Below are 57671 nucleotides of genomic sequence, written 5' to 3' on the forward strand. Positions count from 1 at the left end.
CACAGTTTACTTTACACCCTCTAATTAGAATATCATGTTACGTTTGAAAGCACAGCCTAATTCAATGATCGAATCCGTTTTTGCAATTCCCGGAATGCTATCGATTTTTTCATACAGCAATTGTCGCATATGTTCGTGGTTTTTAGCAATAATTTTCACATACAGCGTGTAGTTACCTGTGATATAATAGCATTCTGTAACTTCTGGTATTTTCTTAAGTTCTTCAATTATTCGGTTTGAGTCATGATCTTTTTCTAAACTTAGCCCAGTAAAAGCTCCCCAATCATAACCTAGCTTTTTTTCATTCAATAGCGGCTTTATTCCTGTCAATATTCCTTGCTCTGTCAAACGGATGATTCTTTGATGGATCATGGTATTGGAAACTCCCATAGCAGTTGCTATTGCAGAGTAGGCCATTCGTCCATCTTGTTCTAAATATTTCAAAATCTGCCGGTCGAATTCATCGATACTATTCATTTTTATATACGATTAAAAAGGTAATTTTAATATTATAGTGCTAATTTAGTGTAAAATTTATTTTTTTTAATAATAAATTAGTGAATTTGTATATTTGTTTTTATTTAAAAAGTCTGAATTATGAGTACAGTTGTTAAACACGGTAAGGGCGAGTTATTCATTGCCAAAGAAGAAAAATACGGAGCGCACAATTATCACCCTCTTCCAGTTGTATTGGAACGCGCTGAAGGCGTAATGGTATGGGATGTTGATGGAAAGGCCTATTTTGATTTCCTTTCCGCATATTCTGCAGTCAATCAGGGACACTGTCATCCAAGAATAATTCAAGCCTTAAAAGAGCAGGCTGAGAAATTGACACTTACTTCGAGAGCATTCTATAATAATAAATTGGGTGATTTTGAGGAAATGCTTTGTCTGCTATTTGGATTTGATAAGGCGCTAGTGATGAATTCGGGAGTAGAAGCGGTAGAAACAGCGATGAAGCTTTGTCGTAAATGGGCGTACCAAGTAAAGGGTGTAGTACCTAATCAAGCGAAAATTGTCTTTGCCAAAGACAATTTCCATGGTAGGACCATCTCTGTGATATCGGCTTCCGATGATCGTGCAGCAACCCATGAGTTTGGTCCCTTTTTAGACGGGATAGTGCTTGTTCCCTATAATGATGTTGATGCTTTGGAACAGCTATTCAAAACAGACAGCGATATTGCTGGTTTTATTGTTGAGCCTATTCAAGGGGAAGCTGGTATTGTTGTTCCTGACGAACAGTATTTGAAGCGTGTCAGACAATTATGTACGGCATATAATATTTTATTTATTGCAGACGAAATTCAGACGGGCATTGCTCGTACTGGAAGTATGTTGGCGTCCTATAACATTGAAGATGAGCATAGCGACAGTAAACCGGATGTTTTGATTTTAGGTAAAGCTTTATCGGGCGGGGTATTGCCTGTTTCGGCTGTATTGGCCGACGATTCAATTATGCTTTGCATTAAGCCAGGGGAGCATGGATCTACCTATGGGGGAAATCCCCTTGCCTGTGCAGTGGCGAAGGAAGCGCTACAAGTTGTATTGGATGAAAATTTAACCCAACGGGCGCTTCAAATGGGTAACTTATTTTTGGATGGGCTACGCAGAATTGCTGCGAATTGTGAGTTAATTAAAGAAGTGCGCGGAAAGGGACTTCTAACTGCTATTGTCATTGATGCGGATGAAACAAGTGATTTGGCTTGGAACATTTGTCTCAAATTTAAAGAAAATGGACTATTAGCGAAGCCGACACATGGGAACAAAATTAGGTTAGCTCCACCATTGGTGATTACAAAAGAACAGGTCGAAACTTGTTTAGAGATCATTGAGCGATCGTTGATTAATTTTAAATAGTGTATGGAGAGAATGATTGAATTGATCAAAAATAGGTCGGATATCGGAGCTGGAACTAGGGGCTCAGATTTGGGGATAGACGCAATTGAAATTGCGGCAATTAATAAGGGAAGTCAATATTTCATTAATTACCCGTTTGTTGATGTACCGACTCGAAATAGTTCTATTTACCAAAACGATCATCATCCTTTTGGTAAGCATATTCAGCAAATTTATGAGCAATGCAAGCAGGTAGCTTCTACCGTCGAGGATAGTCTTTCTTCGGGCAATTTTCCATTGGTTTTTTCTGGTGACCACTCCTCGGCAATGGGAACTGTCAGTGGTATAAAATCTGCTTATCCGGACAGGAAACTAGGAGTGATCTGGGTAGATGCGCATGCTGATATTCATTCTCCGTATACAACACCGTCTGGAAATATGCATGGAATGCCTCTAGCGGCTATGTTAGACGAGGATAATATGCAATGTAAGATCAATCAAATCGACCAATCGACAGAAGAATTCTGGAATAAACTAAAGCGAATAGCCGGTCCGTCAGGTAAAATAGCATCCAGTCATTTGATTTATTTTGGCGTAAGAGATACTGAAGAGCCAGAGGATATATTAATTGACCGTCTTGGGATTAAGAATTACCGTGTTGAAGATATCAGGCAAAGGGGCATAAAAGATTGTGTCGCGGAATCATTGACCTGCCTTGGAGACTGTGATATGATCTATGTTTCTTTTGATGTGGATAGTATGGATAGTGAACTGATATCGGACGGTACAGGAACACCGGTTCCGAAGGGTTTTTTGCCACAAGAAATTGTAATGATTTTAGAAGAAATTATTCGATCCGGTAAAGTGGTTTGTTTTGAAATTGTTGAAGTTAATCCGTTATTGGACAATAAAGGTAATAAAATGGCAGAGGTGGCATTTGATATATTAGAACGGATCACCCCGCTAATTGAATTGAAATCGGGTAATTAACTGGTTTTGGCATTGTCTATTTTCAAAGCCCTTTTATTGCTAATATAGAGCAATAAAAGGGCTTTTTTAATTGCTTATCATTTTGCTTGTTGGATAAAATAAGTCAGTCTTCCTTATGTTAAAACTCGTTTTGCTTGATGTGATTTAATATTGTGTTAACATGTTTCATGTACATTTGCAAATCGATTATTTACATTAAATATGAGGATTTCTGATAAAATTATTTTGTTTCTACTTTTTTTTATACAGCTTTTTTTGTGGCACCCAGGTACTGCTCAGGTTGAATCCTTTAACGATATTCGGGCTCTGAGTCAAAATCATCCTGATTCTGCGATTGCACTAGTGAAAAAACGTTATGCAAAAGCTGTGACCGATAAAGACCTATTATTACAAGCAAATTGTTTGCAGGCAATTGGGTGGTTATGCGTCAATCAAGGACATTATGGGCAAGCACAGGATTACTATTTTCAAGCGGATCAAATTTATAGGCAATTGGATTCAAAGCATCATCTTGCTTCAAATTGGAGTGATATTGGTGTGCTCAATATTTTCAACAAACAACATGCTGTAGCGAAACTTTATTTTAACAAGGCGCTAGATTCTTTCCGGGCAGAAGGGGATAAAATTGGAGAGGCGGGAACACTAGGAAATATCGGTCATTTATTTGAAAAAGAAGGGAATTACGACGCTGCTTTTATTTATCAAAAACGTGCGTTATCCATCTATAGTAGTGTGGGAAATAGAAATGGAGAAGCGAAGATTCATGAAAATTTAGGTAGTATTTATGAAGACCTTGCTAGGTATGATAGTGCTTTTTTTCATTTTGAAAAAGCAAGTAAGTTATACACCGAGACAAAAGACAATTATGGTAGAATTGTGGTCTTAAATAACATGGGTGACATTTTTAGAAAGACTAACAACTATCCGGAAAGTATCAAATTGACGCAAGTGGCTTATCAGATGGCGGCAAACTTGGGAGATGTATATCAGATGGCTGCCACGACAAAAGATTTGAGTAGAACCTACGCATTGCGTGGCCAAATGGATAGCGCATATTTTTATGCTGAAAAAAGCCGAAAGCTCGTTCTTGAACTGTATAGTGTAGATGGCGCTCGACATACTGCTTTTTTTCAGGCGCTATACGATATGAATCAAAAGGCTGAAGAGATCGAAAGACTGCAGGTGACAAAAAGAATTAATTTGATCATGCTGTGGGGAACGATCGTGGTTTTAATTTTGTTAATCGTATTGTCCTATGTCTTATATAGTCGTCAGAAAATTAAGATTAAAAATCAGATTGCCGAATCCCGAAAGCAGGAAGCCGAACGTGAGTTAACAGAAATAGCACTTAAAAATCAACTGCTTGAAGATAAGCAACTCAAACAAGAGCTATCACTAAAGCAAAAAGAATTGACATCCCATACGCTAAATCTGATTCGCAACAATCAATTCTTGGAAGAACTTCGGGATGAATTGAAAGAAATGGTGAAGGACGAACGCCGGGATCAAAAGAGACAGATGCAGAAGCTAGTCTTGCAAATCAACGAAAATATTACTCAGGGAATTCACTGGAAAGAATTTATGGGAACTTTCGAAAAGGTACATCATAGCTTTTTTGAAAAGCTTATTCGACAATGCCCAGATTTGACCGCCGCGGATATGCGGTTAGTAGCATTGCTTAAAATCAATTTGAATAATATCGATATCGCCGTTTTATTGGGCATATCGCAAGATAGCCTTCGTGTTGCTCGACACCGCTTAAGAAAGAAATTAAGGTTGGAACAAGGAGAGGACCTGGCGAGCTATCTCTTGAGTGTTTCATAATTTTTTAACACAAGGGTAATGGAAAGTTAATGGTGGTTTGTTCTTTGTTAAACTGTTGTTTATTAGAAGTTTAATTTCATTTGTTTCTTCCATGTATCGTGCTTTTTTACCTTGTTTCCCTGTCGTAACGCTCGGGATTTTGTGAGATCAAAATTGGCTGTCATCTTTGCGACAACAATCAAAGATTCATAATAATCTAAGCAAAATGAAAAACTTTTTAACAGTATTACTTGCCTCCACTATTTCGGTTAGCGCTGCCTATGCGACCAAAATCAAAGGTAAGGTATTGGATGGTCAGACCGGTGAAGCGATTGCTGGAGCTACAGTGTTCCTGGAACAGCGTGGGCTATCGACAAAAACACAATTGGATGGTTCATTTGAATTCAAGGGATTATCAGCAGGTGTGGATAGGGTTCATATCAAGCATATTGCCTATGCTGTATTAACTAAAGAAATCGAGATTCAAAAAGAAAATACGCCCCAGATTATTTTTCAGCTGACGTCTACAGAACAGACATTAATGGAAGTAACTATAAAGGGACGTCGGAATGGGGGAGATGATGATCCGAGCGCTAGGCGTTTAGAAAAGAATGCTTCACAAATTATGAATGTTGTTTCTGCACGTGCAATAGAAATCTCCCCGGATATTACCGTTGCAAATGTTGTACAGCGCGTTTCGGGTGTATCAATAGAAAGAAATTCGAATGGAGAGGGGCAATATGCTATCCTCAGGGGGATGGATAAACGGTACAACACCACTTTAGTGAATGGTGTAAAGGTTCCGAGTCCAGATAATAAATATCGTTATGTGCCCTTGGATTTATTTCCATCTGATATGCTGGAACGTTTAGAAGTATACAAATCGCTAACACCAAATATGGAAGCCGATGCAATAGGTGGGGTTGTCAATATGGTTATGAAATCGGCACCGACTAAATTATTCCTTCAAGCAAATTTGGCAACAGGCTACAGCCAGCGTTATTTTAATCGTGATTTTGGAAGTTTTTCGACAAATGGAACCTCGGCAAAATCTCCTTACGAACTGAATGGCAAGGGTTACAATGCAACTGCTGCTGACTTTAATAGGGGAGCGTTAGCGTATACCTATAGTAAGCCGCTACCAGATCTTGTCGGCAATCTGACAATAGGTAATCGGTATTTGGCGGATAAATTGGGCGTTATTTTAGGGGCAAGTTATCAAAACTTACATCGAGGTAGCCGTTCTATTTTCTATAAATCTTCTGTTGTTGGCGTAAATCCCAACGCGGTGATTACTGAGCAGAGTGATCGTCAATATGACGAACAGCAACAACGCTTAGGTTTGCATAATAAGATCGATTATCGATTTAATCCAAGTCATCGTATTAGCTTTTATCAAATGTATGTGAGTTTAAATAACTTACAATTGCGTGATGCGGTTAATACGATATACAATGGCCAGTACGATCCCAGTATTGGTAAAGCCGAGCTGACTTATGTGACGAGAAGCCGAAAAACACAGCAAGAGATCTACAGTGGTACCTTACAGGGGGATCATCGATTTTTAGATAATCTGCTAAATGTCCGGTGGTCAGGGGTTCTTTCTTCTGCCCGCAACCAATTGCCACAAAATACGATGATCAGTTTGGATGGAGTAGAAGAAAATTTTCAACGTAAACGTACTTCTCTTGTCAACAAGTCTCCTGTAACCTACCGTTGGGAACGGAATACGGATAATGATCGAGCAGGCTATTGGGATGTGGCCTATAAGGTCCCAATGGAAAATAGTAAGTTGGAATTGTCCACCGGTGGTTTGTATCGGGATAAACAGCGTAGTAGCTTCTACAACAACTACAACTTATCACCCGCTTCGGCGGAGGAAGCAAAGTATAGCTATGGCGTGGATTTTCAGCGGTATACTGAGCTCAATCTGACCGTTACCGATCCTACGGGAGCTGTCGCAAATCCGTTAACGTATGATGCTGGAGAGAAGACTACAGCAGCGTATGGTATGTTTAATTATGAGAATGACAAATGGCAAATGATCGGTGGAGTTAGACTCGAACATACCAATCAGCATTATAAATTATTGTTTCCGGCTGGAGAAAAAAGGCCTACGGGATCACAAATTTATACTGAATGGCTGCCAAGTTTGACCATGAAATATCATTTGAACGGAAAACAGCAGCTTCATGCCGCATATTACCGTGCGTTAAACCGTCCAGGATTTTACGAGATTGTTCCGTCAAGTGTGGTTAATGAAGAGTTTCTAGAAAAAGGAAATCCTGATTTAAAACATGCCTTGGCGGATAACTTTGATTTAAGGTATGAAGTATTTCCAGAAGCTTCTTCTCAGTTTCTTGTAGGTATGTTTTACAAGCAAATCAAAAACCCAATTGAATATACCTTTCAACCGGATGAGATTCGTAAGCAAGATGTATACTACACACCTGGAAATTTCGGTCAGGCCAACAACTATGGTATTGAGGTTGATTATATCAAGTATATAAAGAAATTTGGTGTCAAGGCCAATTACACCTATACACATTCACGTATAACGACGGCAAAGATGTCGCGTCGAATCAATGAGACAACACAAGACCCTGAAGCGATTATCGTGGATCAAACGAGACCGTTATATGGGCAAGCTGCACATGTGGCTAATCTATCGCTACTTTACAAAGATGCTAATAATGGCTGGGAAGGACAGTTAGCTGGATCTTATACGGGTTCACGCATCAATACAGTGTCGCAATTTTTGAACGATGATTTGTGGCAAAAAGGATTTGTTCAGGTAGATGCTTCTATTGAAAAGAAATTTAAAGCTGGTTGGGCTGTTTTCGCCAAAGCCAACAACATCTTGAATACACCGATGGAATTGTATGTGAAAGGAACAAATCCTGAAAATGAGAAGATCGCTGAAAAGCTTATTGAAGGCGGAAATACATTGATTAGAAAGGATTTGTATGGACAGAACTATATCCTTGGTTTACGGTATTCGTTTAATAAATAATAGACCCGCGTAAAACAGGGCATGTTTTAATCTGAACATGTGCGACGTGCAATAACAACAGTTTGTTTCGGTGAAGCTTTCACTTTTTTGGAAAGCCCAATGTTTTGGATAAGTGAAATCTGCTTCATCATTAAAAATTAAATATATACAGATGAAAAATAAATGTATTTTATCGTTTCTAGCGTTTTTTATCGTGGTGCTAAGTGCCTGTGAAAAAGCAAATATTGATGTGGATACTTCTGATGCTGATGGAAGTGCTATTGGTGAGGTCTCCGGTGTGTGGAGCAAAGGGAGTGTGCAGCATATCAAGGGAGACATTATTATTCCCGAAGGCAAGAGCCTGACGATTGAGGAAGGTGTAACCGTATTGATGGATTCCGTTAATAAGCCTGAAATTGTTGTTTTGGGTAATTTGTATGCACTAGGTACAGCTGAAAATCCTGTCAAGTTTACGGTTGAGGAAGGCTATAAGACGAAGACGAATGAGTTTGGAAAGTTATGGGGAGGAATTTTAGCCGCTCCAAGCTGCCAGGAACTTGTTTTGGACAATACCGTTGTTGAGTATGGTGGTGCAATTACATCGGATGCGTCGACTTCTGTAAAAATGGGTTTATATAAAAAGGTGTCTGGAGAAGCTTTGCCAGCTTTGTGGTTTTCAAATCCAGACGGAAAGCTAGTGGTACAAAATAGTACCATAAGTCATTTTCAGGAAGACTGTACGTATATTGAAGGCGGGAAAATTATTTTTGCAAATAATCGTTTCTTTTCTAATGGGGTGACAGGTGGAGAAGCGATGAACTTCAAATCGGGAAGTCTTGCAGACGTCGCCTATAATCTGGTGTACAGTGTAAATACAAATGCATTAAAATTATCCAACTCGGGAGACCGTACGCCTCAGGCTTATGTGATTGTTTATAACAATACCATGCTCAATACCGGATGGCGAAGACCTACAGCAAAAGGAGGTTCTATATGGTTAGAAGCCTCTGTAAGAGCCGAAATTTATAATAATCTCTTTGCCAATACGCGATTTGGCGTGAAACGTGACCCTAAAAAACCAGAAGATAACCGTTCGATTTCCAGCAATAATTGGTATTATGGTTATAGTCAATTGACTGTAGATCAATTTCAGGTTGGTAAAAATGATATTGTAGCTGGGAGTAATGATGTGAGAGCCAAATTAGCCGGGGAAAACAACCCTAAATTTAGCTTTTATCCTTTAGAAACAGCGGTGGACAATTACCTATTTGATTCAACCTGGGATTTTCATCTCCAAGGGAATTCACCGGCATTAAAGGCAGGTATTTTAACTTTCAAACCTCATTTTGCGACTGGCCTGGTGATGGCAAACGGCCTAACATATCATTCTCCCCAACCGGCAGCATATGTTGGAGCATTTGGATCCAAATTCTAATTTATTTCATATCATGACACATTCAAAAACAATATTAACGTTAACCTTAGCAGCGTCAAGCTTCCTTCAAACGGCATGCAAAAATGCGCAAACAAATACTGTAAACGCAGTTAAACCCGTTATTGTAACTGATGCAGTACGTTATGACTCGGATGATCCTGCAATTTGGATCAATAAGAGCGATCCGAGTAAGAGTCTGGTCATCGCAACGGACAAAGATGCCAACGGCGCATTATTTGTGTACGATTTACAGGGCAAAACGGTCGAAGAAAAAGTGGTTTCAAACTTGAAACGACCTAATAATGTTGATGTGGCGTACGGTTTGGTATTGGGTGGCAAACCTATTGATATCGCTGTTACAACAGAGCGTATGACCCATAAATTGCGTGTCTTTTCACTACCCGATATGAAACCTATTGACCAAGGGGGATTAGATATGTTTGTTGGTGAAACCGGGCCTGAATTTAGAGATCTTATGGGGATTGCTTTATATACTTCTCCAAAAGGAGAGATTTATGCGATCGTGGGGCGGAAAAATGGACCAAAGGATGGTTATCTAGGGCAATATTTATTGGAGGATAACGGTTCTGGTAAACTCAGGGCTACCTTGGTTCGCAAGTTTGGTTCATTTAGTGGAAAGAAAGAGATTGAGGCGATAGCAGTGGACAACGAACTTGGGTATATTTACTATTCCGATGAACAAGTTGGGGTAAAACAATATTATGCGGATCCAGCAAAGGGAAACCAACAATTGGCATTATTCGCTACAGGAGGTTTTAAAGAAGATCATGAGGGTATTTCGATTTACAAACTAACCGATAGTACCGGCTATATTTTGGTGTCTGACCAAGGCGCAAATCGTTTTCAGGTTTTTAGCCGGGAAGGAACCAAAAGCAACCCATTCGAACATAGCTATTTGAAAACTGTGCCGGTCATGGCGACACAAAGTGACGGTTCAGAAACAACCTCTTTTAGGTTAAACGAAACCTTTAAACATGGCCTGTTTGTCGCGATGAGTGACGATAAAACATTTCATTATTACCGATGGGAAGATATCGCCGGAGCGGATTTGAAAAAGAAATAGTTACGGAATAAGTGGGTTTGCAACAGTTGTGATTTGATTTGCAGCTGTTGCTCTTTTTTGTTCGAAACGATTAGTGAACAGAAATTTGTATCTTTATTCTGTTTATGTATTTTGTTTCTTGTTTCTTCCAAATCATGAAATATTGTAAACCGTCATTTTGATATAGGTTTGGAAGTGGGGAGAATCGAATTTTTATTTAAAAGCTTTAGAAAATGAATACGGTTAAAATACTATTGGTTGAAGATCATATGGTCGTACGTAATGGTATTAAACTACTTTTGGAATCTCAGGGAGAATTTAAAGTAATAGGAGAAGCATCCGATGGCACGGAAGCATTGTCTCAGTTGGCGGACGGAGTAGTGCCAGATATTGTTTTGACGGATGTAAGCATGGAATTAATGGATGGGATGGAGCTGTTAAAGAATATTAGGCAAAAATATCCGTTTGTCAAAGTTGTGATATTGTCTATGCTCAGTCAAATTCGTTATGTTGTTGAGGGCTTCAAAAATGGATTGTCAGGATACTTGCTAAAAAATATCGATTATAATGAATTACTTTTTGGATTAAAGCATGTCGCCGAAGGTGGTCGGTATATAAGTGAAGAAATTAGCTTAGCTCTGCTTGAGCAAGTGTCTTCGGATCGACTGTATAATGATGATGGTGCTAATATCATCCTGGAGCTGGATCTAAATGAGCGAGAGCTAGAAGTGCTCGAATTGATTGCGGATGGTTTTACAAATCTAGAAATTGCCGATAAAATCTTTTTGAGTAAGCGTACTGTAGAAGGGTATCGTCAGAACTTGCTCGATAAAACAAAAGTGAAAAATACAGCAGAACTGGTGAAATATGCTTTTCAGCATGGTTTATTAAAAAAATCATAAATCATATTTTTCAAATGTATTTCAAAAGGGAACGTATGGGATTGTATTAATTTACTTTTAATGATTTCTTAAAACGATTGTAAATAAATACACATAGTCCAATAACAATAAAGGGTAGGCTAAGTATTTGGCCCATATTGATGAATAAGGAGTCTTCAAAATGTTCTTGATTTACTTTCAAAAATTCATCCAAAAACCGGAATGAAAACAGCAATATCAACAATAGGGAGAAATAGTTTCCGTCGTTAATTCGAAACTGTTTTTCTTTCCACAATCGATATAACACTATAAATAGCAAGAAACAGAACAATGCTTCATAAAGCTGCGCTGGGTGTCTAGGTATGGCATCAATATGGGTAAACACAAAAGCCCAAGGTAAGTCAGTGGCTTTCCCGATCATTTCGGAGTTAAATAAGTTACCGAGACGGATACAGGCTCCTGCTAAAGGCACAAGCAAAGCAATACGGTCTGCAACATGAAGAAATGGTAGTTGCTGTTTTTTTGCGAATAAATAGATTGCAATAACGATGCCTATACCTCCACCATGACTTGCTAGACCACCTTCCCATATCGCAAATATTTTTAAGGGATTATTTAAGTAATAGCTCGGATCGTAAAAAATTACATGCCCCAGTCTAGCGCCAATAATGGTACCCAAGACAATGTACATGCTGAGCTGATCTAAAAATTCGATTGTACGGCCTTCATTTTTTAATATTGATCTTAATACCCTATAACATAAGATAATACCCAATAGCCAAAATATACCATACCAGCGAATTGGATGGTCAATAATTGGAATGACGAAGATCTCAGGATCTATCTTCCAAGTTATATCATTCAATGTGAGATTACTTACCATATGATGATTTATCGTGATGCTTTAGGGATAAGTGTGTGATAATGCTTTTTCGTTACACTTATCATAAAAAAAATAAATATAATTGTAAACAGATCGTTATATAAAGAATACTGATGACACAGAATTTGGAAAGATTTATTTTTTGTTTTCTATTGTTCCTATTGATGGTACAGTTGTTTTCCTGCCATCAAAATGGCTCCCAGACATCTAAAAATAATAAAGAACAGGAAGATAATTCACTTACTTTAACCTATCAGGATACGTTACTAAAATATCTCTCTTTACAGGATTTTAAGGATCAGACTATCATCACTAAGAAAGTAAATGAATTTGGGAAAGATCAGTATTTCAATAAATCTGGCTATAATTGGATTTTTTTTGCGTATAACTACCTTTTGCAAGACAAAATTGATTCTATTGAAATTGCATTGGATAACTTGGATGGGAAGGTGTCACCAGATTTGCGTGTTCTGAAAGATTATTTTAAAATTAGGGCTAATTTTAGTTTTAATGATGTGACCAATATTGGTACGATGGAAAAAATGATTGATGCTAAGGAATATGCATTAGAAAATAAAAGTAGGTTTAGCTTTCTTTTTTTCAATCTATTGGCCAACGCAAACTATCGTCGGGCAGATTATAGGCAAGCATTAAAAGATAATGAATCATGGTACTCTTATCACCCCAATAAATACGATCCACATGTTGCGCAAGCGTATCAGGAAATCAAATTTATGCAGTACATCGAATTACATGATGATAACAAATTAAAAGAAACATTGGATAGCTGTAAATATTACGCTAACAGGACGGCGGATTCAGCGATAATCATGCGTATGTATAATCTGCAGTCACAATATTTCTTTAGCATCGGTAATAATCGCAAAGCAGTTGAGGCATCCCAAAAGTATTTTAATTATTTATCTTTGAGCAAGATGCTCAATTCCTATGCTTATGCTAATTTGGCAAAAAATTTCTTAAATAATCGTCAAATTGATTCGGCCATATATTATTTTAATGCGGGATTACAGTTTATCCGAACGCATAAAAGCAAGCAAAATAAATTATTCTTTTATCAAAATTTGCAATTAGCCTATGCATTAAAAGGAGATTATGAGCGGGCTTATTTTACATTGGATTCTGCTTATCAAGATTACAAAAATAGTATAAAAAACATTGAAAATGATCGGATAAACGAGATTAATACGCGATATGAAACCGAGAAAAAAGACCAGGCTATAAAACTTCTGAAAACAACCAATGCATTTAACTATCAGATTATGGTTCAACAGCGGTGGATATTTGTCATTTTATTTGCTCTTATCTTTAGCCTTGCATTTTTCATCTATTATCGAAATAAGCAGAAATTATTGACAAATATAAATCAGCGTATAATTGCAGAAAATAGACAATTGATTTTAGAACAAAAGACACGGCAAAATCAGTTAAATCCACATTTTATTTATAATGCAATTGCTAATTTGCAAGGTTTGATTAGTAGCGAGCAAAAATCAAAAGCAAATCAATACCTCCTTCTCTTATCCCGTCAAATTCGAGATATACTCGAATTAAATAGAGAAGAGTATATTTCTTTGGACCAAGAAATTAAATCATTAAAGAATTATATACTTTTACAGCAGATGCGTTATCAAGATCTATTTGATTTTGAAATCGAGAGCGGTAATATTGATGTCGATGATGTCATGATTCCACCCATGTTAGTACAGCCGTTTGTTGAAAACGCTATTGAACATGCTTTTAAAAATTTAGATTATCGTGGTTACTTACAGATTCTTTTCAGTCAGACGTCAGATCAATTGCATATTGTTGTCAGTGATAACGGCAGGGGAGTGCAGTCTGATAAGATAAATACTGGGCATAAGACTTCTTTATCACAGATTATCACTAAAGAGCGTCTTGAGCTTATGTTTAATGATCCGATGCAAAAAGCAACGATTGAAATAAAACCCAATTATAGGGAAGATAATAGCGGATATTGTGTAGAAATCCATATCCCACTTGTTTTTACATTTTAATTAAATACGTGAAATGATGAAAGTTTATATTCTTGAAGATGAGCATAATATCTATTTGTATATTAAGTCTTTATTAGATGCGATACCCTATGTTCAAATAGTAGGGTATAGTCCATCCATTGCTCAGGCAGAGCGCGAATTGCCCATATCCAATCCGGATCTTATTTTAGCTGATATTCAATTAAAAGACGGATCAAGTCTATCCTTTCTTTCAGAGCTGAAATTGGACATTAATACCATTTTTATAACGGCTTTTAACCAGTATGCCATAGAAGCACTCAACATAGGTGCAATTGCGTATTTATTAAAGCCTCTTGTTCCGGATCAATTTATCGAAGCAATTGAAAAATGTTATAAGAAAAATACAGAATTTAGATTCAACAGTATGCAGTTAAGCATGGCTGAAAACTATCTAAAGTCTCCTAACAGACCTCGGAAAATAGCGTTGCGTACATTTGAATATACCCAGATCGTCAATATTGATGATATTCTATATTGCCATGGCGACAAAGGTTATACCACATTCTATATCAAAAACAACAAACCTATGATGGTTTCAAAAGTCCTCAAACATTTTGAAACCATGCTTCCAGAATCAGATTTTATCCGTTGTCATCAATCTTATTTAGTAAATGCAAACTATATAAAAAAGTATTATAAAGATGGGCAGATTGAAATGTCTGATGGTAAAATGATCCCCGTTGCGACAAGAAAAAAAGATGTTATCCAACAATTCCTGAATGAAATATAAGCCCTAAACCAGCACATACCTTTTACATCAGCTTTATTACTAAAAAATGTAGCAGTATTCTTTATTGCTAAAATATTTAGTATTATATTTGTTTGTTATTAAATAGGAGGGGCTATGATGTTAGAAGATAAACAGGCTTTGATCAGCAAGCTTAAAAGGGATCTGCTTGCCTGGCAGGGTGTACCTGAAAGGTCAAGTGATGAAATTGCTATGGATTTGGGACCTTTGGAAAAAGCTTTTCCAAATGGTACTTTTCCCAAAGGTGTAATACATGAATTTGTTAGTTTTAGCCGTATGGATAGTGCTGCATCCTGTGGATTTATCGTTGGTATCCTTGGAAAACTGATGCAAAATGCCGGGATTTGTATTTGGATAAGCTCGGTACAAACCGTATTTCCGTCTGCAATCAGCACATTTGGGGCCGACCCTGCATCGATTATTTTTGTTTCCATGAAGCAGCAAAAAGATGTTTTATGGGCGATGGAAGAAGCGTTGAAATGTTCTGGTATAACAGCAGTATTAGCCGAAATACACCAACTGGATTTTGTTCAGTCAAGGCGGCTTCAACTTGCTGTAGAAAAAAGTAAAGTTACGGGTTTTATCCTACAACATAATCCAAAGCTATTGCTGGCCACCACTTGTGCCGCACGTTGGAAAGTCACTTCTTTGCCTAGTCAATCGGATGAAGGGTTACCCGGTATTGGCAACCCCTGTTGGAATGTCGAGCTGCTTAAAGTAAGAAATGGTACAGCAGCCAAAGGAAAAATAGTTTGGACTCCGAAGGGCTTTAAAATATTCTCTAACAAGGATGCCGGGTCAAAAAATTGGAACTATAATTATCAAAATCTTGGTTAGTCATGAAAAAGAGATTTGCGTCATTATGGTTTCGTTACTTAAAAACAGATTGGTTTACTGTGTGTAAACCACATTTGCAGGATATTCCCTTTGTTTTGTCGATCGCAGTTCAAGGAAAACTGATCGTTAGTGCGCATAATTTACTAGCAGAGCAAGCGGGCGTATATTCAGGTATGGCCATTGCGGATGCGCGGGCATTTATTCCATCACTTAAAATTATCCATGAACAAGCAGGACTGTCTGATAAATTACTCCATTTTATAGCTGGTTGGTGCATAAGGTATACACCGCAGGTTTCAATAGATGAACCCGATGGGATTATGTTAGATATTAGTGGTTGTGCCCATCTTTGGGGCGGAGAATTTGCTTATTTAACACATATTGCCTCTACATTTAAATACCATGGTTATACTGTCCGCATAGGTATTGCTGATACGATTGGTGCCGCCTGGGCGATAGCGCATTTTGGATCTGATGATAGTATTGTAAAAGAACAGGGCCAATTGGAGGCTCTTCTGCCTTTACATCCATCAGCATTACGATTGGAAGATGTTCAATTGAAGAGGTTGCAAGCGCTTGGATTACAGTCTATAGGGAGTTTTGCTCACATGCCCCGGGCAGTTTTGCGCAGGAGATTTGGCGCTAGTTTGCTGCTTCGACTAGATCAGGCCATGGGATTAGAGGACGAATTTATTATTCCTATAAAGTCTATTTTACCATATGAAGAGCGTTTACCTTGTCTTGAACCAATATGTACACCAAATGGTATTGCATTGGCTTTAGAAGATTTAATAAATAAGTTGTGCAAACGATTGTCGGGTGAAGGTAAAGGATTACGGGCAGCCGAATTGGACTGTCATCGGGTAGATGGAAAAATAGAGACAATTACTATTGAAACAAGTCGTGCTACAGCTCAGGTAAAACATATTCTTCAGTTATTTGAAATAAAAATTCCACAAATTGAACCCGCATTGGGCATTGAATTATTTACGTTGGGTGCATCCAAAGTAGAGGCAGCAGATCCTGTTCAGGAAAATCTTTGGAACAATCGAATTGGACTCAAAAGTCCATTGGTTACCGAACTTTTAGATCGTTTAAAAAGCAGAGATTCCAGTTGTGAAATACTACGGTATGTTCCATCTGCACACTATTGGCCTGAACGATCCATGAAAATAGCTGCTTCTATGGATGAGGTCGTAACTGCTGAATGGCAAACCGAGCGTCCACGTCCGACACGACTATTAAAGGTTCCCGAGCGTATTATAGTCACAGCACCTATACCCGATTATCCTCCCTTACTGTTCCGCTATAAGGGAGATACCTATAATATCAGAAAAGCAGATGGTCCCGAACGTATTGAGCGTGAATGGTGGATTGATCCAGGTGAACATCGGGATTACTATGCCGTGGAAGATCTACAAGGCCGGCGGTTTTGGCTGTATCGATCTGGACATTACGGCGGACAGGCAGATGAATGGTTTTTACATGGCTTTTTTGCATAAAGATGAATTATTGTGAATTACAGATAACAAGTAATTTCAGTTTTCTCGAAGGTGCCTCACACCCCGAAGAATTGATTGAACAAGCGGCTCAATTGGGCTATCATGCTGTAGCAGTAACTGACCGTAATAGCCTTGCTGGTATTGTTCGTGCACATATAGCGGCCAAAAAAGCCGGTATACGACTTATTCCTGCCTGTCGCTTGGACTTACAAGATGGCCCTAGCTTACTGGCATACCCGACAGATAAAGAGGCTTATGGTCGACTTTCAACATTATTAACTGTTGGGAACTTAAGGACTGAAAAAGGCAGATGTGCGTTGTATAAAAAAGATGTGTTTCAATATGCTGAGGGAATTATGTTTATTATTTGTCCACCTGAAAAATTGGTGGCTGGTTTTGAGCTAGATCCTTTTTTTATTGAATTTGTACAGCAATGTCAACAGTTCCTCCAGGGCTTTCTTAGTCTAGGTATTAAAAAACTCTATCGTGGAGATGATTCAAAACTATTGTTTAGAATAAATCAACTGGGTAAACAATGCGATATTCCACTTGTTGTTGTCGGCGATGTATATTATCATATACCCGAAAGACGTGAATTGCAGGATATTTTAACATGTATCCGTCAAAAATGTACGATACAAACTGCTGGGTTTAATTTGCATCCCAATGCGGAGCGCTATCTAAAGTCAATCACTGAAGTTGAACGCTTGTTTAGGGGGTATCCAGAGGCTATCGAACAGAGTGTAAAAATTGCCAATGCTTGTCATTTTTCCTTAGATGATTTGAAATATGTATATCCAGATGAGTTATCTTCTAATGGGCGAACGACGCAGGAGGAATTAACCTATCTAACTTGGGAAGGAGCCAAGAAAAAATTTGACGGTGATATCCCCGATAGCATTCGGGAAACGATTCAAATGGAACTTGATTTTATCGAGCGTAAAAATTATGCTTCTTATTTTTTGACGGTATATGATTATGTTCGATTTGCCAAAGAAAAAGGAATTTTATGTCAGGGGCGAGGTTCAGCGGCAAATTCTACGGTTTGTTACTGTTTAGGAATTACCTCGGTAGATCCCTCTAAATATAGGCTTCTTTTTGCACGATTCATGTCCGATGCGCGCGATGAACCACCAGATATAGATGTCGACTTTGAGCATGAGCGTCGTGAGGAAGTAATCCAATATATTTATGAGAAATATGGACGCAATCGAGCTGCCATTGTGGCTACAGTCACACGAGTACGTTCAAAAGGAGCTATACGTGATGTTGGTAAGGCCATGGGACTATCTTTAGATGCTGTAGGGCGCTTAGCAGGCATAGTAAGTAGTCATTGGGATGATGTTATCAATTTGGAGCGTTTGGTTGAACAGGGCTTTAATCCCGATGACCAGCATCTGAGAAAAGTGCTGGAGTTGACGCATCAATATATTGGATTTCCGAGGCAATTGGGCCAGCATACTGGTGGGTTTGTAATTACACAAGGTAATTTACATGAACTCTGTCCTTTAATAAATGCTCGAATGGATAATCGAACCAATCTCGAATGGAATAAAGATGATCTGGAAGCTCTCGGTTTTCTGAAAGTAGATGTACTGGCTTTGGGAATGTTGACCTGTATCCGTAAGGCTTTTGAACTCGCAAAAAAACATTACGGAAAAGAGCTTACACTCGCCGATATTGGGGCAAATGACGATGAAGCAGTTTACGATATGATCTGCCATGCGGATACCTTAGGTGTATTTCAGATCGAAAGCCGAGCCCAGATGTCGATGTTACCACGATTAAAACCACGAAAATTTTATGATTTGGTCATTGAAGTGGCTATAGTACGCCCGGGACCTATACAAGGGGATATGGTGCATCCCTATTTACGTCGTCGAAATAAAGAAGAAAATGTTGATTATCCTAGTCAAGAGATCGAAGCTATTCTTAAAAAAACCTTAGGAGTTCCTCTTTTTCAGGAGCAGGCCATGGAAATTGCTATCGTTGCAGCGGGATTTACACCTGCAGAAGCCGACGAGTTGAGGCGTAGTATGGCAACATTCAAATCTAAAGGGCAGGTATCTTCTTTTCACAAAAAAATGGTCGATGGCATGGTCAAAAAAAACTATTCAGAAGAATTTGCCAATCGAGTCTTTAAGCAACTGGAAGGATTCGGTAGTTATGGTTTTCCAGAGAGCCATGCCGCATCTTTTGCATTACTGGTATATGTGTCCTCATGGCTTAAGTATTATTATCCCGATATTTTTGCTGCATCCTTATTGAATAGTCAGCCGATGGGCTTTTATCAGCCCGCTCAAATTGTTATTGATGCACAGAAACATGGTGTAATGGTACATCCTATTGATGTAAATTATTCAACCTGGGACAATACTTTAAAGGGTGAGATGGGTAAACCGCATGCCCTTCAATTGGGGTTACGCCAAATCAAAGGATTTTCCATGGAAGAGGCTGTTGTGCTAATTACTGGTCGGCACAACGGATTTTCATCCATTATAGGAATGATGGACGTCGGATTATCGCTTGCGACCTTAGAAAAGTTAGCGCATGCAGATGCGTTTAGGTCGCTGCATATGGACCGCCGGCAAGCACTTTGGGAGATTACAGCATTAGGTGATCGGCCAATTGAATTATTTAAAGGGCAAGCTTCTGAAAGTATAACCGAGGGACAGATCCAGTTACCATTGCTTACGGAAAGTCAGCATGTAGTTGCAGACTATGCAAAAACATCGCTATCCATTAAAGCACATCCGGTGAGCTTCTTGCGTGGAAAGCTAGATCTTCTCCATGTAGTGCCGACAGCAAAATTGGGAGGGATAAAAAATGATATGCCGATAAAGATATGTGGATTAATTACCGTTCGGCAACGCCCAGGAACCTCTAAAGGTGTTTTATTTATCACTATTGAAGATGATACAGGTTTTGCAAATATTGTGGTTTGGAGTACTGTGTTTGAAAAATATCGGAAAGAGATCCTTCGGGCAAAGCTCCTTATGATCGCTGGTAAAATTCAAGCTGAAGGAGAAGTTATTCATGTCATTGCTCAGCGCTGCTTTGATATGTCTGGATTGTTAAAGGATCTAACAGCAGAAAATGATAATGCTGCAGGCGTTTTTCATAAAGGAAGAAATTTTCATTGATCTCTCCCTTATTAATCTCATTTTTGAAGTAAATGCATTTACTCCGCGTAGGTAGCAAGCATTCTAATCTATAGGAAATTAAAAGATATGATCAAAAATATTCTCGTAAATACGATTGAAATTGATAAAGCCACTATTCGGGAATTCATTAAACAGGGCGATGTAAATAGTGCTATTGATCTGATTGCCATACAAGCGAATGTAACGTATAAAACTGCCCGTGATATTGTAGAGATGTTTAAAGAAGACCAGATTGATCTTTTTGATGGTAAAGACCTATTTCTGGTGGATTACGATCTAGTAGCTCATAGCAATGATATTAAAACTGCAAATCCCAAGGCATCTTCTTTTTTGGAAGTTGAAACAAATGAGAGTGGCCGAACCAGTATTTGGAAGTCATTTTTAATATTTTCTGTCCTTGCCCTATTGGCTTTTGTTATCTTAAATTACGTTGTGGGTTTTAACCAAATAGGGCACCATATTTCAGAATTTACGCAGTTATTTGATAAAAGTGCCGGCTCATCTGCCATTGATGCTGATACATCCAAACAAAAAGTTTTACGAGCGGGTGGTGTCACTCGGGTTGCAGATGTGGAAGACTTATATCCCGTCGATACCAACCTTCTGCCCTTTGACTTGAGGGCCGCAGAAATAGAGCGAATAAATCGTGCTCAGTTGGATCAATTGAGACCGGCGAAGCATTCACCAACGGATGAAAATGCGCAACGTGCTTTAATTCAACTTACAAATAGGCATTTGACAGACGTTATTGGTCAGCAAAAATTAACTGTAAAAATAGGAACGTGTTATGAAAATTCGACCAGGAAAGATAAGCAAGCTTGCGTGAGTTGTATGATATTACTTTATAATAGGGAAAAGAAAAACTGGCAAGAAGCTCCCAATGGTGAAAATTTTCTGCGTAATGCCTATGATTTTTATTTGCCCAGCGGTTCTGGTCAATGGGAAGCGAGCCCGCTGAGCATGTCCATTCCCTATGATTATGCTTTGGTAAACAAATATAAGGCAATGGAGTAACTACTTTAATTTTCTGCAAGATATGGTAAGTATAATGCTGAACTAAACTATGTTCTATTTTACTTTTTAGAAGGTAAACATGCTACTGCACACACGACACTCAACAGCAATATGACCGATATTGACATTGAGTAGCCATAGGATGAGGAGATATGCTGCCAACCAAAAAAATTGCTTTCTTTTTGATGGAGAAATACACCAACAATACAAGCAATGCCTAGGCAGATCGATAATTGTTGTATGGTAAGATAAACGGCAGTGGCGTCAGCAATTAATCTCTCATTGAGATCTTTTAAAGCAAGTGTCATTAATGCGGGCAATACACTGCCACAGCCAATACCATAAAAAAAGAAGAGTGCATGTAATTGATCATGATCTAAAAACTGTGTATTGAAAATAAAAAGATGAGACAACAAGCCCAAAATCATAATTCCTAATCCATTAAGTATAACTATTTTTCCATAACGCTGTATTAATCTACTTACAATAACGCTAGCGAGTACATAACCCATGCCTTGGTAAATAAAGGCAATTCCAGTCATTGTAGACGTATAATTTTTTTGATTTTGAAGGTAATTGGAATTAATGATAAAGTAGGCATCCTGAACCATATAATAAGCTAATGCAGCGAGAAGCCCTATGTTGAAAATCCGATTGTTGAATAGGAAGAAATTTAGTAGGGTAGGATAACCTTTTTGTTGTAGTTTTCGTTGCTTTTTTAGAAACAATAAAACGAAAAAAAGTGTTCCTCCCAACAGGAATTGTGACCACAACGGCCATTTCAACTCCGGACCCATGATTAATGGAAAAATTATCCCCATCAAAAGTGCAAACAATGTGAGCATTGGCATAAAAGAGATCGAAGACTTTACACTGGAATCATCTTTAGGCGTATACCGATATATAGCAAAGAAGGCAAGAAATCCAATAGGTACATTGATTAAAAAGATAAGGCGCCAGCTTTCGTTTATCCAGGTTTGATCCGGGAGTATTCCACCCAATAACTGACCTATCACCGAAGCAATACCTGCTATACTTCCATAGATGCCCAATGCCATGGATCTCTTTTCTGGATTTTCAAATAGTAAAGTGATCAGTGCAATACCCTGTGGAACCATCAATCCAGCACTAATTCCCTGGGCCAGCCTTCCGAGCAATAAGGCGTAGAGATTGCTTGAAACACCACATAAAAAAGAAGCGAGGGTAAAACCAGCCATTCCAACTAAATATAACTTTTTCTTTCCATAACGATTGCCGGCATTGCCGGCATAAATCAAAATACTTGCGTAACCAACAATATAAAGTACAATAATCCATTGCGTATCACTATTACTTAAGTGTAGCGCATGTTGAATGTTCGGAAGGGAAACATTCAAAATAAAAAGGTCGATGACGAAAAGAAATACAGCAGTTGAAAGAAACAAAATATGAAGTAGATCTTTAATTTGAAAGCTCATATAGAAAGTTTTTAATATTTTTACGGCTAAAAATAGTTTGGATATTTTTTTAAGTCAAGTAGTTACAAATTATGTACTTGGTATGTTTTTATGAACTAATGGTTAGTATCAGGTGATTATGAATGAAAAAAAAAGTGAAAATTTTGGCGCTTGTTGTGATGTCAATGGAATTTTTAAGATAATAGGTGGAAAATGGAAGGTATTGCTCATTAAAGCTATAGCGAAACAATGTCCCAAAAGATTTGGTGAGCTTAGGCGTGAAATGGAAGATTTGGCGCAAACGACATTGACTGTTCAGCTGCGCGAGCTCGAACGTGACGGAATTTTATGTAGACAGATTTATGCCGAATCTCCGCCACGGGTAGAATACAAACTCAGCGAGTTGGGAAAAACTTTATTGCCGGTCATCGAACGTCTTGATGAGTGGTGGGCAAGTTACCAGGGCGAAAGGGGATAGATGGAAAACGAATACAATAATCGAATTAATTCCAACTGCCTTTTTGAGCACGTATATACCGGAATGATTTGAAATGCTTACGACGTCTTGCTTATAGCAAGACGTCTTCATCAGTGGTTCCTTTAGATAATAAGTCGGAAATACTCCGCAGTGTTCTTTGAGAAATTTCTGTTAACGCTTCAGTGGTGAAGAAAGCCTGATGTGCGGTTACCAAAACATTAGGATAACTCATTAATAGTTGTATGGTCTCATCTTCAATAATTGTCGTTGATAAATCTTTAAAAAACAATTTTTCCTCCTGTTCATACACATCAATACCCAGTAGTCCAATCTTACGCTCTTTAAGCGCTTTGAGAACATCATTGGTATTAATTAAGTTACCTCTACTTGTATTAATAATTGTAACGCCATACTTCATCTTATCCAATGATTCCTTATTAATCAGATAGTGGTTGTCGGGAGTGAGCGGACAATGAAGAGAAATGATGTCTGATTCCTTAAAGACCTCATCCAACGATTTATAATCGACGCCTTTTGCTGCAAGCTCAGGATCTGGATATAAATCATAGGCAATTACATTCGCGCCAAACCCTAAGGCGATTTTGATAAAAGCCTTTCCAATTTTTCCAGTGCCAATTACCCCAATTTTTTTCTGATAAAGATTGAAGCCCAAAAGTCCATGCAATGCGAAATTTTGCTCCCTAACCCGATTATAAGCTTTATGCGTTTTACGATTTAATGTCAATAACATGGCCATTGTATGTTCAGCAACTGCTTCGGGAGAATAAGCAGGAACTCGACACACTTTTATTCCAAACTCCCGTGCCGCCTCTAAATCAACATTATTAAAGCCCGCACAGCGCAAGGCTATCAACTCAACGCTTTTTTCAGCAAGTACTTCGATAACTTGTCGGTTTAGTTTATCATTGACAAATGCACAGATTACCTTCTCGTCTTCAATAGCATTCACAATGTGTGGCCCTAGATGCGTTTCATAAAAATTAAATTGAAAGCCATAGGTACTGTTTTCCTTTTCAAAGAATAACTTGTCATATGGTTTTGTGGAAAAGAAGGCGATTTTCATAAATTGTTTGCTGCGTATTAGTATACTATAAATATACAGTATAAATTAGTTAATTGGGGGATATACCAGCGGTTTAATTTACTCCATTCACATTAAACTATTGCACTTAGCGTGTTAAGACTATTAAATAATAAGTTGAACAATATCTTGGTGAATACTTGAAATCAACATGCTAAAGCATGCTATGAATTGAAATCAATGCTAATTAATTTTTGCAGTCTTGTAGTTGTGCGTCTACAACGACTTCTGTTTTTTTTTCTAAACTTTGTCGTACTATGAAGTACTAAAATTAAAGCCCCTATGAAGAACGAAAAGAAGAGAATGACGATAATAGTATTTTAGAAGGATTTAAGGTAGGCACCAATGATTATATTAAAAAACCTATTTCTCCGTATGAGCTGATATCGCGTATACGGTTAAGGATAGGTCATGCTGAATCAACGGTTGTGAGCTATTTTGCTCGTATCTATCCGTAGGATAAATTTTTATATGATGTGGAAGTGTATGTTAGGTCTATTGTCATTGGTAACGATAGTGCAAGCACAAGAGCGAATTACATTAGTTGAGTATGGGAAAACAGATTATATCATTCAAGCGGATATAGACAATCCTGTTTCAATGCAAGCCGCTGGTGTTATCAAATCTTACACAAAAGAAAGTACGGGTGCAGACTATGCTATACAAGCTAAAGTTGATGTTTCGGATGCTATTATCCTAGAAAGCCTACCCATAACGGAATCCTTTCCTGAGGATAGTTATTCTATTGATGTTGTGGGAAAGACGATTTGGATTAAGGGGAGTGGCAAAGGAGTGCTATTTGCGGCATACCGTTATGTAAGGGATATCATTGGCGGAAGAAAATGGTATGCAGGTCATGAAAACACCTATATTCCTAAGTCTACTAGTTTATATGTAGCTGCAGATCTAAAAATTTTTTCAAAACCAAGTTTTCAGTATAGAGAGGTCTACTTCCCTGTAGAACTGGATCAGGAATACATGGATTGGTATGGGCTACATTATTTGGAAGACAAATGGGGGGATTGGGGACACACGGCCAGTAAAATATTGCCACCATCGATTTATTTTAAAAGTCATCCCGAGTATTATTCTCTATTTGATGGGAAGCGCCAGCCGGCTCAGCTTTGCCTCTCTAATGAAGATGTCTTTACACATACCGTTGTTTACTTTAAGCGCAGGATGGTTGAAAATCCGAAGGCTATTTATTGGTCTATTGCGGCTAATGATGATAGGGGAAGCTGTACGTGCGATCGTTGTCAGGCTATAGATAAGCGCGAAGGGGGACCGCAAGGCTCATTGATACACTTTGTAAACCGGGTAGCCGCAATTTTTCCAGATAAGAAATTCACGACATTGGCTTATCTTGAAACGGCCAATGCACCTGCACATTTATGTGTTGCAGATAATGTGTCAGTTATACTAAGTAATATTGATGCTTTCCGGAAAAATGATATCACTGTTGAATCCTCGGCTGCAACTTTCAGAAGGCAATTGAGCGCTTGGAAATCCAAAGCTAAACATGTCTTTGTATGGGATTATTTGACCCAGTTTACCAATTATCTTGCACCATTTCCAATTCAAGGAACGATGCAGAAAAGTCTACATTATTTGAAAACACAAGGGGTAGAAGGCATCTTTTTACAGGGCGGTGGAGGGACTTATAGTGATATGGCGGAGCTAAATGCCTATGTTTTGGCCAATCTTGCCTGGGATACGAACGTTCGCTCAGAAGATCAATTGATGAATGAATTTATCGAGGGCTATTACGGTAAGGCCGGGCCTTTTGTGAAAGCATACCTTAAACAGCGAAGAGGTCGTTTGCCTGGGCCGTCCTCTGCTCTGTCGATTTATGGAAATCCAATTGATAATAGAATTGATTTTTTAAGTCCAGAGGCCATGGATCAATATAGGATGTTATTAGAAAAGGCAGAAGCTACCAGTAAGGATAATCCCTTATTGGCATCACGCGTTAGACGTATCCAATTGGGGCTGGATTATACCTATTTGCAGCAAGCAAGATTTTACGGCTCCCATGATCGTGGTATATTTGTGCGGGATGGTAATCGATGGGTAGCGAAACCAAGTGTAGCGCGCAGGGTCGCTCAATTCGTTGAAGATGCCAAAAGGCTAGGGGTAATAGAACTCGCCGAAGCTGGAGCATCGCCTGATAGTTATTCAAAAGAATGGACTGACATCTTCAATACCGGAGTTAGAATAAATAAAGCTTCAGAAGCAAGTATTACATCGAAAAATCCATTTGAACCATCATCCCCAGCAAATGGGTTAAAGACATTAACGGATAGCGTTCCGGGCTATTTGGATTATAGTTACAATTGGCTATTGTGGAATGGTAAGCCAATGGATATTACTTTCCACTTTAAACAACCAACACAAATAGATACAATCGAACTCAATTTTCTGAAAGATGCCCGGCATTGGATATTTCCACCAAACGAATTACATATTTCTGTCGCTATAAATGGGAAAGATTTTCGAGAAGTATCCGTTCAGAAGCATGCATCCATGAAAGAAGATTATAAGGTGGATAAAGTCCGATATCAAACATCAATAAATAGCAAGGTTACTGCTATTCATATTTATGCTGTCCCATTTAGAAAATTACCGCTATGGCGTAATCATCCCACAAAGCATCCACTGATGGCGTGTGATGAAATTTGGTTATACTGATCGGTTGAAATACTTTATTTAATTTCCAATAGTTGTAGATATTGTTCTACAATAAATATTTTGCGACTTTAACTTTATATGGATAGTGGTTAAATTAGAGTTAACTAAGTTGTAAATAGAATGCTATGGAAATTAAAACATCTTCAAAATTTTTCGCTGAACTAATTGGGACATTTGGTTTAGTGCTTTTTGGTTGCGGTGCCGCAGCGATTGCAGGAGCCAATACCACGGGGGGGCTCTCTGGTCTTGGTCTGTTGGGCATCTCCGTGGCTTTCGGTCTTTCGGTAGTCGTTTTTGCTTATGCGATTGGAGGGCTATCGGGATGCCACATCAATCCAGCCGTGACTGTTGGTGTGTTATTGGCAGGACGTCTGTCTGCCAAACATGCGGTTGTGTATATTGTTGCTCAATTTAGTGGTGCGCTTTTGGCCGCTTTGGTTTTGCAACAGATTTTATTGGGGCAGTTGGCTGGATTTACAGCAGGTGAATGGGCCTTTGGCTCCAATGGCTGGGGGAAGGGGTATCAAAATGAATATGGTACACCTTCAGCCTTTCTAATTGAATCCGTGTTAACCTTTCTCTTTGTATTTGTTATATTGGTAACGACATCGAAATTTGGCAACAGCACCATGGCTGGACTTGCCATCGGTTTTACACTTTTATTAATTCACTTAGTTGCTATTCCAGTGACGGGAACATCCGTTAACCCAGCCCGTTCGTTTGGTCCAGCTGTTTTAGCTGGAGGGCAAGCATTGTCTCAACTATGGCTGTTTATTGTTGCACCACTCGTAGGGGCCATCGCTGCAGCTGCAGTATGGCGAGTTTTGGAGCCCAAAGATTAGTTTATTCCGCTTTCATTTAACGAGTTTTATAGGCAGGCATCTACGTATTAAACTCGTTAAATGAAAGTAGAACGTTGCTGCCAACAAACCTATCTGAAATTCGATAGGTCAGTAATAAAGTTCACCACCTTTTCCTCTTCGGTAGCCCAAGACGTAATTAGGCGAATAGCAGCATTATCATGATCTATTTCTTTCCAAATGTAAAACTGATATTTTTGACTCAATACCTGAATGAGAGACTTTGGTAAAATAGGGAATAGCTGGTTTGTAGTGGAATCAGTTAAAAACGAGTAGCCCTTTTCTTTAATTGCTTTGGTGATTTGCATCGCATATGAATTTGCTTTTTGCGCTAGTTGAAAATACAAATTATCTTTAAACAATTCGAGAAACTGAACGGATAACACACGACCTTTGGCTAGTAAAGCACCTTTTTGTTTGATCGCATAATCGAAATCCATCGCCAATTCGGACTTATTGAAAATGACAGCCTCTCCTAAAAGCGCACCGTTTTTTGTACCTCCAATATAGAATACATCACAATATTTTCCAAGATCTGATAGCGCTAAATCATTGTTTTCCGCTGTCAATGCATGTCCTAAACGGGCACCATCCAGATAGAGTAGCAAGTGATGTTGCTGACAACATCCGAATAACGCCTGTAGTTCTACCAAGGTATAAATTGTCCCAATTTCTGTAGAATTTGAAATATAAACTATTCGTGGTTTTACCACATGTGGCGCTAAAGCATGCTCTTTCAATGTTCTTATGATATCGTCAGGAGTTAATTTTCCATTTATAGTTTCTATGGCAATAACTTTATGCCCAGTTGCTTCAATAGCACCAGTTTCATTGGCAGATATATGTCCAGTCTTTGCACTAATGACGGCTTCATGAACGCGTAAGAGAAACGATAGTACCAATAGATTGGTCTGTGTCCCTCCAGATAAAAAATAAACGGAGGCTAGTTCATTAGCTATCTTTCTCTTTAAAATGGCTTTTGCTTCTTTAGCATATTCATCCTCTCCATACCCAGGTTGCTGTATGAGATTTGTTTCAATAAGTTTATCTAAGATGCGGGGATGCGCCCCTTCTGAATAATCGTTTTTAAAACTATACATAGATTTATTTTTTAGTTGACCTGCTCTTAACTATTTTGTTCTAACTGTTACTAGCATTAGCAATGAATTTTGACCGAATCAAATGTATAAATACATTACCGTTTTTTTATAATCTTAACCTTGAAAAAGATTTCTTTTTGAACCACTATAGCTGCATTTTTGAAAACGAATGACTAAATTGGCTAGCGATTGTAAATCACTTGTTTATCTATATTAAATTATGAAAAGAGTTGTATTTGTTGGAAGTATCTTGCTGGCATTTGGAATGGGCTATGCTTTCAATACCGTTAAGCATTTAAACCAGTCTGCCGAACTTAAAAGAGTAACTGGTATAGGTGGATTTTTCTTTAAGAGTAAAGATCCAAAAAAACTGAGAGCATGGTACGCGCAACATTTAGGTATCACTACCAATTCCTATGGCGGTGTATTTGAATGGTATCAAGGAGCAGATAGTACAAAAAAAGCATTTACTCAATGGAGTCCTTTTAAGGAAAGCACAGCCTATTTTGACCCTTCGGAAAAGGATTTTATGATTAATTACCGCGTGGAAGATATTGAACTTTTAGTCGAAGAATTGAAGAAGGAGGGGGTTACCGTTCTTGATAATATCGAAGCATTTGACTATGGCAAATTTGTTCATATCATGGACATTGAAGGAAACAAAATAGAGCTTTGGCAACCGAATGATATGGTTTACGAAAAGATGGGAATTGATATGGGAGTCACAACTATAAAATAAGCTATTTTAGTCACGTACAGTAAGAACCGATTTTAACATGAGATGCCTAACGCAATCGAGAGACGTAGCTGCGATAGTCCCCAAACAATAAGCGACTAGATCTGACCATACGAATCCCTGGCCAAATGCAAGACGTAACAGCACATTGGTTCTTATCCATAAAAAGAACGGAGATTGTATGAGTTGTAAAAATTCGATCGTAAAACAGAATAAGACAGTGATGATGCTGGAAAAGAGTATTGATTTTTTAATAAATATAAAGCGTGATAGCCAGTATACCATCACAGCATAGAGGACATCACCGCATATCGGTGGTATTACCACTATTTTTCGGGACAACAGACCGAGAATGATAGTTGCTATGGCTAGAACAAGGTACTGAATATTTGTAATTTTTTTCATCACGATAATAGGGGCCTAGTTTATTGCCTTAAATAGGAGACCGTTGGAACAGCATTCCCGAAAATCTTCTTGTTTCCTTTTGTCACTACAAATTCACCATGTAATGCTATCGTACTGGCAATTGAAAAAATCACATTGGTGTCGGTTTGAGGATGTATTGTAGCGAGTAGTTGTTTGTTTTGATCAAATATCTGAAGCTGGTTGACCAGCTTCTGGTTGATTTCCATGGAATGTATTGTCGCTAGTGGAATAGTTTTGGGAATTTTTTTCGAGCTCTGAATGGATAAATTCTTACTGTCGACCTGTATATCGATTTTAGGATTAATGAATTGCAGGAGGATAATAAGTGGTCCAATTACAACTACCGTGACCAATATGCCTAAACCTTTCGCGGAACCGAAATTATTTGCCGCATCGGCAAGCCCATTTATACCACCAAAAAAGACATAAAGGACCACAATTAATACTGCTAAATAACCTAATCCGAACATTAAGCCCTTTTTTACATGATGTGATTTAAATTGAAAAGTCTTCATAAAATGCGCCTTTAATTTTTCGATGTTTTTTATTAAAGATATTTATATTTATGTAATCAGACAGATTAGTTATACATATTTTTTAATTTTATTATAGGCAACATTGGAGAGTATCATTGAGATTAAGCGAACTAACTTGTTAAAGAAGTCGGATTATTTTCTATTATTGAATTATACAGTATGCTCAATCCTCGGGATTGTCAGTATATTTTGGGATTGGCAAGCGAGCATTGGTCCTTTGATAGGTACGATTTTGGTCGTTGTTTTAGCAATACTTTTTTCAGTAATTTTATTAAAAGTTACTAATCGGTCTTATCACCATACTAAGAATGACTAGAGTTGTTATTTAAGAAATTTGCGTACCATTGCCCAGAAGATTTTATAATACGCTGTTGATTTTTGAAATCAACATAAACAAGTCCAAATCTTGGACGATAGCCCTCTGCCCACTCAAAATTGTCAAGAAAAGTCCATACAAAATACCCTTTGATATTTACATTTTCCTGTTTTGCACGATAAATTTGTTGTAAAGCGTCCTGTAAATAGGTAACTCTTTTTGGATCATGAACGATACCATTTTCTACTTGGTCGGCAAACGCCGCTCCATTCTCCGTGACTATTAAAGGGGGCATATTAGGATATGTACTAAATTTTTTAAGCATATAGTAGATGGAAGCTGGGTAAACCTCCCAATTCATTTCGGTCATTTCAACTTTACGCTCTTTCGCAGATACTATTTTCGCTCGAAGATAAGGAACAAACATTGCGTATCGTATAACTTCCCGTGTATAATTTTGTACCCCTATGAAGTCCATGTTAAATTTCAAATCTTTTTCATCATTCACTTGAATGTACTTTTCGATTCTATTCAGGATTTTAATCTCTTCTGTCGGATAGCCCATACCTAAAAGCGGCTCTATAAAGAGACGATTCAGCAATACATCTGCTTTTTTTGCCGCTACGATATCCTTATCTCTTAAAGAAAAAGGTTCTACATGAGAACAGGAGAATGTGGTGCCAACATGAATATCAGCTTGTATTGATTTAATGATTCGCCCTCCCTGTGCCTGTGCTAAAGCAGCATGATGGACTGCAGCCAAAAAATTGCCCAAGCCTCTTCTTTCCGGCGCATGTACACCAAAGAAATAGCCCGCGGCAGTGAAGACAGTAGGCTCATTGAGCACCATCCAGTTCTTGACACGATCGCCATAGGTTTGCACACATTTGGAAACGAATTCTCCAAACCAATCTTTCACCTCACGGTTTACCCACCCACCTTTTTTCTCTAATGCATGCGGTAGATCCCAATGATACAATGTAATCCATGGAGTAATTCCAAGTTCAAGAGATAGATCAATTAGGCGGTCATAAAAATCCAGACCTCTTTGATTTACTTCGCCTATTCCGTTTGGAAATATACGGCTCCATGATAAAGAAAATCTGTAATTAGGAATATGCATTCCCTTCATCAGATATAAATCATGGACATACCGATTGTAAAAATCACAGGCTTCATTACCATGTTGATTTTGGAATACGCGATTCTTTTTTTGTACGAACACATCCCATATTGACGGCCCTTTCCCATGCAAGTCGTGAGCCCCTTCAATCTGGTAGGCAGCTGTGGAAACTCCCCATATAAAATCTTCGCCAAAGGCGTCTTTGGTTAAAAGCATGTATGATAATATAATTATTGGATCTTAATGTCAATTCTTTTAAACCATTAAGTTTTGTAAAATCTTAACGGTGAATAAAATGAACTGAATTGACCCAAAAAGATTCTAAATAAAATCCGCCCGACAAAATAGCTTATTGTTTTCATAATACATACGTTAATCTCTTTTAACTTCAGTAACTATCGTACTATAAAGTAACAAAACTTATATGAAGTCGATGTGAACGAAAGATTAAATATCACGACAATAAGTGATTCGATCAGCTGGCAGAAAAGAACTATTTGATTTCAAATTCCGTAAATATCGTTCTCTTGAATTCTAAAACTTCTGGTGTAATTTTGAAGCCATCACCACCATATCCCTTATTGAATGTCTCTAAAGCCATTCCTGTTCGATATTGGTTTGATTCGTTTGACGCGCTTCCATCATTGGACAAATACAACAGTTTCCCAATTTTAATATCAGCCCGAGAAGCAAGTTTTTTTGCAGATTTTAAAGCGTCATCATACGCAATGAGGTCGGCTTCTCTCAAAATACTGTCTGCTTTAGAGTGACCGAAAGAAATAGATCCAATTCCACTTATTTTAGTTTCTAACAGTTTTCCTGTCAATTCGGTGAATTTAGATAAATCATGTAAAACGAAATCGATTGTTTGCTGCGCCTGGTAACCTACAAATTTATTGGTATTAGCAACATATTGATAGTCTTTGTTGGCCGAAACACTACTTGTTTTAATATCTTCTTTCTCATTCTCGTATTTTTGCAGCAAAGCTATTACCGTGTCGACAGTGGCGTGCGTCTCTCGTACAGCATCTACCATCCTTGGTTTTGTAAAAGCCGTATTGATTGTTAAGGTTACTTGATCTGGCATGATTCTGATCTTTCCCTCACCACTGACACGAATTCTATTTTGATTGTCATTGGATATTTTACCGCAGGAAGATAAAAATATGGTTCCGCTTAAGCCGATTAGAAAGATATAAATGAATTGCTTTTTCATACATTATGATGTTCGATATGATATTGATAGTTAAGTAATCTCTTAAATATAATAAATATATAGGAGATACCTATTAGCAAACATCACTTGAAGGAATTGGTTGCAAGAATAAACTTAATAGGCTATTTGAATAGTTTGAATAAAAATGGCCAGAATTTCTTCTGGCCATGACTGCTTTGTAAACTGTCTTTTTTAGTGTATCGATTATACTAATCAACGCTCTTTGAATATATCTTAAGCTGCTTTTGCAATGACTTTCTAGCCATATGTATCCGTGTTTTGACGGTACCCTCAGGAATTTGCAGATGCTCAGCGATCTCATAATATTTAAATCCCTCTAAGAACATTACAAAAGCATTGTAATAGTCTTTTGAAAGACTATTTAATGCGTGTTGGATATCCGATGCCACAAAATTACTCTCTCCACGATTTGTTGTCATGTCGTTTCGATAGCCAGTGCTGATATATTCACTTCTATAGTTCTCCAGTCGTTTATTACGCGTATATTGATTGATATACGTATTTTTCATAATGATATAGAGCCATGACATCAACTTAGGATGTTTCACGAACTTTTCGATAGATGCTAGTGACCTAACCATGGTTTCCTGCACCAAGTCCTCCCGCTCATCCGGATCATTTGTAAATTGCGCTGCCAAATATTTTAATGTAGGTCTTTTTTCCTTAAACAGTTGATCGATTGTTGTATTTTCCATTTTATCAAATTTTAAGTGTCTATCTTGGTGCATTTACTGCAATTAGGATGCTAGAAAACAGGTATGAAAATAGTAGCTGTACTGATTTTTAAGTCATGGGTATGGTATGGTTTATTTTTAAATAGTTGTAAATCAGACTTTTAAATTGTTTTTTTGTAGTGCCAAAATTTTTTAGTTGCTCAATTTTGCTTAAACAATGAGTGTTTTCCTGTGTAATTTCCCCTTTTTATCTATCGCTTATACGTATTTATACGCAGTACATTAATTTGTACATTTTATTTACAGAAATAGATATTAATTTTTAAAACTGTTGCCCTATTTTAATGGTTATAAGTACAACATGACGTGGAAAGCAATATGGGGAACGACAATAAAAAAATATATTTTGACGTATCGGAAGGAGCGAAAGAACAGTGCGAAAGTTTGGAAGATCGTTCGGAATTGAAGCAGGCGTGGGATGGTAGTCAGGAGGACTTCTATAAATCGATTATCAAAAATCAACAGGATGATCTTGGAAAAATAGGACGATATTTCCGTGACGAATTGGCTCAGGAGCTTTATGGAATGCGTATATCACTTCAAAATTTTACGAATCGATATGGAGATTTTGAAGAATTACGTTGTTTACGTGATTCATTGGGGACTTTAGTTATAGAAATTCGCAATAAAGCAGTTTTACTTTACAATCCGATTTTAAATGACTTAGGAATTTTTCATGCGGTAGATGAATTGGTAGGGAGTTATAAAAATCAATCAGGTTTTACAATTGATACGTTACTTGATCCGCATTTGAGCGAGTTGCATCGGGAGACACAAGTCCATCTATTTAAATTCATAACGGCATTATTTCAATATTTAAATGACGAGGTATCTGCACATGCTATTGCGATTTCAGTACAGGTGATTGAATGCGAGATCTTAATTAAAATTTCTCCCTTTTTTAGACAGGGAGATGCACTCTCAAAAACACCGTCTGTAAATAATCCTATGCGCTTAACAAAGATTGCTGAACTATACAATGCACGCATTATGAATGATTCGCTGGCGACCGGTATTTTAATTAAATTGACTATTTAAACAGATAATAATGATAAAAATCCTATTGGTTGAAGACCACATGGTTGTTCGTAACGGAATAAAATTACTATTGGAATCGCAAGATGGATTTGAAGTTATAGGGGAGGCATCTAATGGAAAAGAGGCTCTTCATTTCTTAGCTTCGAATCCTCTCCCGGATATTGTATTGACCGATATCAGTATGGATGAAATGGATGGGATGGAACTACTGCAGGTGATAAAAAAGCAGTATGAAAAAGTTAAAGTGGTTATATTATCCATGCTGAACCAAATTAATTATGTTATTGAAGCTTTCGAATCTGGACTATCTGGCTATTTGGTTAAAAATGTGGGGTATAGCGAATTACTATTTGGATTAAATCATATTGCTGCTGGTGGTCGGTATCTGAGTGAGGAAATCGCCATGATACTATTGGATCAAGTCAGCTCCGGACAGAGCTATACACAGCTGCGAGGAGAAATGTATGACGATTTCGACATCTCGGATAGAGAGCTCGAAGTATTAAAACTCATAGCTGAGGGGTATACCAATGTGGAAATTGCAGATAAGATTTTTTTAAGCAAGCGTACAGTTGAAGGCCATAGGCAAAACCTAATTGATAAAGCAGGAGTGAAAAATACCGCACATTTGGTTAAATTTGCTTTCGAAAGAGGTATTTTAAATTAATAGGTTTATCAATTCAACCCTGTATTTGATGACTTGTCATATCCAATACAGATTGACGTAACGGTCAATCTGTATTTTTCAGAATAGTTGGATCTTCGATATATTTAACACAGTATGGATTTGTTTTAACCTCTTTTTTACTATCGTCTTCCACCGATAAATTCTGATGTTTATAATTGATGTTTTCCTCTTCTTCGGGATCGATTTCGTCTAAGTCTGGTTGGGGATGCTCGCTAGGATCAGTGTCATTTGGATCCGGTGCTGTATGTTTCCCAAGCAACCCTTTTCCGTACCATATGTTACTAAAATAGTAGGCAATAATAATACCTCGTTTTACTACTGCACTTTGTGATAATATTTCTTCCATTTCGATTTTCCTTATTTGATTACAACCCATTTTAAGGGATGCTATTCTTTTTATAAATAAACAATGTCTAGTGGAAAATAGTTTGACAGATTTAAGTATTCAAGATCAGGGATCAATCGACCAACATTTGTTCAGGGAACGGTTTAACAATAGGGAAATACAGGTGGACGGTAGTACCTTGGCCGACTTCAGATTCAATTTCTATTCTTCCGCTTAACCGTTCCATTATTCTTTTTACAAGTGAAAGACCAATGCCAGTACCAGGTATTGAACCTACATTATCGGCCCTGGTAAACATTTCATAAATATGTGGCAATTGCTCGCTCGGAATTCCAATACCGTTATCCTCAATTCGATAATGCGTATGGTCATTTTCATGGCAACTATCAATTGTTACTATTGGCGTATCTGATTGTGCTGAATATTTTATTGCATTAATAATTAAGTTTGAAAAAATTTGATATGCTGCACTTTTCTCGCCCCAAATAGGTAATAGCGTTCCAAAACGGGGCTCACAATTATTAACATTGTACAGCATGCTGTTTTCTTGAAAAATACGCTGTATCGTGTATGCCATCGGAATCGGTTCCTTGTCCAAAATGCTGGAGCGGTGCTGGCTTATTTGAACCATATTATTAATGATATCTTCTATGTTTGTAACACTTCGGTTGAAATTCTGATACCATCTGTTGATTTTTGTCAAGTCAATATTGTCCGGGTGCTGTTGTAGGAATTGTATTCCCATTTTTAAGATGGACAATGGATTCTTTAAATCGTGAGATAAGGTATGGGTAAACATTTCCAACTCATTATTTAAACTGAGAAGCTCCTCATTCAGTAATTGGCGTTCTTTTAATTTGGCAAAAATAGATTCTTTGATGATTTGGTTTAGGCGAAGAACGAAATTGATTTCAGCATCATTCCAGGGTTTGGCGACATCGTAACGTATGTCCTCCCAAATTTTGAGTCGTTTGTTTTCAGGTTTTGTATTTTTCAACATCATCTGCATCACCTGACTACGGTTTTCTATTCTAAACCAAACAATATAATAGTCATTTTCCAAACCGACTTTTAAATACATTAAACCTGCAAATTCAAGTTTATCGTTAAACTTATCCTGATGATTCAGACGAAAATTGTAATCTTTAAAGACTGGCTTATCGGTATAATTTTGGAGAAATTGGATGATTTCATAAAATTGTGATTTATGGGGGGCATGTCCATAGTTAAAAATATCACCATGATTAAATATAGCCAAACCATCTGCATGTACTAATTTGGTCAAGATATCCATATGCTGAATAAGAGCACAATTTACCATCTTATTTTCGGCTAGGCTTCTCTTCAGTTCTTCTTCAGCATTTTTAAGAAGTTCTGTTCTTTCCAAAAGATTCTGTTTAATATAGCTTTCATATTTGCTGGCTGCAGCCTGGATGGCGAATGTACATAGTTTTCGTTGTTGCAGATCAACTAAACATTTTTCTTTGTTTTGGGCAACTACAAGTCCCCAAAAGTCGTCATCGATACAAATGCGAAAAAACAAGGCGCTTTGCACATCTATTTTTTTTAGAAAGAGACGATGGAGTTCTGGTAATGGAGATAACAAACTCGAAAGAGAATCAACCCTATTGTCCGTATAATAAAATTCTTGCCCCTCGATTTCAATATGTGGGGCATATCGATATGAATAGCTTTTATAGTATTCCAAAGCTTCTTCGGGCATAAAATCTTTTGAGAATTCCTTTCCTTTGAAATGAGATTTCCCAGTGGTAGTATGCTCGGCAACCACTGTGCTATAGCCTGTTTCCTGGATGTGTAGAACAAAAACCCGATCATAATTTAGTAATTTGCTCACTGCAGCACAAACACGATCCCAATTATTGGGTTGAATACTATCAAGCAGGAAATTAAGTTCATTAATTTTTTTAGCAGCGATGTTTTTTTTGTGCTGTCTTTCCCATTCTAAATAAATGAATTGATCATGTTTTCGCAATTTTAAATAGATACGTTCTTTATTTACTTTAATGGTTAAAATATGGCTTGATTGTTGTCCATCAATAAAATCAGTCACTGCATTTTTGACCTTTACCCATGCTTCGCCAAATAGATTGCTTACACTATGAAAAAAATTTGTTCCTAATATATTTTCTTTTAAACAATCCACATGTAAAGCAGATTCTGATATTCCGACAACAATAAAATCCCGGTTTAGAACCACGAGACTTCCAAAAGATTGAAGCTTATTGAGTAATTGGCTGTTAGATTGATATGTATGATTCATGCTACCCCAAGATTCCTTATGATATAGCTAAATATACGGATAAATTACTGTAATACAGCTAAAAATTACGGGGGTAAGCTTATAAAAAGCAAGTTTTGGAGTCCTTTACAACACCAATAGGAAAGTACAGCAACTTCTGTTTGGAAAAATCAACTACATTCGCACATCAAATTTTTTTGCTATGACGTTAGCCATACCTTTGATCAGTGATTTCCACTGTGGATAGGAAGCCCCCAATTTGGCCGCTAAACCAACGAAATAATTTCGGATGTTGTCACTTACTTTCTCGTTGTCTACGTTAATGATTTCATTTCTCCCAGCATATTGGAACAGCAAGCTGTTTCTACGTTGTTCGATCAGAAAAGTCGATGAAGAAATTCCTTCAAAAAAGTGAGCTGTATTTTTATCTTCTGGATGACTTGGATCGGGGCAAGGCTTTAGTGTGATTGCGAATACCTTGTAATCCGAGGTTTTCTCGGACATCAGATTAACTACGTTTACCCAGTCGTAACCGTCACTAGCTGGAAGTCCGGGGCCAGGAATGTCTAGTCTGATGTAATCGTGCAATTCCAAGGAGCGTTCGATGGGCGTACCGTAACCGGAAGTGAGCTGAAATACTGCTGCCGGAAGCTCTGCTAATTCATACCAATGATTAACGTTTTTTAGATTATCTACCGCCAAATCAAAAGCCATACTGGCAATCGCCTCGCTTGGAAACTCCAGCGACTCAAAACAATCTAATCGTTTGCCATCTTTCTGTTCTGGAATAATATTTTTCATAGTTCCTCCTTTTCTTTGACTAATTAAACCCAACCGTTATTTTTAGCCTTTTCGCTATTATACTATCAATTGAACGTGTAATGCTATTTAATGCTCAATGGAGTTAATCGGAATTTATCCTATACTTGACCTTACTTTGACGATTACGGGTCTATGCTACATGCTTCGATTAACCTAAACTAGCTTTAAGTTTTGCAAGCAAATCATCCGCTTTTGTATGCTTTACTTTCATTTTTCGAATGGTTGGTCGCTTACCCTTATCTTTTTGTTTAATTATTTTTAAAAGGTCGTCCATATACTCATTTTTATAGCTACTGATATCAAAAGATTTGCTATGTTGCTCAATCAGCTGTGTTGCCATGTCCATCTCTGCTTTTTGAATTTTTATTTTGTTCGGTAGTTTTAGTTCATCAAGCGTTCTGATCTCTTGTTGATAACGAATTTTATTCAATACTAATGCATTTTCATAAGGCTTTATAATAGCTAGGTGTTCAACGTTCCGCATAACAAAAGATCCTAAACCAGCCATCTTTGTTTTTTCCAGCGCTTTGATCAAGAGTTGGTACGCTTTTTCACCACCTTTCTGCGGTTCTAAATAATAGGGTGTTTCAAAATATACACTATCAACATCTGCTACCTTTACAAACGCATGCAAATTGATCAATTTTGTTTTTTCCGGACTTGCATCTTCAAAATCTGCATCTTCCAAAACAACATAATGGTCTTTCATAAAATACCCTTTGACAATATTGTCCCATTTCACCTCTTTACCCGTGTTTTCATTTACACGCTTAAATTTGATATTGGCTAAATCTTTCCGATCGAGCATATCCAAATCTAAGGAAGCGCTTTCTGTTGCACTGTATAATTTAATTGGAATATTGACCAATCCAAAACCAATAGCTCCAGTCCAAATTGCACGCATAAATAATCTTTTTAGTGTTATTAGCAGAACCTTGATGCGCATGAAATGGTTTGAAATTTTTATGAAATAGCCTTCCTAAATCAACTGCTTAGAAAGGCGATCGCATATTAGTTCGCTGCTGCAACACCTACTTGACTATTCTTCCGCAGAAAACGGAATAATTTATCTTCCAGTTTAGCTAAAGGTAATTTATTTTTAATCGTTGGGAACTGTCCCTCCATAAACACGCGCTGTATTGCAGGATGGACATAATATTTTTGTGAAACGGTCTTAGTATTACCTAGTTGCTCAGCAACATTTTTAATGACATTATTGAGCTGTCTTTTGCGCGCATTGATAGCCCCCGCCGGTTTGATTTGCGCAAGCTGATAAAATGCTTCCCGGCTAGCTCCCCAAATACGAATACTTTTGCAGCTGATTTGGCCTTTCGAATTTTCCCGTAAATAGTGATTAAAAGCGGAACCACAGAAGCTGCTTTCGCAATCTGCGCTATCAATCTGAAATATCCTTTTCCCTTTCATTTTTAGCAGTTCCGTCAGTAGCTTTGCCTGTTGACTATTGGACCATGATTTTTGTTGAAAAACTCCCTTTTTTCCTTTGTATGCTAACGATATCGTATTATTCGCAATAGTAACGTGTCTTTTTTCCAACGTGCTCAGGCCGTAAGACTTATTGGTGAGGGTGTAGCGCTTATTGCCGATACGTATCAGTGTACTATCCATAATTTTAAAAGCAATCGCACACAACTTATTCATGTCCCACTGTTCGCGCTTAATATGTTTTGTGCTGATTTTTCTCAACTCCTGCAAGTATTTCCCAATAAAGAGGATGTTGCTAAATTTTGCTGCTTGCCTTTCGTCAACAAATTTCGAATGATAAATATATTGTTTACGCTCTTTCTGGTCGAACCCAAAAGCTTGTAAGTCGCTTTTGGCACTTTTGGCAATCCACACATCCTTCCAATTGGGTGGAATTACTAACTTCGTAATTCTATCTAAAATCTTTTGATCCGAAACTTCCGTTCCGGACATATCGAAATATTTAAAAGACTTGCCTATTTTCTTTCTGGTATATCCAGCCTTTATTTTCATATTACTCTTTAAAGTCGACGTGATCCAATGTTTAAGATAGCTTAGCCCTCTTTGCAAGCATCTTGATATACTCCTGCGTTGCTATGGTATGTTAAGAGGATAGATTCGCAATGCTATCCCTATTAACCCGTATATCATCGCCTGTTCGATTAATGTCCTTTATAGTGTTGAGTTCCATTTAATTTCTTGGTGAGTGAATAGTTATTTTTGCTTAGAAGAACGAAATAAACATTAGTTCCGTTTTAGAAAAGCAACAATATTATTCTAACAAGTTAGCGGTGTTGCAAAGGTCGGTATATCCCGTATGGTCAATCTTAGAAGAATTCCATTAAAAAGGCTGCTTTAAAGCAGCCTTTTTAATGGAATTCTTCTATCTATTTTCTCGATCAGCATAGGAGTTCTTTTTGCCTTTCTCATGATCCGTTTTGATCGGTTTGTTTCCTGATGCATTCAAAACTTCTCCCTGTTCGACTGTTTTAACAGTTCCTTTTCCAATAGGACCACCGCAAATAATGAGCATAATGACCATATCTTGCTGATTTGTAATTTTAACTCGTGATTTCATACCTTTTATTTCTATTAATTTGCGCATCATTATATCTCGTTAAGATCTTCGTAATAAGATAACCTTACAATATTTAACTTGTTTCAGTTTAATTTTGAGTCTTAAGCCGCTTTTTTATACACCTTGAGTTGCTTTTGCAGTTTCTTCCTCGTCATGTGTATTCTCGTTTTGATTGTACCTTCTGGAATGCCAAAATAGGACGCTATCTCATGATATTTATACCCTTCAAGGAACATCTGGAACACCTGGTAGTTCTCTTCTGATAAACTGCACATGGCTTTTTCAATGTCGTCCGCAATAAATTTATTCTCGCTTTTATTGGCTTCTACCGTATTGCTGCTCTCCAGGCCGATATACGTGTCGTGGATATCGGTAATTCGTTTAGCCTTGCGATATTGATTGATATATACATTTTTCATGATAACATATAGCCAAGACATTAATTTGGGATGGCGGATAAAATCATCAATCGATTTTAATGCACGAATAAGTGTTTCTTGAATTAAATCCTCTTTTTCATCTGGATCATTCGTAAATTTACCAGCAAAATGTTTCAAAAGGCTTCTCTTTTCTTCGACTAATAAATTTAAATTGTAATTGCTCATAGTACCGTTTGTTAAATTGATGGATGTTTTATTTGTGGAAGTAAGTACAATTAGAGTGCTAATTTTTCGATTTTAATTCTTCTAAAACTTTGTTCAAACAACTATATGTGAAAAATACGTATAACCAGAATAATTGCTTTTGTAGCAGAAAAACTACAATAAGGCAAACTGCACTCGATCTTAATCGTCAATCAGCATCAATTGATGTGATTTTGAAAGGGTATTTGTTCCCTAAAGAAATGTCTAAATTACGGGGTGCCACGTTTTTGTTTAAATGTAATGATCGTCTATTTTCTTCCACAGGTATCTAAAAGTCTTTTTGTCTTTTTGTTAAACTAATTAGTTTTGATTGTGGTTCTTAGATAAATATTTAATATAAAAACAATTAGACTATGAAGAAGACTAGAAAATTTGCATTAGTTGCATCGACATTAATGATGGGGGGCGTAATGTTATTCTCCTGTCAAAATTCCAAAAACAATACATCTGAGGGAGCGGGGCAATCGGACAACATTGCGCCGACTGACGCCGATGAGACACGGTATAATTTAAGCGAGCAGCAAAAGATGAGCATGCAGAAAGATACGAGTCTATCAGATACACTAAGAAAAGATAGTATTAGTGGTAAGTAGTATTGTTGATAACGGCGATTCGGCTTATAAAGGATAAGCCTTATAAATTTGTTAAAGCGTTTGTCTAAAAAAAACTCCCTCAATCGAGGAAGTTTTTTTGTTTTTAAATTGATTCCAAATCATCATCATCTTGTTCAGAACGATTTGGTTGTGCTCCGTCATGATCTTCTTCTGTTTGGATTTTTTCCTCATTGTTGCGATCACGTTGTTCTTCCTCACTTGGATCAGGCCCATCGGCATTTTCTGGATAGTACAGATCCGGAGTTACATCATCAAGATCGGGCACCTTGGGTGGGGTATATGTACGGCTACCATCATGTGTAGATGGATCGCTGTCTAAGGGATCTATTCCATTTAGGAATAGTGCATTGTTGTTGAGATACTGTGAATAGGTATCATTAAATCGAATCGTTGCATTCATAATTTTTTTTTAAAAGAGAACACTCTTCAACTCTTATTGGTTGATTCTTTTTTATAAATGTATCCAGTAAAGTTTAATAACAAATTCAAAACTTTTCATTTATCGATCTTGTTATTAGTTCAATTAAAGTTATTTATAAATTATAATAGAGATACGATGAGAAAATTTACACTTCTTTTATTAATAACAGCGGGTATTGGCTATCAAGCGCAAGCCCAGAAGATTGAGACAACTCCTCAGATGTCTTCAGAGGTCGGCATTGAACCGATACGTCAGGGCAACTGGATGGTTGGTGGATCGATCGGTAATTTGGGTTATAGTTTTGAAGGAAAATCATTTAATATAGCACTTCAACCTAGAGCTGGTTATTTTGTTTCGGATGGTTTAGCTATTGGTGCGCAGGCTAATCTTGGTTTAACTACTATCAAGGATGCCGATAACGATTGGACGTATGGGATAGCACCATTTGTGCGATATTATTTTCCAAATGCTGGTTCAACCACAGGAAGGTTTTTTGGGCAGGGTGATATCGGTATTTCGGGAAGCTCTAAGGGTAAAGATGTTGCTCTTGCGGTAGGGGCAAATGTTGGTTATGCTCATTTTATAACTCGAACAGTCGCATTGGAAACGACTTTCGGTTATAACTATAGTAAAGCCAATATAAATACCGGTAGCGGTGCAAGTGGATTAGGTTTTGGTGTGGGTTTTCAAATCTATTTACCTGGTAAGCGCTAAGTAGCGAAAATTAATTAAGACCTCAAAAAGCATGGCTCCAAAAGAATTCGGACCATGCTTTTTTTTCGAACGTATTACTACGTGCTCTTTGGTAAGAAAGACCCTTTCTTTTTTAAAAGCATTCAATTCAGAAAACAATTGAGGTGCAGTTGATGTTTCTTCAAAAACAAGTGAGACGATGACAGCAACAAAAAATATTGGATTGGTACTTAAAGATAGAATGGGTAAATGGTCTTCTTATAATATTCCATTACTCAACGAGTGCCATCTTAACAACAAGCTAGTGAAAAGCAATGAATTTGAGGGCATTTTTATTGTAGGAAGTTTGGCAACAGGACTTTATATTTTTTCATTGTACAAAAATCGGTTTATCGATTTGATGGGTAAGCGAATTGAGACGGAGGAGATTTGTGAACATTTTAATCAATATAAACAGGCATTCATTTAAGTAGCTACTTCATCGAAACAAGCACAATTCAAAAACGGTCATCTGTCCTAAATACGATAGATGTAAAAAATATAGGGTATGTAAAATGTGCGATCAACTTTTATTGATCGCACATTTTTGTATTAATGAAAAATTGGCTTATCTAGCTTTATTGCTAAACGATAAACAGCGTTCATCAATCCAACATGACTGTATGCTTGAGGAAAGTTACCCCACTGACTGCCATTTTCTTCGGTTACATCTTCACTGAATAAGCCGAGGTGATTACTATAGGTCAGTAAACGCTCTAAAATTTCTTTCGCCTCATCGACCCTTCCGACACAAGCCAGCGCTTCTACATACCAAAATGCACAGACCAAAAAAGTCGATTTGGGTCTTCCGAAATCATCTTGATGTTTATATCGATAGAAAAGGCCATTTTCTCCCTTTAATTCTTTCTCAAGCATTTCGAGATGATGTAGCGCCTTTTCCGATTTCGGATCTAAATAGTCCATTACGATCAGCTGCAAGGTGCTGGCATCCAAATTACTGCTATTTATTGCATTTTGATAGACCTTACGATCATCATCATAGCAAGCCTCAATATATGCTTCTGCCTTTTTTAGGAGGATATTTGCGCGATCCTCCATGTCTTGATAACCGTTTTGGCGCGCAATTAGTAGTGCCGCTTTACATCCGACCCATTGAAATAAGTTAGAATAGCAATGGTGGTTTGCAAAGTTTCTGAATTCCCAGATGCCCGCATCCTTTTCCTCGATCGTAGCCTCAATCTTTTCGAGGATGAAATTCACCCATCCCAAAACGTTTTTATTCTCATGAATTTTAAAGCGCTGATCAGTGAAGAGCGGTAGTAATGCAATCATCGCCTGACCATAAACATCATTTTGAATATGTTCGAAAGCTTGATTTCCAATTCGTACCGGACCACTTCCCTGATAGCCTTCTAAGTACGGTAAGATCTGTTCGGTAAGCTCTGTGGTACCAAGAATACCGTACAGCGGCTGAAGTCTTCCCGGATTACGATGAGTGATGCCAGCAATGTAATTTGCGAAGCTTTCCATTTCTTCAAATTGACCAATATGTGTTAGGGCGGTCAGTACATAATAACTGTCGCGTACCCAGCAATAGCGGTAGTCCCAGTTTCTTCCAGAGCCTGGATATTCAGGTAAACTAGTGGTTGAGGCGGCGATAATTGCTCCCGTGTCCTCATATTGGTGAAGCTTAAGCACTAACGCTGATCGGATAACCTCTTTTTGGTAAATGTTGGGAATACTGCATCGTTTAATCCAACGTTGCCAATAACTGATTGTCTTTTGAAGAAAATCTTCACAAGTACTCTCAATGGCCGATTCAAAGGCCGAATCATAGGTGAGTACAAGATATCTGTTCTCACTTATGATGGTCCAGCTCTCATCCTGAAAGAAGTGAGAAATGGGCAAGTCAGTAGTCAGCCGAATTCGTTCTCTGATCTGGTCACTCGTATAAAGAATATGATTGCTTCCGCGTGTCGGCTTTAGCGCCACACGGCCATAGTCGCCAGTTGGTTGACACTTGATGTTGACGCTTGGAGCTCCATAGAGCGGCTCAATTTTCCGTATCAACATTAGCGGCTTAAAGTACCGCCCAAATTGTTCGAACCGCGGTGCAAAATCTGTGATACGATAACCATAGGAGTCGGTATGTATTTCTGTGCAGAGTACATTTGAATTTTTGATGTAATACTGCTTCGTTTCAACAATAGGCTCTTCAGAACTAATCCTGAACGTTCCCCCTTGATTTTTGTCAATCAAGCTGCCGAATACAAAGCTGTCCTCAAACGAAGGCCAGCACAACCAGGATATGTTTGTGTCAATGCCGACGTGCGCGATATAGGAACAGTTACCAATGATTCCAGATTGATAGGTATGTTTTTTTTCAGTAGTGTTTTCGCTCATTATTTTATAATAAGTTGATTCAAAAATTGAAGAACATCTTCTTGTTCATCTAAATAATATTTTGCTGCAGATTTGTTACTGCCTACTTTGATACTTATGGTTGACTGAGGTAAGTACCGAAATAAATCCTCATCGGTAATATCGTCACCAATTGCCAACATAAAATCGGGCTTTATATGGCCAGCGATTTCCAATGCAGCCTTACCTTTATTAACTTCTGTATTTTTAACTTCAATGACAGCATTTCCATCCAATAACTGTAGTCCATATTCGTTCAACATTGGATTTAATACCTCTTTAAGTTCTGTTGCCTTTAGTTCGCCCAATCCGAGTTCGACTTTGCGATAATGCCACGCTAAAGAATATGGCTTAACTTCCATGAAGGCACCAGGGGTTTGATCGGCTAATTTTTCCATCAGCTTTTTTACTTCGGGCATCCAATGTAGCGCTAATCCTTTTTTATATGACCAGCTGAAATTGGGGAAATTAGACCATATGCCATGTTCTGCAACAAGATAGTAGGACCGGCCATCAAACCAGGATGATAAACTTTCCTGTGAACGGCCGCTTATGATAACTAACGTGTTCAGTGGATCTGAAATAATGTTGTCCAAAAGATTATAGAGTAGCGTTGTTGGCGTTGCCTTTTGCGCATGGTTCTGAAATTTGACCAGCGTACCGTCATAATCCAGAAAGAAAAGTCTATTGCTACTTTTGCTATAGCGTTCAGAAATACTGTTAAATACTTTGTCCGAAATTCGTCTCGCCCATTCGTCACGCTGTATAGCCTTAGTTTCAGCTAAGCGATTGGTAAAGAGCTGGACCCAATGCTGTACATTAAATTTCTGTATAATTTGCATATTGGCATCGGCCCTTTCTTGAATCTCTTCAGGAGCCATTTTTAGCGCCTGATAAATACTATCGGCAGTTTCCATACGATTAAATGGATTGATAATCAAGGCATCAACGAGTTCTTTGGAAGCGCCTGCAAATTCGCTTAATATCAATACACCTTTCGATAACGTCTTACTGGCGATGTATTCTTTACTCACCAAATTCATTCCATCGCGAGTGGAAGTAATCATACAGATATCCGATGCAACATATAATGCTACCAACTCTTCGAATGGAAGCGATTTGTAGAAATACAATACCGGTGTCCAGCTGAGGTTTCCATAAATAGAATTGATTTCACTTACTGTTCGATTAATCTCATCTTTCAATTTTTTGTATTGCGATACCTTATCTCTAGATGGCACGATTAGCATATATAAAACAACCTTTGTGTGCCATTCAGGATATTTTTGGAGGAAGGTCAGGTAAGCGCGCAGTCTTTCTAAAATTCCTTTACTATAATCGAGCCGGTCGACTGAGATAATAATTTTTTGATCAGGAAAGTGACTTCTAAATTGGGTAGCTACAGCCTGAATTTTTGGTTGGGTACTGACTTCAACAAATTTGTGAAAGTCAATGCCCATGGGAAAAGATTCGATAAATATATGTCGGTCTTTATATTTTAACTGATTATAGCCCGACGAAACGTGCAGAATTTTTTTGCAGGCATTTAGAAAGTTTTGACTGTCAGCAAAGGTATGAAATCCGATAAGATCTGCTCCAAGCAATCCTTCAACTAACTCTTTACGTTGTGGGATGTTCATAAACAGTTCCTCTGAAGGGAAGGGAATATGATGAAAATAACCAACGTTGAGTTCTTGATTTTCTGAGCGTAACAACTGGGGGAGTAGCATAAGCTGATAGTCCTGAACCCAGATGAAATCAGAAAGCTCATCGATAGAAAGAGCCGCTTCACAAAACTTTTTATTCACGGCTACATAGGTAGACCAATATTCGGGATCAAAATGGATGTAGCTCGGTTGATAGTGACAGATAGGCCAAAGCACCTCATTCGAATAACCTTCATAGAAATTGCGAATTTCGTCTTTTGATAAGAAGACAGGAAGTAAGTTCATCGGCTTTAGGAGCTCAACAATTTTCTCCTTTTCCTCATCATCTTTAGGCACTATTCCAGGCCATCCAACCCATAAGATCGCATCTGTATCAAAGGCTGAATTTAAACCAGTTGCCAGTCCTCCTGCACTGGGTTTAATGATTAATTTTTCTTTTTTTCGTTCTATTTGTATCGGCAGTCTATTTGAAATTATTATTTTCTTCTTTTTTTTCATAAGAATATTAGATCGATTTATTTGTCGTGTAGAAGAGTTATATCGAATATAACGGTGGGTATTTAATCCAATATTTTAACAACCTTGGGGGAAAATAGTTTGGATAAATTCAAATTACAAGGACCAATCGGAACGAAGGCGAAGAATATTTCTGCTTATTTTAAAATCTAACGGACAACCTTTGGGGCAGTGGTATTCAGAATAGCAAAGAAATAGCAACAAAAAGGCCTGTATTTTTTACAGGCCCTAATATGGTATATTCAGTTGGATTACGATAGGTTGACTGGAGCTCTTTCTGCATCCAGCTTTTTCATGAATTGATCGAGTATGTTACCTAGTCTACCTGAAATTTCTCCTAGAATACTTTCCCAATCTTTCACTGTACCATCGCAGTTGTCAGAAACGATTTTAATACTATGAAAGGCAAGATTCTTTTGGAAACAGAAATTCGCTAGCGCATAAGATTCCATGTCAAAAGCCATAGGGTTTAAATGTTTAATATCCTGATAGAAAGATGAATTTACATGGATAAAACGATCCGATGTCAAAAGTGCATCTTCGTAACGAAACTCTTCAGCCGATATCGATTCCAATACTCCCTGCCCCTTAAAAAATAACGTGTTCTCTAGAAAAAATCCATCTGTATAAGCGTCTCCTTGTGCGTAATAGGACGGATAAAGAACATGTCCTATCGGATGCCGTGTACAGCCCACTGTGCCAACATTGAGAACAATTGGATTAATTCCCAGTGTTTTAATGTCCTCGTAAAGTCTGGCGACAGACAAGAGCGCATTCACTTTGCCAACACCAATTTCATAGATGTAAGTGGATTTGCTTGGTGAATGAAAAGATAGTTCGTTCTTATTTGCTACCAAGATTATCGTTTCAATATCTTTATTCAGGATCATTTAATTTTCTTCAATATATGGGTATTCGAATTCCAATCCTCCAGCAGTGATTAAATTTAAGAAGTTAACACAAGCTTGTTTTGACGAATCAAAATCCATGAATGTGTAATTTCCACAGCTAATCGGATTTTGGAAAGGAACTTCATATCCTGCTGTAAGAATTATTTCGAGCACCTCCTTCATCAACTCCGCTACGTTTTGAGGAGTTCTCGCTGTTCCGGCCAATACAACATAAAATCCTGTACAGCATCCCATCGGGCCCACATAAATGACTTCATCACCTAAAATCGTTCTAATTTCCGTTGCAAAGCAGTGCTCCAGTGTATGCATTACTTCAGGAGACAACATACGCTCAGGAGAATTTGGCCTAATCATGCGAATGTCGTAAGTTGTATAATTTTCGACATTGCTGTTATTGATCGTAGAAGCCTTTGCGTAGATCCCTTGTTTCAATTTGGTATGATCTACCGTAAAACTATTTACTTTTGCTTTTTCTTTTGTGTACATCTTAATCTGTTCAGTGCTACAAAGCTTGTGGCCTCATAGGGGTTAAAAGTTGAATATTAAAAATTTCTACAAAGATACTAGATTATTATAGAAAAGGGCTAAAAAACGACTATTTTAACACTTCGTAATGTTCGACTGTTGGGAATGGATCGTAGTAATGATGTAAAAGTTTCTCCCATTCCTTAAATAATGCAGACTCCTTGAAACCGATGGTATGGTCCTCTAACGTTTCCCATTCCACCAACAGGATGTACTGGTTATCCTTTTCGATGCATTTACGGAGAGAATGCGTGATATAACCTTTACTTGCACTGATATACTGGCAAGCTGTTTTATAATCTCTCTCAAAATTGGATTGTTGCCCTTCAATAATTTGTAATACGGCTACTTCTAAAATCATAATTTCGTTTTTTATTTAAATTTAGTAATATATCAAACTTAGAGAATTTGTTTTTTATATGCAATACAGTGACAATCTTATCCAGGTAATTTATTCTATATGCAGTTTAAGAAGGATTTAGGTCTTATCACTGTATCAAATGTAGCTTTGCATTGTTATTTTGTAAATTCATAAGCTGCACGACTAAAGGAATTCCAGGATTACGATTTTGGTCGTTCCAAACTAATGAAAGAGTTGTTCGCTGTGGTAAAGCATCCAATTCGAAAAACGAGACATCAACATGATATCCATTTTTTAACGAAGATGGAACAATAGCAACACCGAGCCCCTGGGCCACCATATTAAATATGGTCAATGCATTGACTGTACGAAGCGTTACTTTGGGAATAAACTTATGATCACTGAAAATACTCATGACCAGATCGTAATAGGAGTGACTATAGTTTTTGGAAAATAAGATAAATGATTCGTCTTTTAAGGCATCCAGACTTGGATACTGAGACATTAAAAACGGATGATTATTGGGTAATACAAGACTGAAATGCTCCGTATATATCGGTTGGCTGCTCAGCCCAAGCGGGGTTTCGGAAAGACGGACGAATCCCAAGTCTAATTCTTTTTTTTCCAGCAGATCCAGCTGCGTTTCATTCGCCAATTCATGAAGAGATAACTCAATGTCGGGCTGCTGCTTTTTTAGATTAATAAGTAATTCCGGAAGAATAGTCTGAACAGCCGATCCGATAAAACCGAGCTTTAAGGTGCTTATTTTACCATTGGCATAACTCTGAAGTTGAGTTTCAATTTGTGCTAAATGTCTAAATAACTCCTGCACCTCTTTAAATAGATACATTCCGGCCTCGGTTAACATGACATTCCGCTTAGTACGTTCAAAAAGTAATACCCCATAATATTCCTCCAACTGCTTAATTTGCCTGCTCAAGCCCGGTTGTGCAATAAACAATCTTTCCGCCGCCCTTCGGAAATGCAATTCTTCGGCCAATACTTTGAAGTACAATAAGTGTCTAAACTCTATTTGATAATTCATGGTTATCAATTGATGATCAAAATGGTATTTCTGCTTATCAAATATAGCAAGTACTTTTGAGTAAAGCAGATCGTAAGATGGATATATTTTTATACGGCAGTGGGCATTTGACTTGTTCCACAGCCTTAGCAATAGCGAAAGGATTGGTTCGGGGAGCGATATCATCCGATGTCAGGAACAAGATCGATCAAAGCGCTAGTTACGTCAGCAAAATAGTTGGACGCGGCGAGGTCGTCTATGGGATCAACACGGGTTTCGGTCCGCTGTGTACCACTCGCATTGATGCTGGTCAAACGCAATTATTACAGGAAAATATCCTTAAAAGCCATGCTGTCGGTGTGGGTGAACCTATAAGCGATGATTTAGCTAAGTTGATGCTTATCCTTAAAGTTCACGCGCTTTCTAAAGGATTCTCGGGTGTTCAATACAGTACAATTGAGCGGATGATTTGGCATATTGAGAACGATATCATTCCTGTTGTGCCAAAACAAGGATCAGTGGGAGCATCGGGTGATTTAGCGCCTTTGTCTCATTTATTTTTGCCATTAATTGGTTTAGGAAAAGTAAAGTTAGAAGGGAATGTTGTGCATACAGCCGCCATTTTGGAAAAATACGGTATGGCACCGATTCACTTAGGCGCAAAAGAAGGGTTGGCGCTGATCAATGGGACTCAATTTATGGCGGCACATGGCGTTATGGGCGTTATTGAACTGAATCGTATGCTTCAAAATGCCGATATTATTGCCTCTTTAATGATTGAAGGCTTAAATGGTTCGATAAAACCCTTCTTTTCGGAGCTACATGAATTACGACCACATAAGGGAAATCGTTATGTCGCTGCAAGCATCTTTCATATGCTTCATGGATCGGCTATTTTAGAAAGTCACAAACACTGTTCCCGTGTGCAAGATCCTTATTCTTTGCGTTGTATTCCTCAAGTTCATGGCGCATCACGCAACGCTTGGTTTCATTTAAAGGATACCATCGAAATTGAAATAAATGCGGTGACTGATAACCCTGTGATCATTAACGACGAACTAACCATTAGCGGTGGTAGCTTTCATGGGCAATCCATTGCATTACCTTTGGACTATGCCACGCTGGCGGCGTCTGAAATTGGGAATATTTCTGATCGAAGGGTCTATCTGTCTTTAGAAGGCCAAACCAACGGTGTACCCAAATTGTTGATGAAATCGACTGGACTCAATTCAGGATTTATGATCTTACAATATAGCACGGCGGCTCTAGCAAGTGAGAATAAAGGACTTTGTTTTCCGGCGAGTGCCGATAGTATTCCAACCTCTTTAGGCCAAGAAGACCATGTGAGTATGGGATCTATTGCTGGACGAAAACTGTTGCAGGTGATTGATAATGTCGACAAAATATTGAGCATTGAACTGTTGTGCGCAGCCCAAGCCAAAGATTATCATCAACCGTTAACATCAACTGCTTCACTGGAAGCTATCCACGGGAGAATCCGTCAGTCCATTCCACATATTGAATCGGACCAGCCGATGGAAGAGCTGCTGACTGAAGCATTAAAAATGGTGAAATCAGGCGAGCTTATTGCATTGCATGGTCAATATGCTGCTGGAGAGATTGCTGAAGAGCTAAAACAGCAGTTTGAGGTATTTTAAACAAGGAATGATGAAAAAGGAGTTAAAATTAGTTGGGCCTTTTAGGCAAATATTAACGATGTCAAATATGCCTATAAAAGGTCCAATCGACGATAGCCAATTGTCTATTATTAAAGAGGGTGGGATTTTAATCGCAGGAAACACGATAATGGATGTGGCCGCTTTTGCTCAATTACAACAGCAATGGGGGGAGCAGGCGGTTCTGATACATGTTGAGGGAGATCAGGTCGTTTTGCCAGGATTTATTGACTGCCATACACATATTGCTTTCGCAGGCAGTCGTGCAAATGATTTTGCCCTTCGAAATGCCGGTTCAAGCTACTTGGAGATCGCGGCGGCAGGTGGGGGGATCTGGAGTACCGTATCCCATACAAGGGATTGTGATGCCCGAGAATTGGTAGAGCTCACCATAAGGAGAGCACATTTACTATTGAAACAGGGAATTACAACGATCGAAGTTAAAAGCGGTTATGGGCTTAACGTTGAACAAGAACTTAAATTATTGCGTGTCATCCGCGAATCAGATCGACAAATACAACCAGACCTTATCCCAACTTGTTTGGCAGCACATATGCTTCCGCGGGACTTCAATGGGTCGGCAAAAGATTATCTTCATATGATGGCTGAAGTTCTTTTTCCAGCATTAAAATCAGAAAGGCTATCAAATCGGATAGATGCATTTATCGAAAAGACAGCTTTTCAGGGGCAGGACATTGTAGCTTATTTACAAAAAGCAAAAAATATGGGTTTCGATCTGACAATTCATGCCGATCAGTTTACGACTTCTGGAAGCCAGATTGCGGTAGAACTCGGTGCTATATCTGCGGATCATCTTGAAGCATCAACAGCTTTTGAAATTGAACTTATCGCACAGTCGGACACTGTCGCGGTGGCTTTACCTGCCGCTTCTATCGGATTGGGTTGCGGTTTTACACCCGCTAGAAAACTGTTAGATGCAGGTGCATGCCTAGCCATAGGTAGTGATTGGAATCCGGGATCTGCTCCAATGGGACAGTTATTGACAAGTGCGACGATTTTGGCAGCGGCAGAAAAGTTGACCAATGCTGAACTACTTGCGGCATTAACCTACCGTGGGGCAAAGGCATTGAACTTGTCTGACCGGGGGATTTTGGCGAAGGGAATGCGTGCAGATTTTAGTTTATTTAAAACTGACAATTATCAGAATATTACTTACTTCCAAGGAAGTTTGCAGCCTACAGCGGTATGGAAAAATGGTACGGAAGTATTATCAATATAACACCATGAAAGATACATTTAAGCGAGAGGTTGCAGAAGGTATTCCTACCACATTACCTCCAACAGTAGAGCGCGATCATACCATCAGCCACGCTCCCCGACGAAAGAATATTCTTACGAAGTCAGAAGAGAGGCTAGCTATACGGAATGCATTACGCTATTTTCCTAATCCCTGGCATGGCATTTTAGCGCCTGAATTTTTACAGGAGCTTCGCGACTATGGGCGAATTTATATGTACCGTTTTAGACCACAATACACAATGCATGCTCGACCAATAGCTGATTATCCGGCGTTAAGTAAGCAGGCGGCGGCAATTATGTTGATGATTCAGAACAACCTCGATCCTGCTGTCGCACAGCATCCGCACGAATTGATTACTTATGGTGGGAATGGAGCCGTATTTCAAAATTGGGCTCAATATCGGCTTACTATGCAATATCTATCGCAAATGACCGATGAACAAACATTACATCTTTACAGTGGTCATCCGATGGGACTTTTTCCATCTTCAAAAGATGCTCCTCGTGTTGTGGTGACAAATGGCATGATGATTCCAAATTATTCGAAACCGGACGACTGGGAGCGTTTCAACGCATTGGGCGTTACGCAATATGGACAGATGACAGCCGGCTCATACATGTATATCGGTCCGCAGGGTATTGTGCATGGAACGACTATTACGGTTATGAATGCATTCCGGAAACATTTGGCGGTAGATGATACAATACAAGGCAAGGTGTTTTTGACTTCCGGCCTGGGGGGAATGAGTGGAGCACAGCCTAAAGCGGGTAATATTGCGGGATGCATAACGGTATGCGCGGAAATAAACCCCGACGCAGCAAGAAAACGACATGAGCAGGGATGGGTTGACCGATTGATAGTGAGCATACAGGAGCTTGTTAGACAGGTAAAGCGGGCAGTGAAACAAAAGGAAATAGTATCCTTTGCTTATATCGGTAACATAGTCGAAGTATGGGAGGCTTTCGATCGTGAAAATATCCACATTACGGTAGGGTCTGATCAGACATCATTGCATAATCCGTGGTCCGGAGGATATTATCCCATGGGATTATCCTTTGATGAAGCAAATGTTTTATTGGCGAGTGACCCGGACAAATTTAAGCAATGTGTGCGAGAAAGCTTGGTACGACATGTTGATGCGATCAATAAGCATGTGTCCAAGGGAACGTATTTCTTCGACTACGGAAATGCATTTCTTTTGGAAAGTAGCCGTGCCGGCGCAGCAGTCTGGAATGATAAAAAGGACCAATTCCGCTATCCGTCGTATGTACAGGATATTCTTGGTCCCATGTGCTTTGATTATGGTTTTGGACCATTCCGTTGGGTTTGCACCTCTGGAAGGGCTTCGGACCTGAAAAAATCTGACGAAATAGCCATGACCGTTTTAGAGGATCTTCGATCAGAAGCCCCCTTAGAAATTCAGCAGCAGCTGCAAGATAATATACAATGGATTAAAGAAGCTGAGAAAAATAGACTCGTCGTAGGTTCTCAGGCGCGCATCTTATATGCCGATTCCATTGGACGTATTTCAATTGCAAAGGCCTTTAACGAAGCAGTAAAAACTGGTTTATTTGAAGGGCCGATTGTTTTGGGTAGAGACCACCACGACGTTAGCGGAACAGACTCACCTTATCGGGAAACTAGCAATATTTATGATGGAAGTCAATACACGGCGGATATGGCTATTCATAACGTCATTGGAGATAGCTTTCGCGGGGCGACTTGGGTTTCTATCCACAATGGCGGTGGCGTCGGGTGGGGAGAAGTAATCAACGGCGGCTTTGGCCTACTCTTAGATGGTTCAGACGAAGCAGTTGTTAAATTGGAAAAAATGTTATTTTTTGACGTGAATAATGGAATTGCTAGACGTGCCTGGGCTAGAAATAAGGAGGCAAACCAGGCGCTAGGCCGTGCGATGGAAGAAAATCCTAAATTACTAGTCACCCGTGCGCATCTTGTTGATGACCAAATTATTGAACAATTATTTGATGTGAACGAATGAAGCGCTTGTTGAATGATCCCGAAATATATAGCAAAGGCGACCAAGCTGTTTGGAAAGGACGTGTGGATGGTCAGAGTCGCGAATGGATGCGCTGGCATCAATTAATGAATTGTGTTGACCTTCGTGAACCGTCCGATTTGCGGCAAGCCATCGCTTTTCTTGGATGCTGTAGTGATGAAGGCGTTGCCCGAAATCAGGGACGACTAGGAGCCAAAGAAGGGCCTGCCGCACTCCGGAATGTATTGGCCAACCTTCCTGTTCATTTTCCAGATAAACTTAAACTTAAAGATTGCGGCGACATCCTATTAAAAGACAATGATTTAGAATTATGTCAAGCATACTTGGGAACAGCTTTGAAAATTATTCTGGAACAAGAAGGGTTCCCCGTCATATTAGGGGGAGGCCATGAAATTACCTACGGCCATTATCTAGGGGTTAGTCAATATCTAAAAAACGATAATAAACGTTTAGGTATCATTAATTTGGATGCGCATTTAGATATTCGTGCCTTGCAGGATGGCCAAGGGAATTCTGGAACGGGATTCTATCAAATTGAACAGGATCAATCGGCAGCTGGCTTGCCCTTTCATTACTTAGCAATCGGAATTCAGGAAATAAGCAATACCAAGGGATTACTTAACTATGCTCGCGAGAAGAATGTAAAGATTATAGAACGTGATAGTTTGATCAATGAACAGCTTGATCAGATTCGGGAAAAAATAATTGGTTTTTCTAAATTGGTGGATTATGTGTATTTAACCATAGATCTTGATGCCTTTGCTTCGGCCTATGCCCCGGGAGTCAGTGCGTTGGCATTTAACGGTATAGTCCCAGATCAGCAGTTTTTTATGATTTACGATTTTCTTTTGGATCTACCTAATCTGAGATCTGTCGATTTGGCTGAATTAAATCCGTATTTTGATATCGATTCGAGGACAGCCAAATTAGCGGCTGATCTACTATTTAGGCTGGTCAATAAATTAGCAGCAAAAATTCAATAACCGTCGTAAAGTAAGTTACACGCTGAGCCTCACTTTAGTCTATTGAATGAGAGGGTCATAAGGATATATCCGGTTTCATCCTGTTTTGCAAAAGTTTAAAGATATTGCTTTTATTAACTAATATTTTTAGTATATTTGCTGTGTGTTATGGATTTAAATCAAAGCAAAAAACAAGAGTATGCCATCGTGGATATAGAGACTACAGGTGGCCACGCAAAATCGAGTCGGATCACGGAGGTTGCT

51 protein-coding genes (1 of these 51 running past the window's edge) are annotated in these 57671 nt (G+C 38.3%); 27 read left to right on the top strand and 24 right to left on the bottom strand.

Annotated elements, in window-relative coordinates; genetic code table 11:
- Nucleotides 1–24: 24 nt before the first annotated feature.
- Nucleotides 25–477, bottom strand: coding sequence for an Lrp/AsnC family transcriptional regulator (locus B3E00_RS06355; RefSeq protein WP_209579248.1), 453 nt, complete (start codon nt 475–477; stop codon nt 25–27).
- Nucleotides 478–597: 120 nt separating this feature from the next.
- On the opposite strand from B3E00_RS06355, the gene rocD reads away from it, so the two are divergent.
- The 7 genes from rocD (at nt 598) to B3E00_RS06390 (ending at nt 11021) form a co-directional block, all read left to right on the top strand.
- Nucleotides 598–1857 (top strand): ornithine--oxo-acid transaminase, encoded by a 1260-nt coding sequence (rocD, locus tag B3E00_RS06360; protein WP_293883015.1) that lies wholly within the window; start codon nt 598–600, stop codon nt 1855–1857.
- 3 nt (nt 1858–1860) lie between these two features.
- Nucleotides 1861–2826, top strand: coding sequence for an arginase (locus tag B3E00_RS06365; RefSeq protein ID WP_293883017.1), 966 nt, complete (start codon nt 1861–1863; stop codon nt 2824–2826).
- A gap of 201 nt (nt 2827–3027) precedes the next feature.
- Entirely contained in the window at nt 3028–4650 is a 1623-nt protein-coding gene (locus B3E00_RS06370; RefSeq protein WP_293883019.1) for a tetratricopeptide repeat protein, read from the top strand.
- Nucleotides 4651–4855: 205 nt separating this feature from the next.
- On the top strand, nt 4856–7642 hold the full coding sequence (locus B3E00_RS06375; protein WP_293937706.1) for a TonB-dependent receptor: 2787 nt from the start codon (nt 4856–4858) through the stop codon (nt 7640–7642).
- Between the two features lie 151 nt (nt 7643–7793).
- Nucleotides 7794–9056: a right-handed parallel beta-helix repeat-containing protein gene (locus B3E00_RS06380; RefSeq protein ID WP_293883028.1), complete on the top strand. Its 1263-nt coding sequence runs from the start codon at nt 7794–7796 to the stop codon at nt 9054–9056.
- Between the two features lie 13 nt (nt 9057–9069).
- Nucleotides 9070–10140 carry a phytase gene (locus B3E00_RS06385; protein ID WP_293883031.1) on the top strand — a complete coding sequence of 357 codons (1071 nt, stop codon included), beginning with the start codon at nt 9070–9072 and terminating at the stop codon, nt 10138–10140.
- 212 nt (nt 10141–10352) lie between these two features.
- A complete protein-coding gene (locus B3E00_RS06390) occupies nt 10353–11021 on the top strand; it encodes a response regulator (protein ID WP_293883034.1) in 669 nt (222 codons plus the stop codon).
- 46 nt (nt 11022–11067) lie between these two features.
- Here B3E00_RS06390 and lgt read toward each other — a convergent pair whose 3' ends face one another.
- Nucleotides 11068–11883, bottom strand: coding sequence for a prolipoprotein diacylglyceryl transferase (lgt, locus tag B3E00_RS06395; RefSeq protein WP_293883037.1), 816 nt, complete (start codon nt 11881–11883; stop codon nt 11068–11070).
- Nucleotides 11884–11996: 113 nt separating this feature from the next.
- On the opposite strand from lgt, the gene B3E00_RS06400 reads away from it, so the two are divergent.
- The 6 genes from B3E00_RS06400 (at nt 11997) to B3E00_RS06425 (ending at nt 21205) form a co-directional block, all read left to right on the top strand.
- Nucleotides 11997–13919, top strand: coding sequence for a sensor histidine kinase (locus B3E00_RS06400; RefSeq protein WP_293883040.1), 1923 nt, complete (start codon nt 11997–11999; stop codon nt 13917–13919).
- A 13-nt stretch (nt 13920–13932) separates the two neighbouring features.
- Nucleotides 13933–14670 carry a LytR/AlgR family response regulator transcription factor gene (locus tag B3E00_RS06405; protein ID WP_293937708.1) on the top strand — a complete coding sequence of 246 codons (738 nt, stop codon included), beginning with the start codon at nt 13933–13935 and terminating at the stop codon, nt 14668–14670.
- Between the two features lie 114 nt (nt 14671–14784).
- Nucleotides 14785–15525 carry an ImuA family protein gene (locus tag B3E00_RS06410; protein ID WP_293937709.1) on the top strand — a complete coding sequence of 247 codons (741 nt, stop codon included), beginning with the start codon at nt 14785–14787 and terminating at the stop codon, nt 15523–15525.
- Nucleotides 15526–15527: 2 nt separating this feature from the next.
- Complete coding sequence (locus tag B3E00_RS06415) at nt 15528–17027, top strand: Y-family DNA polymerase (protein ID WP_293937711.1); 1500 nt, start codon at nt 15528–15530, stop codon at nt 17025–17027.
- 2 nt (nt 17028–17029) lie between these two features.
- The gene (locus B3E00_RS06420; RefSeq protein ID WP_293937713.1) at nt 17030–20170 is read left to right on the top strand and encodes an error-prone DNA polymerase; all 3141 of its coding nucleotides are present in this window, start codon (nt 17030–17032) and stop codon (nt 20168–20170) included.
- Nucleotides 20171–20257: 87 nt separating this feature from the next.
- A complete protein-coding gene (locus tag B3E00_RS06425; protein WP_293937715.1) occupies nt 20258–21205 on the top strand; it encodes a hypothetical protein in 948 nt (315 codons plus the stop codon).
- 59 nt (nt 21206–21264) lie between these two features.
- On the opposite strand, the gene B3E00_RS06430 is transcribed toward B3E00_RS06425, so the two are convergent.
- The gene (locus tag B3E00_RS06430; RefSeq protein ID WP_293883056.1) at nt 21265–22662 is read right to left on the bottom strand and encodes an MFS transporter; all 1398 of its coding nucleotides are present in this window, start codon (nt 22660–22662) and stop codon (nt 21265–21267) included.
- A gap of 118 nt (nt 22663–22780) precedes the next feature.
- On the opposite strand from B3E00_RS06430, the gene B3E00_RS06435 reads away from it, so the two are divergent.
- Nucleotides 22781–23119 carry a winged helix-turn-helix transcriptional regulator gene (locus tag B3E00_RS06435; RefSeq protein WP_209579264.1) on the top strand — a complete coding sequence of 113 codons (339 nt, stop codon included), beginning with the start codon at nt 22781–22783 and terminating at the stop codon, nt 23117–23119.
- 91 nt (nt 23120–23210) lie between these two features.
- Here the strand turns inward: B3E00_RS06435 and B3E00_RS06440 are convergent, their stop codons facing one another.
- Nucleotides 23211–24203, bottom strand: coding sequence for a 2-hydroxyacid dehydrogenase (locus B3E00_RS06440; RefSeq protein ID WP_293883062.1), 993 nt, complete (start codon nt 24201–24203; stop codon nt 23211–23213).
- 489 nt (nt 24204–24692) lie between these two features.
- On the opposite strand from B3E00_RS06440, the gene B3E00_RS06445 reads away from it, so the two are divergent.
- Both B3E00_RS06445 and B3E00_RS06450 read left to right on the top strand, forming a co-directional pair.
- Entirely contained in the window at nt 24693–26909 is a 2217-nt protein-coding gene (locus B3E00_RS06445; RefSeq protein ID WP_293883064.1) for a DUF4838 domain-containing protein, read from the top strand.
- 125 nt (nt 26910–27034) lie between these two features.
- On the top strand, nt 27035–27751 hold the full coding sequence (locus B3E00_RS06450) for an MIP family channel protein (protein WP_293883066.1): 717 nt from the start codon (nt 27035–27037) through the stop codon (nt 27749–27751).
- A gap of 89 nt (nt 27752–27840) precedes the next feature.
- Here the strand turns inward: B3E00_RS06450 and B3E00_RS06455 are convergent, their stop codons facing one another.
- The gene (locus B3E00_RS06455) at nt 27841–28869 is read right to left on the bottom strand and encodes a threonine aldolase family protein (RefSeq protein WP_293937717.1); all 1029 of its coding nucleotides are present in this window, start codon (nt 28867–28869) and stop codon (nt 27841–27843) included.
- A gap of 220 nt (nt 28870–29089) precedes the next feature.
- Here B3E00_RS06455 and B3E00_RS06460 point away from each other — a divergent pair, with 220 nt between their 5' ends.
- Nucleotides 29090–29608, top strand: a complete 519-nt coding sequence (locus tag B3E00_RS06460; protein ID WP_293883069.1) for a VOC family protein — start codon at nt 29090–29092, stop codon at nt 29606–29608.
- A gap of 6 nt (nt 29609–29614) precedes the next feature.
- Here B3E00_RS06460 and B3E00_RS22220 read toward each other — a convergent pair whose 3' ends face one another.
- The 5 genes from B3E00_RS22220 to B3E00_RS06480 form a co-directional block, all read right to left on the bottom strand.
- Nucleotides 29615–30010: a DUF2809 domain-containing protein gene (locus B3E00_RS22220; protein ID WP_409530110.1), complete on the bottom strand. Its 396-nt coding sequence runs from the start codon at nt 30008–30010 to the stop codon at nt 29615–29617.
- A 20-nt stretch (nt 30011–30030) separates the two neighbouring features.
- Nucleotides 30031–30546 carry a hypothetical protein gene (locus B3E00_RS06465; RefSeq protein ID WP_293883071.1) on the bottom strand — a complete coding sequence of 172 codons (516 nt, stop codon included), beginning with the start codon at nt 30544–30546 and terminating at the stop codon, nt 30031–30033.
- A 323-nt stretch (nt 30547–30869) separates the two neighbouring features.
- Complete coding sequence (locus tag B3E00_RS06470; RefSeq protein WP_293937719.1) at nt 30870–32222, bottom strand: GH1 family beta-glucosidase; 1353 nt, start codon at nt 32220–32222, stop codon at nt 30870–30872.
- A 277-nt stretch (nt 32223–32499) separates the two neighbouring features.
- Complete coding sequence (locus B3E00_RS06475) at nt 32500–33222, bottom strand: SIMPL domain-containing protein (protein ID WP_293937721.1); 723 nt, start codon at nt 33220–33222, stop codon at nt 32500–32502.
- Nucleotides 33223–33431: 209 nt separating this feature from the next.
- Nucleotides 33432–33938, bottom strand: a complete 507-nt coding sequence (locus tag B3E00_RS06480) for an RNA polymerase sigma factor (protein WP_209579273.1) — start codon at nt 33936–33938, stop codon at nt 33432–33434.
- A 345-nt stretch (nt 33939–34283) separates the two neighbouring features.
- Between B3E00_RS06480 and B3E00_RS06485 the strand changes: the two genes are divergently transcribed.
- The gene (locus B3E00_RS06485) at nt 34284–35015 is read left to right on the top strand and encodes a hypothetical protein (protein ID WP_293937723.1); all 732 of its coding nucleotides are present in this window, start codon (nt 34284–34286) and stop codon (nt 35013–35015) included.
- Nucleotides 35016–35025: 10 nt separating this feature from the next.
- Nucleotides 35026–35682, top strand: coding sequence for a response regulator transcription factor (locus B3E00_RS06490; RefSeq protein ID WP_293883084.1), 657 nt, complete (start codon nt 35026–35028; stop codon nt 35680–35682).
- Nucleotides 35683–35746: 64 nt separating this feature from the next.
- On the opposite strand, the gene B3E00_RS06495 is transcribed toward B3E00_RS06490, so the two are convergent.
- From B3E00_RS06495 to B3E00_RS06525, 7 genes are all read right to left on the bottom strand, one after another.
- The gene (locus B3E00_RS06495) at nt 35747–36049 is read right to left on the bottom strand and encodes a hypothetical protein (RefSeq protein WP_293937724.1); all 303 of its coding nucleotides are present in this window, start codon (nt 36047–36049) and stop codon (nt 35747–35749) included.
- A gap of 112 nt (nt 36050–36161) precedes the next feature.
- Nucleotides 36162–38330, bottom strand: a complete 2169-nt coding sequence (locus B3E00_RS06500) for a GAF domain-containing sensor histidine kinase (protein ID WP_293883090.1) — start codon at nt 38328–38330, stop codon at nt 36162–36164.
- A gap of 153 nt (nt 38331–38483) precedes the next feature.
- Nucleotides 38484–39110, bottom strand: coding sequence for a hypothetical protein (locus B3E00_RS06505; protein ID WP_293883093.1), 627 nt, complete (start codon nt 39108–39110; stop codon nt 38484–38486).
- 169 nt (nt 39111–39279) lie between these two features.
- The gene (locus B3E00_RS06510) at nt 39280–40035 is read right to left on the bottom strand and encodes a Ku protein (RefSeq protein ID WP_293883096.1); all 756 of its coding nucleotides are present in this window, start codon (nt 40033–40035) and stop codon (nt 39280–39282) included.
- A gap of 107 nt (nt 40036–40142) precedes the next feature.
- Complete coding sequence (locus B3E00_RS06515) at nt 40143–41126, bottom strand: DNA topoisomerase IB (protein ID WP_293937726.1); 984 nt, start codon at nt 41124–41126, stop codon at nt 40143–40145.
- A gap of 370 nt (nt 41127–41496) precedes the next feature.
- Nucleotides 41497–41691, bottom strand: coding sequence for a hypothetical protein (locus B3E00_RS06520; RefSeq protein ID WP_293883102.1), 195 nt, complete (start codon nt 41689–41691; stop codon nt 41497–41499).
- A gap of 101 nt (nt 41692–41792) precedes the next feature.
- Nucleotides 41793–42296, bottom strand: a complete 504-nt coding sequence (locus tag B3E00_RS06525) for an RNA polymerase sigma factor (protein WP_209579282.1) — start codon at nt 42294–42296, stop codon at nt 41793–41795.
- 392 nt (nt 42297–42688) lie between these two features.
- On the opposite strand from B3E00_RS06525, the gene B3E00_RS06530 reads away from it, so the two are divergent.
- The gene (locus B3E00_RS06530) at nt 42689–42928 is read left to right on the top strand and encodes a hypothetical protein (protein ID WP_293937728.1); all 240 of its coding nucleotides are present in this window, start codon (nt 42689–42691) and stop codon (nt 42926–42928) included.
- A gap of 103 nt (nt 42929–43031) precedes the next feature.
- Here the strand turns inward: B3E00_RS06530 and B3E00_RS06535 are convergent, their stop codons facing one another.
- On the bottom strand, nt 43032–43349 hold the full coding sequence (locus B3E00_RS06535) for a hypothetical protein (RefSeq protein WP_293883108.1): 318 nt from the start codon (nt 43347–43349) through the stop codon (nt 43032–43034).
- Between the two features lie 156 nt (nt 43350–43505).
- Here B3E00_RS06535 and B3E00_RS06540 point away from each other — a divergent pair, with 156 nt between their 5' ends.
- Nucleotides 43506–44084 (top strand): hypothetical protein, encoded by a 579-nt coding sequence (locus tag B3E00_RS06540; RefSeq protein WP_209579285.1) that lies wholly within the window; start codon nt 43506–43508, stop codon nt 44082–44084.
- Between the two features lie 178 nt (nt 44085–44262).
- Nucleotides 44263–44532: a hypothetical protein gene (locus B3E00_RS06545; RefSeq protein ID WP_293883112.1), complete on the top strand. Its 270-nt coding sequence runs from the start codon at nt 44263–44265 to the stop codon at nt 44530–44532.
- A gap of 122 nt (nt 44533–44654) precedes the next feature.
- Here B3E00_RS06545 and B3E00_RS06550 read toward each other — a convergent pair whose 3' ends face one another.
- The 6 genes from B3E00_RS06550 to B3E00_RS06575 all read right to left on the bottom strand — a co-directional run bounded on the left by B3E00_RS06550 (nt 44655) and on the right by B3E00_RS06575 (nt 51509).
- Nucleotides 44655–46466 (bottom strand): glycoside hydrolase family 15 protein, encoded by a 1812-nt coding sequence (locus B3E00_RS06550; protein ID WP_293937730.1) that lies wholly within the window; start codon nt 46464–46466, stop codon nt 44655–44657.
- Nucleotides 46466–48649, bottom strand: coding sequence for a bifunctional alpha,alpha-trehalose-phosphate synthase (UDP-forming)/trehalose-phosphatase (locus B3E00_RS06555; RefSeq protein WP_293937732.1), 2184 nt, complete (start codon nt 48647–48649; stop codon nt 46466–46468). The genes B3E00_RS06550 and B3E00_RS06555 overlap by 1 nt, the downstream gene beginning before the upstream one ends.
- A 269-nt stretch (nt 48650–48918) precedes the next feature.
- Nucleotides 48919–49557 carry a hypothetical protein gene (locus B3E00_RS06560; protein WP_293883117.1) on the bottom strand — a complete coding sequence of 213 codons (639 nt, stop codon included), beginning with the start codon at nt 49555–49557 and terminating at the stop codon, nt 48919–48921.
- Nucleotides 49558–50064 carry an S-ribosylhomocysteine lyase gene (locus B3E00_RS06565; RefSeq protein WP_293937734.1) on the bottom strand — a complete coding sequence of 169 codons (507 nt, stop codon included), beginning with the start codon at nt 50062–50064 and terminating at the stop codon, nt 49558–49560.
- 109 nt (nt 50065–50173) lie between these two features.
- Nucleotides 50174–50464 (bottom strand): antibiotic biosynthesis monooxygenase family protein, encoded by a 291-nt coding sequence (locus B3E00_RS06570; protein ID WP_293937736.1) that lies wholly within the window; start codon nt 50462–50464, stop codon nt 50174–50176.
- A 127-nt stretch (nt 50465–50591) separates the two neighbouring features.
- Nucleotides 50592–51509 (bottom strand): LysR family transcriptional regulator, encoded by a 918-nt coding sequence (locus tag B3E00_RS06575; protein ID WP_293937738.1) that lies wholly within the window; start codon nt 51507–51509, stop codon nt 50592–50594.
- 77 nt (nt 51510–51586) lie between these two features.
- Here B3E00_RS06575 and hutH point away from each other — a divergent pair, with 77 nt between their 5' ends.
- From hutH to B3E00_RS06600, 5 genes are all read left to right on the top strand, one after another.
- Nucleotides 51587–53146, top strand: a complete 1560-nt coding sequence (gene hutH / locus B3E00_RS06580) for a histidine ammonia-lyase (protein WP_293937740.1) — start codon at nt 51587–51589, stop codon at nt 53144–53146.
- Nucleotides 53147–53153: 7 nt separating this feature from the next.
- The gene (hutI, locus tag B3E00_RS06585; RefSeq protein ID WP_293937742.1) at nt 53154–54404 is read left to right on the top strand and encodes an imidazolonepropionase; all 1251 of its coding nucleotides are present in this window, start codon (nt 53154–53156) and stop codon (nt 54402–54404) included.
- Between the two features lie 4 nt (nt 54405–54408).
- Nucleotides 54409–56427, top strand: a complete 2019-nt coding sequence (locus B3E00_RS06590; RefSeq protein WP_293937744.1) for a urocanate hydratase — start codon at nt 54409–54411, stop codon at nt 56425–56427.
- Complete coding sequence (gene hutG, locus B3E00_RS06595; RefSeq protein ID WP_293937746.1) at nt 56424–57428, top strand: formimidoylglutamase; 1005 nt, start codon at nt 56424–56426, stop codon at nt 57426–57428. Before B3E00_RS06590 ends, hutG begins: the two co-directional genes overlap by 4 nt.
- Nucleotides 57429–57575: 147 nt before the next feature.
- On the top strand, nt 57576–57671 hold the start of the coding sequence (locus B3E00_RS06600) for an exonuclease domain-containing protein (RefSeq protein ID WP_293937748.1). 1365 nt of this gene lie beyond the right edge of the window; 96 of the gene's 1461 nt are visible here — the first part of the coding sequence; it begins with the start codon at nt 57576–57578; its stop codon lies beyond the right edge, outside the window.

The sequence above is a fragment of the Sphingobacterium sp. UBA5996 genome (assembly GCF_002429765.1).
Lineage (GTDB): Bacteria > Bacteroidota > Bacteroidia > Sphingobacteriales > Sphingobacteriaceae > Sphingobacterium.

Bases quoted from the DNA above. Each gene is read 5' to 3' on its own strand.
- B3E00_RS06355 (WP_209579248.1), bottom strand. From the start codon at position 477: ATGAATAGTATCGATGAATTCGACCGGCAGATTTTGAAATATTTAGAA.
- rocD (WP_293883015.1), top strand. From the start codon at position 598: ATGAGTACAGTTGTTAAACACGGTAAGGGCGAGTTATTCATTGCCAAA.
- B3E00_RS06365 (WP_293883017.1), top strand. From the start codon at position 1,861: ATGGAGAGAATGATTGAATTGATCAAAAATAGGTCGGATATCGGAGCT.
- B3E00_RS06370 (WP_293883019.1), top strand. From the start codon at position 3,028: ATGAGGATTTCTGATAAAATTATTTTGTTTCTACTTTTTTTTATACAG.
- B3E00_RS06375 (WP_293937706.1), top strand. From the start codon at position 4,856: ATGAAAAACTTTTTAACAGTATTACTTGCCTCCACTATTTCGGTTAGC.
- B3E00_RS06380 (WP_293883028.1), top strand. From the start codon at position 7,794: ATGAAAAATAAATGTATTTTATCGTTTCTAGCGTTTTTTATCGTGGTG.
- B3E00_RS06385 (WP_293883031.1), top strand. From the start codon at position 9,070: ATGACACATTCAAAAACAATATTAACGTTAACCTTAGCAGCGTCAAGC.
- B3E00_RS06390 (WP_293883034.1), top strand. From the start codon at position 10,353: ATGAATACGGTTAAAATACTATTGGTTGAAGATCATATGGTCGTACGT.
- lgt (WP_293883037.1), bottom strand. From the start codon at position 11,883: ATGGTAAGTAATCTCACATTGAATGATATAACTTGGAAGATAGATCCT.
- B3E00_RS06400 (WP_293883040.1), top strand. From the start codon at position 11,997: ATGACACAGAATTTGGAAAGATTTATTTTTTGTTTTCTATTGTTCCTA.
- B3E00_RS06405 (WP_293937708.1), top strand. From the start codon at position 13,933: ATGATGAAAGTTTATATTCTTGAAGATGAGCATAATATCTATTTGTAT.
- B3E00_RS06410 (WP_293937709.1), top strand. From the start codon at position 14,785: ATGATGTTAGAAGATAAACAGGCTTTGATCAGCAAGCTTAAAAGGGAT.
- B3E00_RS06415 (WP_293937711.1), top strand. From the start codon at position 15,528: ATGAAAAAGAGATTTGCGTCATTATGGTTTCGTTACTTAAAAACAGAT.
- B3E00_RS06420 (WP_293937713.1), top strand. From the start codon at position 17,030: ATGAATTATTGTGAATTACAGATAACAAGTAATTTCAGTTTTCTCGAA.
- B3E00_RS06425 (WP_293937715.1), top strand. From the start codon at position 20,258: ATGATCAAAAATATTCTCGTAAATACGATTGAAATTGATAAAGCCACT.
- B3E00_RS06430 (WP_293883056.1), bottom strand. From the start codon at position 22,662: ATGAGCTTTCAAATTAAAGATCTACTTCATATTTTGTTTCTTTCAACT.
- B3E00_RS06435 (WP_209579264.1), top strand. From the start codon at position 22,781: ATGAATGAAAAAAAAAGTGAAAATTTTGGCGCTTGTTGTGATGTCAAT.
- B3E00_RS06440 (WP_293883062.1), bottom strand. From the start codon at position 24,203: ATGAAAATCGCCTTCTTTTCCACAAAACCATATGACAAGTTATTCTTT.
- B3E00_RS06445 (WP_293883064.1), top strand. From the start codon at position 24,693: ATGATGTGGAAGTGTATGTTAGGTCTATTGTCATTGGTAACGATAGTG.
- B3E00_RS06450 (WP_293883066.1), top strand. From the start codon at position 27,035: ATGGAAATTAAAACATCTTCAAAATTTTTCGCTGAACTAATTGGGACA.
- B3E00_RS06455 (WP_293937717.1), bottom strand. From the start codon at position 28,869: ATGTATAGTTTTAAAAACGATTATTCAGAAGGGGCGCATCCCCGCATC.
- B3E00_RS06460 (WP_293883069.1), top strand. From the start codon at position 29,090: ATGAAAAGAGTTGTATTTGTTGGAAGTATCTTGCTGGCATTTGGAATG.
- B3E00_RS22220 (WP_409530110.1), bottom strand. From the start codon at position 30,010: ATGAAAAAAATTACAAATATTCAGTACCTTGTTCTAGCCATAGCAACT.
- B3E00_RS06465 (WP_293883071.1), bottom strand. From the start codon at position 30,546: ATGAAGACTTTTCAATTTAAATCACATCATGTAAAAAAGGGCTTAATG.
- B3E00_RS06470 (WP_293937719.1), bottom strand. From the start codon at position 32,222: ATGCTTTTAACCAAAGACGCCTTTGGCGAAGATTTTATATGGGGAGTT.
- B3E00_RS06475 (WP_293937721.1), bottom strand. From the start codon at position 33,222: ATGAAAAAGCAATTCATTTATATCTTTCTAATCGGCTTAAGCGGAACC.
- B3E00_RS06480 (WP_209579273.1), bottom strand. From the start codon at position 33,938: ATGGAAAATACAACAATCGATCAACTGTTTAAGGAAAAAAGACCTACA.
- B3E00_RS06490 (WP_293883084.1), top strand. From the start codon at position 35,026: ATGATAAAAATCCTATTGGTTGAAGACCACATGGTTGTTCGTAACGGA.
- B3E00_RS06495 (WP_293937724.1), bottom strand. From the start codon at position 36,049: ATGGAAGAAATATTATCACAAAGTGCAGTAGTAAAACGAGGTATTATT.
- B3E00_RS06500 (WP_293883090.1), bottom strand. From the start codon at position 38,330: ATGAATCATACATATCAATCTAACAGCCAATTACTCAATAAGCTTCAA.
- B3E00_RS06505 (WP_293883093.1), bottom strand. From the start codon at position 39,110: ATGAAAAATATTATTCCAGAACAGAAAGATGGCAAACGATTAGATTGT.
- B3E00_RS06510 (WP_293883096.1), bottom strand. From the start codon at position 40,035: ATGCGTGCAATTTGGACTGGAGCTATTGGTTTTGGATTGGTCAATATT.
- B3E00_RS06515 (WP_293937726.1), bottom strand. From the start codon at position 41,126: ATGAAAATAAAGGCTGGATATACCAGAAAGAAAATAGGCAAGTCTTTT.
- B3E00_RS06520 (WP_293883102.1), bottom strand. From the start codon at position 41,691: ATGAAATCACGAGTTAAAATTACAAATCAGCAAGATATGGTCATTATG.
- B3E00_RS06525 (WP_209579282.1), bottom strand. From the start codon at position 42,296: ATGAGCAATTACAATTTAAATTTATTAGTCGAAGAAAAGAGAAGCCTT.
- B3E00_RS06530 (WP_293937728.1), top strand. From the start codon at position 42,689: ATGAAGAAGACTAGAAAATTTGCATTAGTTGCATCGACATTAATGATG.
- B3E00_RS06535 (WP_293883108.1), bottom strand. From the start codon at position 43,349: ATGAATGCAACGATTCGATTTAATGATACCTATTCACAGTATCTCAAC.
- B3E00_RS06540 (WP_209579285.1), top strand. From the start codon at position 43,506: ATGAGAAAATTTACACTTCTTTTATTAATAACAGCGGGTATTGGCTAT.
- B3E00_RS06545 (WP_293883112.1), top strand. From the start codon at position 44,263: ATGACAGCAACAAAAAATATTGGATTGGTACTTAAAGATAGAATGGGT.
- B3E00_RS06550 (WP_293937730.1), bottom strand. From the start codon at position 46,466: ATGAGCGAAAACACTACTGAAAAAAAACATACCTATCAATCTGGAATC.
- B3E00_RS06555 (WP_293937732.1), bottom strand. From the start codon at position 48,649: ATGAAAAAAAAGAAGAAAATAATAATTTCAAATAGACTGCCGATACAA.
- B3E00_RS06560 (WP_293883117.1), bottom strand. From the start codon at position 49,557: ATGATCCTGAATAAAGATATTGAAACGATAATCTTGGTAGCAAATAAG.
- B3E00_RS06565 (WP_293937734.1), bottom strand. From the start codon at position 50,064: ATGTACACAAAAGAAAAAGCAAAAGTAAATAGTTTTACGGTAGATCAT.
- B3E00_RS06570 (WP_293937736.1), bottom strand. From the start codon at position 50,464: ATGATTTTAGAAGTAGCCGTATTACAAATTATTGAAGGGCAACAATCC.
- B3E00_RS06575 (WP_293937738.1), bottom strand. From the start codon at position 51,509: ATGAATTATCAAATAGAGTTTAGACACTTATTGTACTTCAAAGTATTG.
- hutH (WP_293937740.1), top strand. From the start codon at position 51,587: ATGGATATATTTTTATACGGCAGTGGGCATTTGACTTGTTCCACAGCC.
- hutI (WP_293937742.1), top strand. From the start codon at position 53,154: ATGATGAAAAAGGAGTTAAAATTAGTTGGGCCTTTTAGGCAAATATTA.
- B3E00_RS06590 (WP_293937744.1), top strand. From the start codon at position 54,409: ATGAAAGATACATTTAAGCGAGAGGTTGCAGAAGGTATTCCTACCACA.
- hutG (WP_293937746.1), top strand. From the start codon at position 56,424: ATGAAGCGCTTGTTGAATGATCCCGAAATATATAGCAAAGGCGACCAA.